This is a genomic window from Flavobacterium sp. Root901 (assembly GCF_001429765.1).
In the GTDB taxonomy this organism is placed as follows: Bacteria; Bacteroidota; Bacteroidia; order Flavobacteriales; family Flavobacteriaceae; genus Flavobacterium.
Genome location: NZ_LMJB01000008.1, coordinates 115,343 through 173,013 on the forward strand (window position 1 = coordinate 115,343; position 57,671 = coordinate 173,013).

General features: G+C 34.0%; 52 protein-coding genes and 2 tRNA genes (2 of these 54 running past the window's edge). 31 read left to right on the top strand and 23 right to left on the bottom strand.

Translation table 11 applies throughout. The annotated features are described in order from the left end of the window. Positions 1-36, top strand: the end of a protein-coding gene (locus ASE21_RS16030; protein ID WP_057123709.1) for a carbonic anhydrase family protein. 729 nt of this gene lie to the left of the window's left edge; only the last 36 of its 765 coding nucleotides appear in the window; the start codon falls outside the window, past its left edge; it ends in the stop codon at positions 34-36. Positions 37-101: 65 nt separating this feature from the next. Here ASE21_RS16030 and pruA read toward each other — a convergent pair whose 3' ends face one another. Further along, complete coding sequence (gene pruA / locus ASE21_RS16035) at positions 102-1,727, bottom strand: L-glutamate gamma-semialdehyde dehydrogenase (RefSeq protein WP_057123710.1); 1,626 nt, start codon at positions 1,725-1,727, stop codon at positions 102-104. A gap of 193 nt (positions 1,728-1,920) precedes the next feature. On the opposite strand from pruA, the gene ASE21_RS16040 reads away from it, so the two are divergent. From ASE21_RS16040 to pdeM, 4 genes are all read left to right on the top strand, one after another. Next, a complete protein-coding gene (locus tag ASE21_RS16040) occupies positions 1,921-2,976 on the top strand; it encodes a ligase-associated DNA damage response exonuclease (RefSeq protein ID WP_057123711.1) in 1,056 nt (351 codons plus the stop codon). Between the two features lie 187 nt (positions 2,977-3,163). Continuing rightward, the gene (locus ASE21_RS16045; RefSeq protein WP_057123712.1) at positions 3,164-4,765 is read left to right on the top strand and encodes an ATP-dependent DNA ligase; all 1,602 of its coding nucleotides are present in this window, start codon (positions 3,164-3,166) and stop codon (positions 4,763-4,765) included. A 238-nt stretch (positions 4,766-5,003) separates the two neighbouring features. Continuing rightward, positions 5,004-7,463, top strand: a complete 2,460-nt coding sequence (locus ASE21_RS16050; RefSeq protein WP_057123713.1) for a ligase-associated DNA damage response DEXH box helicase — start codon at positions 5,004-5,006, stop codon at positions 7,461-7,463. 6 nt (positions 7,464-7,469) lie between these two features. Further along, the gene (gene pdeM / locus ASE21_RS16055) at positions 7,470-8,102 is read left to right on the top strand and encodes a ligase-associated DNA damage response endonuclease PdeM (protein WP_057123714.1); all 633 of its coding nucleotides are present in this window, start codon (positions 7,470-7,472) and stop codon (positions 8,100-8,102) included. 1 nt (position 8,103) lies between these two features. Here the strand turns inward: pdeM and apaG are convergent, their stop codons facing one another. The 5 genes from apaG to map form a co-directional block, all read right to left on the bottom strand. Next, a complete protein-coding gene (gene apaG, locus ASE21_RS16060; RefSeq protein WP_012023834.1) occupies positions 8,104-8,490 on the bottom strand; it encodes a Co2+/Mg2+ efflux protein ApaG in 387 nt (128 codons plus the stop codon). 79 nt (positions 8,491-8,569) lie between these two features. Continuing rightward, positions 8,570-9,829, bottom strand: a complete 1,260-nt coding sequence (locus ASE21_RS16065; RefSeq protein ID WP_057123715.1) for a DUF5103 domain-containing protein — start codon at positions 9,827-9,829, stop codon at positions 8,570-8,572. 77 nt (positions 9,830-9,906) lie between these two features. Beyond that, positions 9,907-12,807 carry a DEAD/DEAH box helicase gene (locus tag ASE21_RS16070; RefSeq protein WP_057123716.1) on the bottom strand — a complete coding sequence of 967 codons (2,901 nt, stop codon included), beginning with the start codon at positions 12,805-12,807 and terminating at the stop codon, positions 9,907-9,909. 121 nt (positions 12,808-12,928) lie between these two features. Beyond that, a complete protein-coding gene (locus tag ASE21_RS16075; protein ID WP_057123717.1) occupies positions 12,929-13,702 on the bottom strand; it encodes a class I SAM-dependent methyltransferase in 774 nt (257 codons plus the stop codon). 19 nt (positions 13,703-13,721) lie between these two features. Further along, positions 13,722-14,540, bottom strand: a complete 819-nt coding sequence (gene map / locus ASE21_RS16080; RefSeq protein ID WP_057123718.1) for a type I methionyl aminopeptidase — start codon at positions 14,538-14,540, stop codon at positions 13,722-13,724. A 224-nt stretch (positions 14,541-14,764) separates the two neighbouring features. Here map and ASE21_RS16085 point away from each other — a divergent pair, with 224 nt between their 5' ends. Next, positions 14,765-16,018: a DUF445 domain-containing protein gene (locus ASE21_RS16085; protein ID WP_057123719.1), complete on the top strand. Its 1,254-nt coding sequence runs from the start codon at positions 14,765-14,767 to the stop codon at positions 16,016-16,018. A 154-nt stretch (positions 16,019-16,172) separates the two neighbouring features. Here the strand turns inward: ASE21_RS16085 and gpmI are convergent, their stop codons facing one another. Both gpmI and ASE21_RS16095 read right to left on the bottom strand, forming a co-directional pair. Beyond that, positions 16,173-17,690, bottom strand: coding sequence for a 2,3-bisphosphoglycerate-independent phosphoglycerate mutase (gpmI, locus tag ASE21_RS16090; RefSeq protein WP_057123720.1), 1,518 nt, complete (start codon positions 17,688-17,690; stop codon positions 16,173-16,175). Between the two features lie 141 nt (positions 17,691-17,831). Further along, on the bottom strand, positions 17,832-20,261 hold the full coding sequence (locus tag ASE21_RS16095; protein ID WP_057123721.1) for a DUF5916 domain-containing protein: 2,430 nt from the start codon (positions 20,259-20,261) through the stop codon (positions 17,832-17,834). A gap of 301 nt (positions 20,262-20,562) precedes the next feature. On the opposite strand from ASE21_RS16095, the gene ASE21_RS16100 reads away from it, so the two are divergent. Continuing rightward, the gene (locus ASE21_RS16100) at positions 20,563-21,288 is read left to right on the top strand and encodes a murein L,D-transpeptidase catalytic domain family protein (RefSeq protein ID WP_057123722.1); all 726 of its coding nucleotides are present in this window, start codon (positions 20,563-20,565) and stop codon (positions 21,286-21,288) included. On the opposite strand, the gene ASE21_RS16105 is transcribed toward ASE21_RS16100, so the two are convergent. Both ASE21_RS16105 and ASE21_RS16110 read right to left on the bottom strand, forming a co-directional pair. Further along, positions 21,277-22,860, bottom strand: coding sequence for a murein L,D-transpeptidase (locus ASE21_RS16105; RefSeq protein ID WP_057123723.1), 1,584 nt, complete (start codon positions 22,858-22,860; stop codon positions 21,277-21,279). The genes ASE21_RS16100 and ASE21_RS16105 overlap by 12 nt on opposite strands. Before the next feature lies 1 nt (position 22,861). After that, on the bottom strand, positions 22,862-23,299 hold the full coding sequence (locus ASE21_RS16110; RefSeq protein ID WP_057123724.1) for a GNAT family N-acetyltransferase: 438 nt from the start codon (positions 23,297-23,299) through the stop codon (positions 22,862-22,864). 134 nt (positions 23,300-23,433) lie between these two features. Between ASE21_RS16110 and ASE21_RS16115 the strand changes: the two genes are divergently transcribed. Together ASE21_RS16115 and ASE21_RS16120 are read left to right on the top strand one after the other, a co-directional pair. Next, positions 23,434-23,506: transfer RNA gene (locus ASE21_RS16115), tRNA-Gly, on the top strand. A 105-nt stretch (positions 23,507-23,611) separates the two neighbouring features. Then, positions 23,612-23,684: transfer RNA gene (locus ASE21_RS16120), tRNA-Gly, on the top strand. A gap of 56 nt (positions 23,685-23,740) precedes the next feature. Here the strand turns inward: ASE21_RS16120 and pepE are convergent. After that, positions 23,741-24,448, bottom strand: coding sequence for a dipeptidase PepE (gene pepE, locus ASE21_RS16125; protein WP_057123725.1), 708 nt, complete (start codon positions 24,446-24,448; stop codon positions 23,741-23,743). Between the two features lie 163 nt (positions 24,449-24,611). Here pepE and ASE21_RS16130 point away from each other — a divergent pair, with 163 nt between their 5' ends. The 7 genes from ASE21_RS16130 to ASE21_RS16160 all read left to right on the top strand — a co-directional run bounded on the left by ASE21_RS16130 (position 24,612) and on the right by ASE21_RS16160 (position 30,665). Next, complete coding sequence (locus ASE21_RS16130; protein ID WP_057123726.1) at positions 24,612-25,373, top strand: carboxypeptidase-like regulatory domain-containing protein; 762 nt, start codon at positions 24,612-24,614, stop codon at positions 25,371-25,373. After that, a complete protein-coding gene (locus tag ASE21_RS16135) occupies positions 25,360-26,088 on the top strand; it encodes a carboxypeptidase-like regulatory domain-containing protein (RefSeq protein ID WP_057123978.1) in 729 nt (242 codons plus the stop codon). The genes ASE21_RS16130 and ASE21_RS16135 overlap by 14 nt, the downstream gene beginning before the upstream one ends. After that, positions 26,078-26,830: a hypothetical protein gene (locus tag ASE21_RS16140; protein WP_057123727.1), complete on the top strand. Its 753-nt coding sequence runs from the start codon at positions 26,078-26,080 to the stop codon at positions 26,828-26,830. Before ASE21_RS16135 ends, ASE21_RS16140 begins: the two co-directional genes overlap by 11 nt. Next, positions 26,830-27,333 carry a DUF6702 family protein gene (locus tag ASE21_RS16145; protein ID WP_057123728.1) on the top strand — a complete coding sequence of 168 codons (504 nt, stop codon included), beginning with the start codon at positions 26,830-26,832 and terminating at the stop codon, positions 27,331-27,333. The genes ASE21_RS16140 and ASE21_RS16145 overlap by 1 nt, the downstream gene beginning before the upstream one ends. Before the next feature lie 67 nt (positions 27,334-27,400). After that, the gene (locus ASE21_RS16150; protein WP_057123729.1) at positions 27,401-29,638 is read left to right on the top strand and encodes a M1 family metallopeptidase; all 2,238 of its coding nucleotides are present in this window, start codon (positions 27,401-27,403) and stop codon (positions 29,636-29,638) included. A 102-nt stretch (positions 29,639-29,740) separates the two neighbouring features. Continuing rightward, on the top strand, positions 29,741-30,100 hold the full coding sequence (locus ASE21_RS16155) for a twin-arginine translocase TatA/TatE family subunit (RefSeq protein ID WP_057123730.1): 360 nt from the start codon (positions 29,741-29,743) through the stop codon (positions 30,098-30,100). A gap of 1 nt (position 30,101) precedes the next feature. Beyond that, positions 30,102-30,665, top strand: coding sequence for a phosphatase PAP2 family protein (locus ASE21_RS16160; protein ID WP_057123731.1), 564 nt, complete (start codon positions 30,102-30,104; stop codon positions 30,663-30,665). A gap of 16 nt (positions 30,666-30,681) precedes the next feature. Here ASE21_RS16160 and ASE21_RS16165 read toward each other — a convergent pair whose 3' ends face one another. From ASE21_RS16165 to ASE21_RS16195, 7 genes are all read right to left on the bottom strand, one after another. After that, positions 30,682-31,407 (bottom strand): phytanoyl-CoA dioxygenase family protein, encoded by a 726-nt coding sequence (locus tag ASE21_RS16165; protein ID WP_057123732.1) that lies wholly within the window; start codon positions 31,405-31,407, stop codon positions 30,682-30,684. A gap of 45 nt (positions 31,408-31,452) precedes the next feature. After that, on the bottom strand, positions 31,453-32,094 hold the full coding sequence (locus ASE21_RS16170; RefSeq protein ID WP_057123733.1) for an O-methyltransferase: 642 nt from the start codon (positions 32,092-32,094) through the stop codon (positions 31,453-31,455). A gap of 107 nt (positions 32,095-32,201) precedes the next feature. Continuing rightward, a complete protein-coding gene (locus ASE21_RS16175; RefSeq protein WP_057123734.1) occupies positions 32,202-32,600 on the bottom strand; it encodes a hypothetical protein in 399 nt (132 codons plus the stop codon). A 201-nt stretch (positions 32,601-32,801) separates the two neighbouring features. Further along, positions 32,802-33,326 (bottom strand): hypothetical protein, encoded by a 525-nt coding sequence (locus ASE21_RS16180; protein ID WP_242410289.1) that lies wholly within the window; start codon positions 33,324-33,326, stop codon positions 32,802-32,804. 32 nt (positions 33,327-33,358) lie between these two features. Continuing rightward, the gene (locus ASE21_RS16185; protein ID WP_057123736.1) at positions 33,359-34,771 is read right to left on the bottom strand and encodes a hypothetical protein; all 1,413 of its coding nucleotides are present in this window, start codon (positions 34,769-34,771) and stop codon (positions 33,359-33,361) included. 5 nt (positions 34,772-34,776) lie between these two features. Next, on the bottom strand, positions 34,777-35,346 hold the full coding sequence (locus tag ASE21_RS16190) for a YceI family protein (protein WP_057123737.1): 570 nt from the start codon (positions 35,344-35,346) through the stop codon (positions 34,777-34,779). Positions 35,347-35,682: 336 nt separating this feature from the next. Continuing rightward, a complete protein-coding gene (locus tag ASE21_RS16195) occupies positions 35,683-36,246 on the bottom strand; it encodes a YceI family protein (RefSeq protein WP_057123738.1) in 564 nt (187 codons plus the stop codon). 248 nt (positions 36,247-36,494) lie between these two features. Between ASE21_RS16195 and rlmN the strand changes: the two genes are divergently transcribed. Next, positions 36,495-37,547 carry a 23S rRNA (adenine(2503)-C(2))-methyltransferase RlmN gene (gene rlmN / locus ASE21_RS16200; RefSeq protein WP_057123739.1) on the top strand — a complete coding sequence of 351 codons (1,053 nt, stop codon included), beginning with the start codon at positions 36,495-36,497 and terminating at the stop codon, positions 37,545-37,547. A gap of 266 nt (positions 37,548-37,813) precedes the next feature. Here rlmN and ASE21_RS16205 read toward each other — a convergent pair whose 3' ends face one another. After that, positions 37,814-38,674: a hypothetical protein gene (locus tag ASE21_RS16205; protein WP_057123979.1), complete on the bottom strand. Its 861-nt coding sequence runs from the start codon at positions 38,672-38,674 to the stop codon at positions 37,814-37,816. Between the two features lie 160 nt (positions 38,675-38,834). Here ASE21_RS16205 and ASE21_RS16210 point away from each other — a divergent pair, with 160 nt between their 5' ends. The 5 genes from ASE21_RS16210 to dnaG all read left to right on the top strand — a co-directional run bounded on the left by ASE21_RS16210 (position 38,835) and on the right by dnaG (position 45,144). Then, the gene (locus ASE21_RS16210) at positions 38,835-39,812 is read left to right on the top strand and encodes a polyprenyl synthetase family protein (protein WP_057123740.1); all 978 of its coding nucleotides are present in this window, start codon (positions 38,835-38,837) and stop codon (positions 39,810-39,812) included. A 428-nt stretch (positions 39,813-40,240) separates the two neighbouring features. After that, entirely contained in the window at positions 40,241-40,801 is a 561-nt protein-coding gene (locus tag ASE21_RS16215) for an RNA polymerase sigma factor (RefSeq protein WP_057123741.1), read from the top strand. Then, positions 40,788-41,510: a hypothetical protein gene (locus ASE21_RS16220; protein ID WP_057123742.1), complete on the top strand. Its 723-nt coding sequence runs from the start codon at positions 40,788-40,790 to the stop codon at positions 41,508-41,510. The genes ASE21_RS16215 and ASE21_RS16220 overlap by 14 nt, the downstream gene beginning before the upstream one ends. A 405-nt stretch (positions 41,511-41,915) precedes the next feature. Next, positions 41,916-42,944, top strand: a complete 1,029-nt coding sequence (locus ASE21_RS16225; protein ID WP_057123743.1) for a hypothetical protein — start codon at positions 41,916-41,918, stop codon at positions 42,942-42,944. 130 nt (positions 42,945-43,074) lie between these two features. Then, positions 43,075-45,144 carry a DNA primase gene (gene dnaG / locus ASE21_RS16230; RefSeq protein WP_057123744.1) on the top strand — a complete coding sequence of 690 codons (2,070 nt, stop codon included), beginning with the start codon at positions 43,075-43,077 and terminating at the stop codon, positions 45,142-45,144. An 86-nt stretch (positions 45,145-45,230) separates the two neighbouring features. Here dnaG and ASE21_RS16235 read toward each other — a convergent pair whose 3' ends face one another. Then, the gene (locus tag ASE21_RS16235; RefSeq protein ID WP_057123745.1) at positions 45,231-45,860 is read right to left on the bottom strand and encodes a response regulator transcription factor; all 630 of its coding nucleotides are present in this window, start codon (positions 45,858-45,860) and stop codon (positions 45,231-45,233) included. 92 nt (positions 45,861-45,952) lie between these two features. Beyond that, the gene (gene nadE, locus ASE21_RS16240) at positions 45,953-46,759 is read right to left on the bottom strand and encodes an NAD(+) synthase (RefSeq protein ID WP_057123746.1); all 807 of its coding nucleotides are present in this window, start codon (positions 46,757-46,759) and stop codon (positions 45,953-45,955) included. A gap of 101 nt (positions 46,760-46,860) precedes the next feature. Here nadE and gldB point away from each other — a divergent pair, with 101 nt between their 5' ends. Both gldB and gldC read left to right on the top strand, forming a co-directional pair. Next, positions 46,861-47,814, top strand: coding sequence for a gliding motility lipoprotein GldB (gene gldB / locus ASE21_RS16245; RefSeq protein WP_057123747.1), 954 nt, complete (start codon positions 46,861-46,863; stop codon positions 47,812-47,814). Next, positions 47,814-48,149, top strand: a complete 336-nt coding sequence (gldC, locus tag ASE21_RS16250) for a gliding motility protein GldC (RefSeq protein ID WP_057123748.1) — start codon at positions 47,814-47,816, stop codon at positions 48,147-48,149. Before gldB ends, gldC begins: the two co-directional genes overlap by 1 nt. 117 nt (positions 48,150-48,266) lie before the next feature. On the opposite strand, the gene yihA is transcribed toward gldC, so the two are convergent. Further along, positions 48,267-48,887 (bottom strand): ribosome biogenesis GTP-binding protein YihA/YsxC, encoded by a 621-nt coding sequence (gene yihA / locus ASE21_RS16255; protein WP_057123749.1) that lies wholly within the window; start codon positions 48,885-48,887, stop codon positions 48,267-48,269. A gap of 42 nt (positions 48,888-48,929) precedes the next feature. Next, the gene (locus ASE21_RS16260; RefSeq protein WP_057123750.1) at positions 48,930-49,694 is read right to left on the bottom strand and encodes an alpha/beta fold hydrolase; all 765 of its coding nucleotides are present in this window, start codon (positions 49,692-49,694) and stop codon (positions 48,930-48,932) included. Between the two features lie 378 nt (positions 49,695-50,072). Between ASE21_RS16260 and ASE21_RS16265 the strand changes: the two genes are divergently transcribed. The 7 genes from ASE21_RS16265 to murD all read left to right on the top strand — a co-directional run. Further along, a complete protein-coding gene (locus tag ASE21_RS16265) occupies positions 50,073-50,546 on the top strand; it encodes a division/cell wall cluster transcriptional repressor MraZ (RefSeq protein ID WP_056204812.1) in 474 nt (157 codons plus the stop codon). Then, positions 50,521-51,429 (top strand): 16S rRNA (cytosine(1402)-N(4))-methyltransferase RsmH, encoded by a 909-nt coding sequence (gene rsmH, locus ASE21_RS16270; RefSeq protein WP_199858512.1) that lies wholly within the window; start codon positions 50,521-50,523, stop codon positions 51,427-51,429. Before ASE21_RS16265 ends, rsmH begins: the two co-directional genes overlap by 26 nt. Before the next feature lie 16 nt (positions 51,430-51,445). Next, positions 51,446-51,793 (top strand): FtsL-like putative cell division protein, encoded by a 348-nt coding sequence (locus tag ASE21_RS16275; RefSeq protein WP_057123751.1) that lies wholly within the window; start codon positions 51,446-51,448, stop codon positions 51,791-51,793. Then, positions 51,784-53,793, top strand: coding sequence for a penicillin-binding protein (locus ASE21_RS16280; protein ID WP_057123752.1), 2,010 nt, complete (start codon positions 51,784-51,786; stop codon positions 53,791-53,793). Before ASE21_RS16275 ends, ASE21_RS16280 begins: the two co-directional genes overlap by 10 nt. Beyond that, positions 53,790-55,253, top strand: a complete 1,464-nt coding sequence (locus ASE21_RS16285; protein ID WP_057123753.1) for a UDP-N-acetylmuramoyl-L-alanyl-D-glutamate--2,6-diaminopimelate ligase — start codon at positions 53,790-53,792, stop codon at positions 55,251-55,253. The genes ASE21_RS16280 and ASE21_RS16285 overlap by 4 nt, the downstream gene beginning before the upstream one ends. Positions 55,254-55,326: 73 nt before the next feature. Continuing rightward, the gene (gene mraY / locus ASE21_RS16290) at positions 55,327-56,559 is read left to right on the top strand and encodes a phospho-N-acetylmuramoyl-pentapeptide-transferase (protein ID WP_057123754.1); all 1,233 of its coding nucleotides are present in this window, start codon (positions 55,327-55,329) and stop codon (positions 56,557-56,559) included. After that, positions 56,560-57,671, top strand: the 5' portion of a protein-coding gene (murD, locus tag ASE21_RS16295) for a UDP-N-acetylmuramoyl-L-alanine--D-glutamate ligase (protein ID WP_057123755.1). The gene runs 220 nt beyond the window's last position; 1,112 of the gene's 1,332 nt are visible here — the first part of the coding sequence; it begins with the start codon at positions 56,560-56,562; the stop codon falls past the right edge of the window.

Genomic DNA, 57,671 nt, shown 5'->3' on the forward strand with positions numbered 1-57,671 from the left:
TACGATCTGCACTCTGGAGAAGTAACTTTTCTATAAAAAAATAAAAGCCGGAAATTTTTAATTTCCGGCTTTTTTATAATCTAAACTCTAAAATCAGATAATTATCCTAAAAATGGATATCTGTAATCTTCCGGAGTTACAAAAGTTTCTTTAATAGTTCTTGGAGAAGCCCAGCGTAATAAGTTCAGAGCAGAACCCGCTTTATCGTTAGTTCCGGAAGCTCTTGCACCACCAAACGGCTGCATTCCAACAACTGCTCCGGTTGGTTTATCATTAATGTAGAAGTTACCCGCAGCGTTTTGCAATTTAGTAGTCGCTGCTTCAACAGCATAACGATCCTGGCTGAAAACTGCTCCCGTTAAAGCATATTCAGAAGTAGTATCAACTAATTCCAAAGTCTCTTCCCATTTAGCATCTTCGTAAACGTAGATTGTAATAACTGGTCCGAATAATTCAGTTTCCATTGTAGTATATTTTGGATTTGTCGTTACAATAACCGTTGGCTCAATAAAGTATCCAACAGATTTATCATAATTTCCTCCAACGATAATTTCAGCATCGGCATCTTTTTTAGCCTGATCGATATAACTTGCTAATTTATCAAAAGAACCTTCGTGGATAACTGCTGTAATAAAGTTTCCGAAATCTTCCGGAGAACCCATTTTCATCGATTTTACATCAGCAATTAATTGTTCTTTTACAGCAGGCCATAAACTTTGAGGGATATAAGCTCTTGAAGCTGCAGAACATTTTTGCCCCTGATATTCAAATGCACCACGGGTAATACCTGTAGCCACTTGTTTTACATTTGCGCTTGGATGTGCAATGATAAAATCTTTACCACCAGTTTCTCCAACGATTCTTGGATATGTTTTGTAATTGTGAATGTTTGCTCCAATTTTAGACCAGATATCTTTAAATACATGAGTAGATCCTGTAAAGTGAATACCAGCAAAATCGCGGCTTGCTAAAACAGTATCTGTAATCATTAAAGCATCTCCGAAAACTACGTTGATAACTCCGTCAGGAACACCTGCTTCTTTGAAAACATCGATGATGATTTTTGCAGAAAATACCTGACTGTCACTTGGTTTCCAAACGACAACGTTACCCATCATAGCGGCACTTGCAGGAAGGTTTGCAGCAATAGCAGTAAAGTTAAAAGGAGTAATTGCGTATACAAATCCTTCAAGAGGTCTGTATTCTACACGATTCCAAACAGTAGAATCTGATTTTGGCTGATCGTTATAAATCTGAGTCATAAACTCGACATTGTAACGTAAAAAGTCGATTAACTCGCAAGAAGAATCGATTTCTGCCTGATGTATATTTTTAGACTGACCAATCATTGTAGCTGCGTTAATACGCGCTCTGTATGGACCGGCGATAAGTTCAGCAGCTTTTAAGAAAATAGCAGCACGCTGTTCCCATGCCATATCTGCCCATTTTGTTCTTGCCTCAAGTGCATTGGCAATTGCTTTTTCGACATGTTGTTTTTCAGCTAAATGATACTTTCCAACGATGTGTTTGTGATCATGAGGAGCTGTAATATTCTTTGTATTTCCAGTTTTGATTTCTTCACTTCCAATATATAAAGGAACATCGATTTGAGAGTTCCACATTGTAGTGTAAGCTGCCTGAACAGCTGCTTTTTCTGGTGAATTCGGTGCATAGCTTTTAACAGGCTCGTTTACCGCTTTTGGTACATGAAAGAATCCTTTTAACATGGGATAAATTATTTTAAAATTTACGAATTGTTTAATTTTTTACAAAAGTACAAATGATAATTTGATTATATCACAATACAATATTAAAAAGTTGTAATTTAATAAACTAATTGCACGAAGTTGTAAAATATAACTTATGTTAAAGGTTTAAATTTGAGCTACTTCTGAAAAGAACATTTTTAAATGTACCATTATGAAAATACCATTGCTAGCTTTTAATGATAAAGGTATTTACTGTCAGCAGGCAGATGTTTATCTTGATCCGTGGCGTCCTGTAAAAAATGCCATTATCACACACGGGCATGCTGATCATTCTCGCTGGGGGCATCAAAATTATATTACACATCACAATAATGTTCCTATAATTCGTCATCGTTTAGGAGAAATAAATGTTACCGGAAAAGAGTGGGGAGAAACTTTTGTGATCAATAACGTCAAATTTTCACTTCACCCTGCCGGACATATTATTGGAAGTTCGCAGATCCGTGTAGAGCACAAAGGAGAAGTCTGGGTTTTTACCGGAGATTATAAAACAGAAGATGACGGAATTTCGACACCTTATGAAGTAGTAAAATGCGACACTTTTATTACCGAATGCACTTTTGGGCTGCCGGCTTTTAACTGGACGCCGCAAGCCGAAGTTATTACAGAAATCAATAATTGGTGGGCAGAGAATAAAGCCGAAGGCAGGACTTCAATTCTCTTTGGATATTCATTAGGAAAAGCACAAAGACTTTTAAAATATCTTGATACTGATATTGGCAAAATATATACGCACGGCGCTATCGAAAACATGACAAATGTTTTACGTCCGATGGTTTATTTTCCTCCAACCGAATTAATTACCAGGGAAACCAAAAGAGAAGCACTTTTAGGAAATATGGTGCTCGCTCCGCCAAGTGCCCACGGAAGTATCTGGATTCGAAAAATGACACCCTTTGTAACCGGATCAGCAAGCGGCTGGATGGCTTTTAGGGGAGCGAGACGAAGACGTGCAATCGATAAAGGTTTTGTTTTGAGCGATCATTGCGACTGGCACTCTTTGTTGGAAAGCGTTAAAGCAACAGGCGCAGAACGAGTAATTTGCACCCATGGCTATACAGATATTTTTGCTAAATATTTACGGGAATTAGGCTATGATGCCAGAACCGAAAAAACACAATACGAAGGCGAAACTGCCGAAATGGAAAAAGAAGAAAAAGAAATCGAAATCGATCAAAATGAAGCTTCGGTTATTTCTGAAAATTAATAATGAAAAAAATTAACACATAGAAACATAAACTTTCTTGTGGTTAAAGACATTTCATTTTTTTAAACAAACATAGCTATGTGTGAAAATCCAGATTTTTTTAAACATCTTTTTTTCAATTTTAAATCTATGTTTCTATGGTTTAAAATTATAAGCAACGTAGTTTAAATAGTAATAGTAGATGTAGATGAAAAATTTTGCCCAACTCATAAAAACACTCGATAGTTCTAATAAAACGAATGTAAAAGTTGATGCCCTGACGACGTATTTTAAAAATGCATCGCCAGAAGATAAAGTGTGGACCATTGCGATTCTTTCGCATCGTCGTCCTGCACGTCCGGTCAATACTACTTTACTTCGGCTTTGGGCAAACGAACTGGCCAATATTCCACTATGGCTTTTTGAAGAAAGTTATCATATTGTTGGCGATTTGGCCGAAACTATAGCATTGATAATTCCAACAACAAAAGAACATTCAGATAAAAGTTTAACCGAATTTCTTCAGGAAATCATCGCCTTAAAAAAGAAAACCGATTTTGAGAAAAAAGAATATCTGCAGGAAAACTGGATGGCATTAAATTACTACGAACGTTTTGTCTTTACCAAACTAATTACCGGAAGCTTTAGAATCGGCGTAAGCCAAAAATTAATGACAAGAGCTTTATCAAAAGCTGAAGATGTTGATGAAGATGCACTGGCTTACAAATTAATGGGAAACTGGAATCCCAATACGATTACGTTTCAGGAATTAATTCTGGATGAAAAAAGTTCCGATTATTTGTCTAAACCATATCCGTTTTATCTCGCATATCCTATCGAAGGCGAAATTGAAGACTTAGGAAATCCCGAAGACTGGTCGATTGAACATAAATGGGACGGAATTCGGTCGCAGACTATTATTCGGGATGACGAAATTTATGTTTGGTCAAGAGGTGAGGAGCTGGTTACAGATAAATATCCGGAGTTTAAATCTTTTCTTGGAGTTATTCCAAACGGGACTGTAATCGATGCAGAAATTTTAGCTTTTCCGGAAAATGAAATCGGGACTTTTAATGATTTGCAAGCCCGGATTGGCCGTAAAACCATATCGGCAAACTTGCTTGAAAAAGTTCCGGTAATTCTTAAAGTATATGATATTTTAGAGTGGGAAGGAAAAGATATTCGAAATCTTCCGTATATAGAAAGAAGATTATTGCTTGAGAATTTATATGATGAAATAAAAGACAAAACAAATTCTTTCAGACTTTCAGAAAGAATTGCTTTAACTTCATGGGAAGATGTTGCAAACGAAAGAATGCGTGCGAGGGAAATGAAAAGTGAAGGTTTAATGCTGAAACGAAATACTTCGCCTTATCAGGTTGGAAGAAAAAAAGGCGACTGGTGGAAATGGAAAATTGAACCGCTGGTAATTGATGCAGTTTTGACTTATGCAATGCGCGGTCACGGGCGCCGTTCGAATTTATTTACTGATTATACGTTTGCACTCTGGCAGGATAATGAAAAAGGAGAAAAAGAACTGGTCACTTTTGCAAAAGCTTATTCCGGTTTAACCGATGCCGAATTCAGAAAAGTAGATGATTTTATTAAAAAAAATACTTTGGAACGCTTTGGTCCTGTTCGAAGTGTAACGCCAAAATTGGTTTTTGAAATTGGTTTCGAAGGAATTTCGCTTTCTAAAAGACATAAAAGCGGAATTGCAACCCGATTTCCAAGAATTTTGAGATGGCGGCAGGATAAGAAAATAGAAGAAGCCAATTCTATAGAAGATTTAAAAAGTATGATTTTGTAATGTGTTGAATCGTTATATATAGTCCCTATGGGACAATTTAATGTTTCGAATTATTTTTTACCGATATATAATCTCTCCGAGATATTTTTTTAGATTTTAATAAAAGTTAATCCGTTAGGATTAAATATCGGTAGTAAAAAGAGATCCGTCAAAGAAATATCCCGTAGGGATTATATATTATGAATTTTTGAAATTCACATAATTATTTAAGCTGGCAGTTTGAATTAAGCTATCATAAATGAACAGAGAAGAATTATATATAATTGCCGAAAATTGGTTTAAAAGTCAGGGCTGGAAATCTTTTCCGTTTCAGACACAAACCTGGACTGCTTTTCTGCAGGGAAAAAATGGTTTATTGAACGCGCCCACAGGAAGCGGGAAAACCTATGCCCTGTGGTTTCCTGTAGTTTTGGATTACATTAAAAAACATCCCGATTTTAAAACTAAACATAAACCCGGATTAAAAGCCATTTGGATTACGCCTCTGCGGGCACTTTCTGTAGAAATAAAACAAGCAGCAGAACGAATTATTACAGATCTGGACCTGCCTCTGACAGTTGGAATTCGTTCCGGAGATACTTCGCAAAGCGAAAGAGCAAAACAGAAAAATAAAATGCCCGACCTTTTAATTACAACCCCGGAAAGTTTACAGCTTCTTCTGGCAGCCAAACAATATGAAAAAACCTTTGCCGGCTGCGGTGCAATAGTAGTAGACGAGTGGCACGAATTAATGGGAACAAAACGCGGTGTACAAATGGAACTGGCCCTTTCGAGATTAAAAACTATTGCGCCAAAAATGCGAATCTGGGGAATTTCTGCTACCATTGGAAATCTCGAATTGGCTCAGGAAGTTTTGTTAGGTCATGATACGGAAGCATACAAAAACTCCGTTTTGATTAAAGCCCATATTAATAAAAAGATCAAAATAGAATCGATTCTGCCTGAAAAAATGGAAACATATCCATGGCGCGGGCACATGGGACTGCACTTGATTGATGAGGTTGCCAAAATCATCCGAAGAAGTAAAACGACCTTGATTTTTACTAATGTGCGTTCGGCGTGCGAAGTTTGGTTTCAGGCTATTCTGGAAAAATATCCTGAATTTGCGGGCGAAATGGCCATGCACCACGGAAGCATTAGCAGAGAAACCCGTTTATGGGTCGAAGATGCCATTAGAAACGAAGAATTGAAAGTGGTGGTTTGTACTTCGAGTCTGGATCTTGGTGTCGATTTTGCACCTGTTGAAACTATTATTCAGGTTGGCGGGCCAAAAGGTGTTGCGAGGTTTTTGCAGAGAGCTGGAAGAAGCGGACACCAGCCCGGAAAAGAAAGTATGATATATTTTCTGGCTACCCATGCTATAGAACTGATAGAAGCTTCTGCATTGAAAAAAGCAGTTGCCAAAACAGTTGTCGAAGACCGAATGCCATATTTAAACAGCTGGGATGTTTTGGTTCAATATCTTAATACGCTGGCCGTTTCTGACGGATTTTATCCTGACCAAATTTATGATGAAGTAAAAACAACTTTCTGTTATCAAAATATAACCAAAGAAAACTGGAGCTGGATTTTAAATTTCATTACAAATGGAAGTCAGAGTTTACAAGCGTATGATGAATTTAAAAAAGTAGAAATTGAAGCAGACGGACGTTATAAAATCAACAGCCGTTTTATTGCCATGCATCACAGAATGCAAATGGGAACAATTGTAGGAGATGCGGTTTTGAATGTCAAATTTTTAAGCGGCGGATACATCGGTACAATTGAAGAATGGTTTGCCTCAAAATTACAACGCGGTGATGTTTTTACTTTTGCCGGTAGAAGGCTCGAATTGTTTCAGATTAAAAACATGCAGGTTTTGGTTCGAAAAGCTGATCCAAAAAAAACAGCGCGTGTGGTAAGCTGGATGGGAGGCCGTATGACTTTATCGGCACAAATGAGCGAACTGCTTCGGGAAGAATTATATGCTGCAAATACAGATCATTTAACTACCGAATTAAAAGCATTAAAACCTATTTTTGACAGACAGCGAAAAGAAAGTATAGTGCCTGATAATGATGAGTTTTTAATAGAAACTTTTAAAACACGAGAAGGTTTTCATGCTATTTTTTATCCTTTTGAAGGACGTTATGTCCATGAAGCTATGGCAAGTTTAATTTCGTACCGGATAAGTTTATTGTCGCCTATTACATTTTCGCTGGCTTATAATGATTACGGCTTCGAATTACTTTCGGATCAGGAAATAGATATGCAGGCTGTTTTTGATAATGATTTGTTTACTACAGCTTATGTCCATCATGATTTGCAAAAAAGCTTAAACTCAACCGAAATGGCACGCAGAAAATTCAGGGATATTGCCGTAATTGCAGGTTTGGTTTTTACAGGAATGCCCGGAAAACCGGTTAAAACAAAACATTTGCAAAGTGGTTCGCAATTGCTTTTTGAAGTTTTTAGGGATTATGAACCTGATAATTTATTATTGCAGCAGGCTTTTATTGAAACATTCGAACATCAGTTAGAAGAAGGACGTTTAATTCAGGCAATGGAAAGAATTAACAATCAGACAATTGTCTGGAAACAATGTAAGAAACCAACACCATTTAGTTTCCCAATTATTACAGATCGTTTAAGGGAAAAAATATCAAGCGAAACATTGCAGGAAAGAATTAAAAAAATGACTGCGAGCTACATGAAATAATTCAATATGAAAATTAATATAAAGAATCAAAATTTTATTTTACATCAATCCGGATCTGCCTTTTGGGAAGAAAAAAAAATGCTTCTGATTTCAGACTTGCATTTGGGAAAAATTGCGCATTTTAGAAAACACGGTATGGCCATTCCTGAAAGAGCCGTGTTAGAAAATTTTACCAGATTAAATGAAGTACTGGATTTATTTGATTCTGAAATTATTGTTTTTCTGGGCGATTTGTTTCACAGTTCTATAAATAACGAATGGCTTTATTTTGCAGAATGGACCAAAGAGCGTTCGCAGCAAATAATTTTAATTGAAGGCAATCACGACATTATTGCAAAAAAATATTATGCAGATTTGAATGTCCAGATTTATGAAGAATTGATAATCGATGATTTTCTCCTGACCCATCATCCGTCTACAAGAGAAAACTTTTTTAATTTTTGCGGACACATTCATCCCGGAATAAAATTAAAAGGTTTAGGCAGGCAGTTTTTGAGTTTGTCTTGTTTCTTTAGAAAACCGCATCAATTGATTTTTCCTTCTTTTGGAGAATTCACAGGCAATTTTTATCTCATTCCCGAAGAAAATGATCAGGTATATGCGATTACAAAAGAGGAAGTAATAGAAATAAAATGCTGATTTAATTCAATGCAAAAGGAGCACACATTCTAAAAGTAGGAACAATTACTTTGAATGTTTTAGTCGTAGTGAAATTAATCATATTAAAATGACCTTTCATGGCACCATAAGGAGATGATAATAAACAACCAGAGCTGTACGTGTGGTTTTCACCTGGTTTTAAAACGGGTTTTTTACCAATAACGCCTTCACCATCAACAATATCGAGATCGTTTAAAGAATCAAAAATCTCCCAGTGGCGAGAAGTTAACTGTACAGAATCTTTACTATGGTTCTCGATTGTCACTACGTAACTAAAAGCAAAGTGAATCTTGTAGTTCTTGAAGTAAGTTCCTTCAAAACTAGTTAAAACCGATATTTTTATGCCTCGTGTAATTTGAGAAACCATACTAACCTAGTAAATCTGTGTGCGTTATAGGTACAAAGCTACGAAAAAAAATTAGTAAACCTAAAACCTTAACAATGTTTTAATTAACTATATTTATTGAGTTTGCATTGCCTTTTCCAATAACTCTTTGATAGCGATCTGTACTTTCTCTGTAATAAACTAAAATTGTATACTCATTTTCAGTTTGATAAAAATTGCCATCTACAGCATTTTCAAAATCAATATTTCCCTTTTTGTCGGCAACTGTGTATTGAAAATTAGTGAAACCCTGCTTGATCATAACGGCTTTTTCAAAAACAGCTTTATCAGTATTATAATCCATTTTATATTCTGGCGATAAGCTGTAATTATTGAACATTCCGGTAATGTAAATGTCTTTATTGAGCCTGAAAGCCGGAGCCGAGAGCGAAAAATAAACCCACGCATAATCTGCTTCGATGCTGTTATCTGAGCCGTTTATATTCTTCACAACAAAATTTCCGTTTACATCCTGATAATTGGTGTAAATCTGATTTCCTCTCGCGGCATTTGTATACAAATAAGCATTGTAAATATCGTTATTAGAGCCCACTCTTCCTACATTATTGTTTGCGGCACGGATATCCTTGTTTTCAAAATATAAAAATTCATTTCCGCCCCAAAATTGCGTTTCAGCGTCGTATTTGTAAACCAATTGATTGCCAATTGTATACTGCGGAACAATGTTTTTTATAGCAGTATTAAAATTGCCATTTTGAAGTAAAAGTACCTTTACATTCTGCGTTGGAGTCTGAAAAGTAATATCATTGGAAGCAATCGTAAAATCCAGATTTTGTTTGTAATCAATATTGCTGAGGTTTCGGCTTCTTTTTACCTGTGCGGCAACCGTGCAGTGTTCTTCATAAACAATAAATTTTCGGGAAAAAACTACTTCTTTATCTTCATTTAAAATTTTAAGGATATAATTTCCCGATAATCTTATCTGGGTTGTAAATTGATTTGGAAAAGAAAGTCTGTAATGAGAGTAAACCTGCAGGGTATTAAAAGAATTAGAATAATCTGTAATTCGCTGGCCGTCAAATCCTCTTAAATAATCTGTTTTAGGAATATCAGTTGGTTTCCAGTTATAATCGCAGTGTGTGATTTCAAAATAATAATTAGCTTCGTTGCCAAACAAATCATCAAACTGAAATTCAAATGTAGAATTCAATTCAAATATTGGTACTACATTACTGCCATTCTGAACAAAAGTAACAGTTTTAATATTGTACGGAGGAACTATCTCAGTTTGTATTTCCTGGGCTTTCGCCGAAGTAAAAATAAAAAGCGCAATTAAGCTTTGATATAAAAATTTTGGCATCTTATTACGTTGTAAGATTGTAAATATAAGAATTTTATTAAACGTATTAAGATGCCTTTTATTGGATTACATATTTATTACGAATTTAAAATGTATTCTAAATTCGCTTCGATCTCATCATTAATATAGCTTTCTTCTAAAAGTGAATCTGATAAAAGTTTTTTATTTTCCTGCAGTTTGATAATTTTTTCTTCTACTGTATTTTTAGAAATAAAACGAATAACATTTACTTTGTTCAATTGTCCAATTCGGTGCGCTCTTCCAACACCTTGTTTTTCAGCAAAAGGATTCCACCACGGATCTAAAAATAAAACATAAGAAGCTTTTGTAATGTTCAAACCAACACCTCCTGCTTTCAGCGAAATAAAAAACAATAAAGGTTCTTCTTTTTCCTGAAACACTTTTACCTGCTGTTCTCTTTTACCTGCTGGGGTTTCGCCGGTAATTTCGCAGTATTGTATTCTGTTTTCCTTACACCAATCTGTATAAAAATTTAAATTAGTAACAAAAGAACTGAAAATAATCACTTTTTGTTTTGCCTTAACCAAATTTTCCAGATAGTTAGTCACGGCAATATATTTTCCGGAGTCAATCTCAGATTCCTGATCTGCCATTTTTGGGTGATTACTCAATTGTCTTAACTTCATCAGCGTATTGATAATACTGATTTTATCAGGACCTGAACCATCTGTTTTTAATAAAAAGTTACGAGCCTTAGATTTTTCTTTTTCGTATAATTTCTCCTGTTCAGGATCCATATCACAGTAATAAATCTGTTCTGATAATTCTGGTAAATCTTTTAAAACCTGTTCTTTGGTTCGTCTTAAAATATAAGGCTGAACCAGATTTTTTAATTCTGATAAACTGGTTTCATCCTGTTTTTTCTCAATCGGAATTTTAAAATTCTCAACAAAGAAATTGTAAGTTCCTAAAATATCAGGATTTATAAATTGCATTTGCGACCATAAATCGTCGAGCGAATTTTCAATGGGCGTACCGCTCAAAGCAATTTTATGGCTTGTGCTTATTTTGTTTATAGCTTTAAAAATCTTCGAATTTTTATTTTTGATGTATTGGCTTTCATCCAAAATCAAATAGCGGAAATCATATTTTTCTAAAACCGAAATATCACGATGAATAATGCTGTAGCTTGTAAAAATTAAATCGGTTGACGCTAATCTTCCTGCTAATTGTTTTCTGTCATTACCAACATATTGCATTTTTGAAAAGTGCGGCGTGAATTTTCCCGCTTCATTATACCAGTTAAAAACCAACGAAGAGGGCAGCACAATCAAAGCTTTAAGCGGTTCTCTTTCAACAGTTGTTTCGTTTGAAAATAAATCAAAATTGGTAGTTTTAGTCGTAAATTCCAATTGTTCCTGAACCGCAAGCAGAACAGCTAAAGTCTGCAGCGTTTTTCCAAGTCCCATGTCATCGGCCAGGCACGCGCCAAGATTTGAATTAAAATGGTTTAAAAGCCATTTTACACCATCAATCTGATAAGGTCTTAAAGTCGCTTTCAACAAATCAGAATGCTTATATTCAGCTTGTTCAATTATTTCCTTTTCAATTTCCGGAATAGCATCCAGAGCTGTAAAATTGCTTTTTCGTAAAAGCAGGTTTCCATCTTCGGTTTTGGCCAATTTTGCCAGAGAGCCGTATTTACTAAACCATTCCAGCGGAATCAAAAAGTAGTTTCCGTCCGGTAATGGAAAAAGTCTTTCTTTGCTTTTTATATTCGGAATAATTTCACTGAAATTAATTGTATAAGATCCAATTGTTATGATGATTTTAATATCAAACCAGTCTCCGTTTGTATCTTTTGAAGCTGAAACAGAATGATTTTCGGTGATGATTTCCTTGCTCTCCAGCTTTAAATTTTGAATTTCAAAGCCTAAACTTCCAAGCCTTTCTTTATTGTCTATTATTAATTGAATATTAACATAAGGATCATAAGTTTCAAGATCAGAATTCAGCCCAAATAATTCATTTTTTATTTTTACTAAACCAATCTGGAGTAATTTTTCGGTATATAAATCTTCTTCAGCATTTCGTTTAAACTGAATGATTTTTGGTTCATTAGCAATGCTGAAATCAACAAAAGAATGTGTTTTTTTAGTTTTAGAAGCATCAAAAATATATCCGTTATAATCAAAATAAAGGTTGAGGTAATAACAGTTTTTAAAGAAATCATAAACCGGCTGAATGGAGCAGGAAACCACTTTATCGCGAAGTTCAATTTCAAAGCCATTAGCTTCAATATCAATTTTTTTAGCAATTTCAGGGATAAAACTTTTGAAATAATCATCGACTAATTTTGAAGGTATTTCGATTGATTTTTTCTTTAAAAAAGGCATTAACTTTTTCGAATTGAGTTCTTTTAACCGGCCTAATTTTTTATTGATAATTAACCAGCCCGGTTCGTCTAAAAGAATATCCACACTACTGTTCATTGGCAAAAAAAAAGTTTCGTTTTCTTTCAAAGAAAGAGTGTAAGTGATTCCTTCAGCATGTTTGTCAAACTGAATTTTAGGTTCAAACTCAAGCGGATCAATGCTGACTCTGGAACGATAAAAATCCTTTTCAGGGCCTAAATTGAAAGACAAAGGAAATTTTCCCTGTACAATTAAAGTGTAAAAGGAATTTAAATTGAGTTTTAAATGCTGCCGAATAGCAAATTCAATTTTAGAATCTTTTTGTAAATCGGCAATGCTTTTTGCCGATTTGATTTTGGCACTGAATTTCTTAAAGATAAAATCGGGCTTTAAAGCATCACAGGCTGCCAGTATTTTTTTTGTATCAGCATCTAAATTTTCAAAAACAATTCCGAAACTTTCAATGATGCCGGGAGTTGCTTTTTTATCTAAATATTTGATTTCATCTGTATTCTCAACAATGTAGGCAGTTGGGATATAGATATTCAGATTTTTTTCAAAACTGATGTCAAAACAAAATTGAAATGATTTTGAAGGTTCCAAGTTTTAGGGTTTTGGTTAGGCTTGTATTTGAGAATTGGGCTGAAAAAATAAAAGAGTTTTCAAAATATCAATAATTTGAAAACTCTTTTAAATGAACTTGTATCACTTATATGGTGAAAAATTAGTTTTCCTGTTTAAAGCAAAGCGGAATTATTTCTCCTTTTGCCAGACAGTATTTTTCAACCAGTTCCGGTGCAATTTTATTGGTATAATCTTCTTCAATTACTATAAAACCAATGCTTCTCAATTTGTTGAAATAATCGCGGCCGTAAATGCGAACGTGATCGTATTGTCCAAAGATTTTTGCTCGTTCTTTTTGATCTGTAATTGAATCATCGGCAAAAGTAACTTCTCTCGATAAATCTTGCGGGATTTGTAAAATCGCCATACCGCCGGGTTTTAATACACGAAATAATTCCTGCATGGCTTTTGTGTCATCCGGAATATGTTCTAAAACGTGATTGCATAAAATCACGTCGTATTCGTTGTCTTTAAAAGGTAAATTGCAAATATCTGCTTTTACATCTGCCAAAGGCGAAAACAAATCGGTTGTGGTATAATCAAGGTTTTTCTGCTTGCGGAACCTTTTGTAAAATGCCTGTTCCGGAGCAAAATGCAATACTTTTTTAGGTGCTGTAAAAAAATCGGTCTGATCGTTTAAATACAGCCAAAGTAAACGGTGTCTTTCTAACGAAAGTGTACTTGGCGAAAGTACATTATTGCGTTGTTTTCCGTATCCGTAAGGCAAAAATGATTTAAAGCTTCTTCCATCAATCGGATCTGTAAATTTATCTCCTTTTAATGAGAAAGCTAAAATAGGACGCGCCACATAACTCAAACGAATTAATAATGGTCTCGGAATAGTATTAAGGACTAATTTAAATAATTTTTTCACAGGTTTGATTCGGGTTGTATTATAGAACTAAAGGCACTTTTCTGAATTCGTCTTCTTCGCTGCTTTCGATACCTAAAGCTTTATAGATGTATTGAAAAGTTGATAGTAATTCTGGTTTACCATCAATCAGCGCAACATCATGCTCAAAATGTGCACTTGCTTTTCCATCAGCAGTAGTAATGGTCCAGCCGTCTTTATGCTGTTTGATGTTTTTGGTTCCCATATTGATCATAGGTTCAATGGCAACCACCATTCCTTCAACAAAAAGTTTTCCGCGGCCGCGTTTTCCGTAATTTGGCATTTCAGGTTCTTCGTGCATTTTTTGCCCTAAACCATGTCCAACTAATTCACGAACAACACCGTAACCGTGAGCTTCAGTATATTTTTGAATCGCATTTCCAACATCTTCCACGCGATTTCCAGCTTTAAATTCTCTAATTCCAACGTAAAGAGATTCTTTAGTTACCTGCAGTAATTTTTTTACTTCGGGAGCAACTTCTCCAATTTCAAAACTATAAGCATGATCTCCGTGATATCCGTTTTTGAATGCACCGCAGTCTACAGAAATTACATCGCCGCTTTGCAAAGGTGTATTATTTGGAATTCCGTGTACAACCTGAGAATTTGGACTCATGCAAAGTGAATTCGGGAAACCGTACAATCCTAAGAAACTAGGAACAGCACCGTGATCACGAATGAATTCTTCGGCTAATTTGTCAAGATATAGTGTAGTAACTCCTTCTTTAATTTCAGAAGCAATCATTCCTAATGTTTTTGAAACGATCAAAGCACTTTCGCGCATTAATTCGATTTCTTCTCTGGTTTTTTGGATGATCATATTTTTTCAGATTTTCAGTTGGCAAAAATACGATTTTTAATGTGATTTTTTTAAACTTGATTTTGAAATTAATAAACCAGACATTTTTTAGTCTCAAATCAAGATTTTTTTATTCTATAATAAAAAAGTGAAGAAATAACATTGATAAGAAGCTTTTAAACAATCGCCAGAGTTAATATATATCAGAAAAAAGCCCTAAATTAGTAGTAAAAACAGGTAAAGTCATGAAAACTATTATAGATCAGGATATATCAAAAGTAAAAGCTTTACGAAGAATGCAGCGAACAGCTTTGGGCCTTTTAGGTTTTGCCGTGCTTCTTTTTATAATTGCCATATATTTTAAAATACCAATATTACAGGCTTTTAGCGAAGCCGCAATGGTTGGGGGAATTGCAGACTGGTTTGCAGTTGTGGCTTTGTTTCGTCATCCGCTTGGTATTCCGATTTGGCATACGGCCATTATTCCAACCAAGAAAAATGAGATTGGTGAAAATCTGGGAAATTTTGTTTCCGAAGAATTTCTCAACCGCGAAAAACTGGAAATCAAACTGGATGAATTTAATTTTGCATTAAAAGCCTCTGATTGGCTTTCGCAGGAAGAAAATGCTAATAAAGTGGCCAATGTTGTTGCCGTAAATCTAATTCCGGGGATTTTAAAAGCCATTAAAGATGAAGATATAAAACGATTTATTCAGGTTCAGTTTAAGGAAAAGCTGGAAGGAGTTAATTTTGGAAATTGGGTTGCAGTTGCATTAGAGCCTTTGCAGAAAGGAGATTTAAAAAACCAAATGCTGACCAATCTTCTGGAAGTGATGAGCAGCGAACTGACAAGTAATAAAGACCTTATTAGACAAAAAGTAAAAGCTTCCACGCCATTTTTAAGTTTCGGTCTCGCCGATAAAAGTATTACAGAAGGTGTTTTTAACGGTTTGCAGGATTTTCTTGATGAAGCCAAAAATCCCGAAAGTACAGTGCGTTTAAAAATTGATGAGTATATTTTTAATTTTTTGGAAAAAGTAAAAAACTCTGAAGAAATGAGAATTAAAATCAACGATATGATTTTAGGTTTCGTTGGAAAAAAAGAAGTGCAGGATTATATTAACGGAATTTGGGATGAAATAAAATTGTCTATCACAACAGATTTAAGCAAAGGAGATGAATCGACAATTAAAAATAGTATTGCAGGATTGATTCAGACCTTTGGAAATGGATTGAAAGAAGATCAGGTGATGTTTGAAAAAATAAATAGTTTTATTAAAAATGATTTGTTGTCTGTCCTTCTGAACAATAAAAAAGTTATTGGAGATTTAATTTCCTCAACCGTAAAAAGCTGGGATGGAAAAGAGGTTTCTGAAAAGTTAGAGTTAGAAATTGGAAAAGATCTTCAATACATCAGAATCAACGGAACTTTAGTAGGAGGTTTTATCGGACTTATAATTTATGGCGTAGAGCAGTTGTACCATTTATTTGTAATCTAGCAGAATAGAAAATATTTTCAAAGTTTTCATACTAGTAAAAAAGAGTCTCGCAAAGATGCGGAGGCGCAAAGTTATAATGTTTGCGACTTAGCGTCTTTGCGAGATTTTTTTAAGTTCAGTTTAAATTAACTTATATTCCTTATATGGTGAAAAATTATAAAAGTGAATGACAAGTCATTGCATTTGGCTGCTGCACTCCCATTAATTCTAAAATAGTAGGAGCAATGTCACCTAAAACCCCATCCTGAATATTTTTCAATTGTTTGTCAACTAAAATAATCGGCACCGGGTTTGTTGTATGAGCAGTATTTGGACTTCCGTCAGGGTTGATCATTGTTTCGCAGTTTCCGTGGTCAGCAATTACAATTGTTGTATAATCGTTTGCAAGAGCGGCTTCGATAACTTTTTTAGCGCAGGCGTCTACTGCTTCACAAGCTCTAATGGCAGCTTCCATAATTCCTGTATGTCCAACCATATCGCCGTTTGCGAAGTTTAAACATACAAAATCAACGTCACCTTTATTTAATTCTGGAACAAGCGCATCTGCAAGTTCATAAGCACTCATTTCCGGCTGTAAATCGTAAGTGGCAACTTTAGGAGAATTTCTTAAAATTCTTGATTCGCCTTCAAAAGGAGTCTCTCTACCACCAGAAAAGAAAAATGTTACGTGCGGATATTTCTCCGTTTCAGCAATACGGATTTGTTTTTTTCCGGCTTTTTCTAAAACTTCTCCAAGAGTTTCAGTTATATTATCTTTATTATAAACCACTTTTACGTTCTGATACGTTTCGTCATAGTTTGTAAGTGTTACATAATATAAGTTTAACTTATGCATATTTTGCTCGTGAAAGTCATGCTGAGAAAGGGCTTCAGTAAGCTCACGTCCTCTGTCTGTTCTAAAGTTAAAGAAGATTACAACATCGCCCTCAACGATTGTTGCCAGTGGTTTTTCGTTTTGATCAACAACAACAACCGGCTCGATAAATTCGTCGGTTACATCTTTTGCATAACTGTCAAGAACACTTGCAACCGCATTTTTTGACGGAGTTCCAACGCCGTTTACTACTAAATCGTAAGCTAATTTTACACGTTCCCATCTTTTATCACGGTCCATGGCATAATAACGGCCAATTATAGAAGCAATTTTTACAGGAGTATCTTTAATATATTCATCTAAATCGTGAATGTATTTTGCACCTGATTTCGGATCAACATCACGACCATCTGTAAAAGCGTGAATATAAACCTGATCTAAACCATATTCCTGCGAAGCATCGATTAGACCGCGTAAGTGAGAAGTATGAGAGTGAACACCTCCATCTGAAACTAATCCTAAAAAGTGTACTTTTTTATTATTGTCCTTAGCATAAGTAAAGGCATCAATTAAAACCTGCTCTTTAGCAAGTGTTTTGTGTGCTACAGCTAAATTAATTTTTGCTAAATCCTGATATACAATTCGTCCGGCACCAAGGTTCATGTGGCCAACTTCACTATTTCCCATTTGTCCTTCCGGTAAACCAACGTTCAGTCCGTCTGTACGCAGCTGCGCGCTTGGGTAATTTTTGTAAAGACTGTTTATAAATGGAACATTTGCATTGTCGATTGCAGATACTTTAGGGTCAGGAGATTTTCCCCAACCATCTAAAATCATAAGGATAACTTTTTTGTTCATTACATTTTTGTTTTCTACAAAGATAAGTCATTTCTAAAATTTGGAGAGAAAGCTTTACTACATTTATGTTTAATAAAATGAAGTGTAACAAAAAATACTAATTTAATTACAGAACTCTTTATTTTTTAAAATTTATTCACGCTAAGCTCTTTTTCTAACCTTATTTTTGACAGCGTTGTAGTCAATAAAATATTTTACACTTACAGAAAAGATATGATTTAAGGCATCGTTAGTCAGCAGGCTGGTAACATTGTGCTTGAAATCTTTGTCGATAATGCGTTCAAAATTAGAAGCATTATTTCTGTATAAAGCAGAAAGCTGGCTTCCGGGAGCAAACCACCAGGAGTACGATAAATCTGCATTCCAGGAATAAAAACTTGAATTTTTGTTTTCAGTATATTGAGGATAAGGATCTAAAGTTCCGTCTGCTTCAAGCTGTAAGATGTCTTTATTTTCTGCAGAAGACCAATATTGGCGAACGGCTAAATTAATCGTCATAGTGCTGTTAACAGCGTACTTTCCGGTTAATGTATTGGCATAAGTAATTACATCACGATTGGCAAAAACAATAGTTTCGGGAGTGCTTTCATTATTGTCACTGTCGTAACTGTCAATATATCCTTTATTATTGTTTCTTTTCAGAAAACTAAAACTGTAGATTAAAAGAAGTTTGTCACTAAAGCGATATCTCGGACTGATGTCCGCGCCGTATGCAGCTCTTCCCGGCTGATCTGCAACAGAAAGTGACGGGTTAAAATCTATGGCAAATTTATGATTGTAATTAGTCGAAACAGTAGCCCATGCATCAAATTTTCGCGGAATAATTACATATCTGTTTTCTGCTCTTGGTTCGTAATAATCATGGGTTTCTACCGGGAAAATTGTAATTCCCATTCCGTAATAATTGTTTTTTACGGTTGAAAGGTTGACATTTATGTCAATATTATTGTCTTGTACTTTTCCGGAATCTTTGTTGAATTCTGAATACATGTTATAATTAAGCCTGAAACTATTAAAAAGCTTTGTCGGATTTAAAATTCTATAATTGGCATTTCCGTAGAAATTATAATAATTGGTATAGAAATTAATTCCCAAATCATTCGGGTTAAAATCTTTCGTTACAAAATCAGAACCAAAACTGTAGCGGTATTTTCCGCTGGTTTCAGCAAAGCTCAGTGTGGCGTACATTCCTTTTTTGTCTTCGTCAGCATTTATGGTGCTGTATTTTACATTTCCCGATAAGTTGTACGTATTTGCTTTAGTGTTTAAATCCCAGGCTAAACCAGTTACATTTGCATCTTTATAATGACCATTTCTGGTGACATTTGTATTGATAAAAGTAACTGACGAATTTTTTCTGAAACGCTGATCGAGAACCAAAACATTATAATTTGTCAACGGTTCAACAACTTCGCGTCTGGTTTCGCCAGAGATTGTATCTTTTATCGTAGCAAAAGTTTTTTCGGTAACGGCATTTAAAATTCCAATTCCTAAACCGTTTTTAGTTCTTCCGGAAAGTTTTAATGCATTAATAAGATTGACATTTTGTACCGTTTCTATAACTTCTTCATTATCTTTTAGGTCTGGTTCTACAGAAGGTTTACCGCCAATTCTTCTGGAGTAAAACATATTTCCTTTATTAAATAAGTCCGTTCCCTCGGTAAAAAAAGCCCGATTTTCATTAAACTGCTGTTCAAAAGGTCCTAAGTTTAAGATTTGGTCATCATATTTTGTCTGCCCAAAATCGGGGATTAAAATAGCATCTACAGTAAAAGCATCTGTAATTCCGTACTTAATATCCATTCCGCCTTTTACAGTTCCGTATGTTTTCTGTCCTTCAGCTGCATTCAGATAATAAGAGGCATACGGCATAAAAAACAATCGGGTAGGCGGTTTTATGTTTTCGATACCTTCCAAAACACCGGCTTGCTGTGTAAAAGTTCCCAATTTTTTATCGACAAAGTTCCAGGTATATTTATATCGGGTACGTTTAACTTCCCGAAAAAAATTAATTCCCCAGGTTTGTTTGTTTTCCTGTGAAAAACGCAATGCAGAGTACGGAATTTTTATTTCTGCAACCCATCCGTTTTCTGTAATTGTGGCTTTGCTTATCCAAACGGCATCCCACGAATAATCTTCGCCATTTGCATCTGTCATAATGCAGTCTCCCTGAACGTCAGCAGCCGAAACATAAAACATAAAGTCTTGCTGGCCGTCGTTAAAACCATTTATAAAAACGCCAAAAAGATCTGCAGTTCCAAAATTATCGCGCTGCGAAATCTCTTTTAAAATCTTATTAGGTTCGTCATCGTACATCATAGCGCCAATATAAATGGCGTCATTATCATATAAAACCCTGACAGTTGTTTTTTTATTTTCCGGAGAAGGTTTTCCGTTATCTGGCTCCAGTATAATAAAGTCTGAAGCTATTGCAGCATTTTCCCAGACATTTTCATCCAATTTTCCGTCAATAGTAATGTTTTGCGAAATAGATTTCGCTTCTAATGATTTTTTTTGACCAAAACAACAAACGGTTATTAGGAGAAGACTAAAAAAAACTAATTTTTTCATGAAGATTCGAACAGAAAATGATTGCAAAAGTACCTTAATTTAGAAATAATAGACTCCATTTCGTTCTATTTGTTACAGTTTAAGTTTCAAAATTTCCATTTTATTTTGCTTTTTTTAAGAAAAATGACCAAAATGTTATGATTTTTTGCGTGAGAAAAAATCTTACAGAAATATCGTTTTTATGTTAATAATGTTAAAATTTAAACAAAAAAAGCCTGATTTACAGGCTTTTGTTTTGAGCGTTTTCAAAAATGTATACTTTTGCCTTACCCAAATTTTATTATTAACCTAAAGAAATTCAATGATTTACAAAATTTATCCGCTGTTTGTGTTTTTTCTATTGTCTTTTGGTAAAGATTCAAAAAACACCTCCGAATTAAAATCTGTAACACACAGAAACATTGCTAAAGTTGAAACAAACCTTTCCGTTGATGCGAAAATTGCAAATGTTTACAGTGCCTTAGATTCAAACAATTGTAAACTTCCTGAGCTAAAAACTTTTACAGAGGCTCTTAAAGGATTTTATCTCTTAAAAGAAAGAGGAATTATTCAAAAAAACATTCTTACACTAATTGATTTTAGTCTGTCATCCAATACCAAACGTCTTTGGGTAATTGATATGACTACAAACAAAATTTTATTTAACTCTTTGGTAGCTCATGGCAGAAATACCGGAGAAGAGTTTGCTAATGCTTTTTCAAATTTAAACTCTTCATTTAAAAGCAGTTTAGGTTTTTATGCAACAGGCGAAATCTATCAGGGAAAACATGGTGCTTCGTTACGTTTAGACGGTTTAGAAAGAGGTCTTAACGATAACGCCCGCGACAGAGGAGTTGTTATGCATGGAGCAGATTACGTTTCTGAATCTTTTATCAGAAACCACAAAAGATTAGGCAGAAGCCAAGGCTGTCCTGCACTTCCGGTCGAATTGACGGATGAAATAATCGAAACTATTAAAAATAAATCATGTTTGTATATCTACCATCCGTCAAGAAGTTTCGCGATGGAGGAGCAGCTAATTTCTTAATTTAGCATACAAATCTGAATCAAGATTATAAATATCAGCTCTGAAAATGAGCTGATTTTTTTTGCTCCATGCCGTCCAGTACCATTGATACAAAGCGTATTTTTTGGTGATTTTAAAACTCATCGTTTTCTTAGAAGCAATTATAGTATCGATTTTATCTTTTGAAAACCTGTCAGGATCATCCAGTATATGTTCTGCTAATTCCAGCGGATTTTCAACACGAACACAGCCGGAACTTAAAGAACGATTATTTCTTTCAAAATAATTTCGATGGTTTGTATCATGCAGATAAACACTGTGATGGTTTGGAAATAATATTTTCATTAATCCCAAGGAATTATTATAACCCGGACTTTGCACATATCTGTAATTATTCGGTTTGTTTTCGTTCCATGCGCTTGGATCGACAACATTTCCTGATGTGTCGTAAATCGTTATATTTTTCTTCGCTAAATAATTTCGGTTTCGCTTCATTGCCGGAAGAACATCTTCTTTTAAAATTGTAGGCGGAACAGTCCATGTTGGGTTAAAAACAACTGTTTTTAAGACAGAAGTAATAATAGGTGTTTTTCTTTTACTTGTTCCCACTACAATATTTCGAACCAAAGTTGTGTCCTGATTTTCGACAACATTTAAGCTGTAATCCGGAATGTTGATAATAAAATAGTTTTCTGCCAATTCTGTTGGGTACCATCTCCAGCGTTCCAGATTGGCAATAATTTGTTGTTTTCTTTTTTCTTTAGAGTAGTTCAAAGCGCTGATCGTTCCCGGTCCAATAACTCCGTCATCAGCCAGACCGTGTCTTTCCTGAAACTTTTTCACAGATTCAAATGTTTTTTGATCGTATTTATTAGTAAGACTGTCTTTTCCTGACATGTCTTTCCAGAACAAAAGTTTCTTCTTGATATTTATTAACGCATTATTGGTATCATTTAAAGTAATTTTCTTTAAAGATTCAATGGTTTTAATATCTTCATCCGGATACGAATTGATGATTTCAAGAGATTTTAATAATTGTTTGTAAATGATAGATTTGGGCTGAATATTTTCAACAACACTATCCAGTTTGTTTTTGTTAAAAGCTTTGATCAGAACGCTGTTTACGTCAAAAGTTTTTTCGTCTAAATCCCAGTCGGTATATAGCTTTTTAGGATCAAGTTTTCCTTTGTACAAATGATTTAGGTATTTCTCAAAATTATAGGTCAGTAAAATATCATAAGTAGCTAAATCAGCATCACTTAAATTACTGATTCTGCTTTCCAGTTTTTTAAGCTGAGAAGCCTTATAATCTTCCGGATCTAAACCTAATTCTTCTGATTTTTCTAATTGAGATATAACATATTGTCTCTTTTTTAGATTTCCCCAAACCGTTTTATTTTCAGATGAAGTATAAAATTGTTTAAGAGTTTCACTTTTAAATGTACTTAAAAGTGCAGTGTCGACATCTACTTTTCTTTCATCAGTAAGTATAATTGCCGGAGCTTTTTTTATGGCAGCCGGAGCTGGTTTAGGTGCATCTTTTTTACAACTAATTAGACTGCATACCAATAAAAAAAAGTAAAGTTTCTTCATTCTATAATTTTTTAAACATTAAATAATGTTCGCCAACATCTTTAATATCAAATGGTTCACCTTGGGGCTGGTATCCCATTTTTTTGTAAAAGCCAACAGCGGCTGTTCTGGCGTTAAACCAAATCAAATCGACTTTGTTTTCATTGCAGTAGGTTTCACAATGCTTAACTAAAGCCTCTCCAAATCCTTTTTTCTGATGTGTTTCTAAAACTGCCATCCCACGAATCTGAGCTTGATTTTGCGGTGCAAATATAGGATTGATTTTATGGAATAACGAAATAATTCCTGTTAAATCTTCATTATTATATAAACCAAAATGATGTGTAGTCTCAAGATCGTCTCCTTCAAAGATGCAGCTCTCAATAGGTTTGCCCTTTCTGAGAACAGGATGACGAACAATATAAGTTTCTTTTGATGGGATTTCTTTAATAATATTCATGTTTTTCTAAAAATAATTGATTTTATAACTTTTTAATTTTAAATAGGTTATAAAAAAATGTTGATTTTAATTAATTTTTTTTGACAAAAAGCTTGTTTTGAACTTAACTTTATTTTTATATTTGCACCAGCAATGCGAAAGTAGCTCAGTTGGTAGAGCTCCAGCCTTCCAAGCTGGTTGTCGCGAGTTCGAGCCTCGTCTTTCGCTCTAAAAACCGGAACTTTATTGTTTCGGTTTTTTTATCAAACTTAAATAATTTTTGATTTTTGTTTTTTAAAATGATTTAATTATTTATATTTGCACCCTGTTAATGCGAAAGTAGCTCAGTTGGTAGAGCTCCAGCCTTCCAAGCTGGTTGTCGCGAGTTCGAGCCTCGTCTTTCGCTCTTTAAAAGCCTCAAACATTGTTTGAGGCTTTTTTGTTTTTATTCTTTTTTGAAAATTATTTCAAACTGCTTAAATCGCTTTCGGTTTCGAGTTCGACAGAAGTTTCGTTTTGTTTGAATAAACGGGCTTTTAGATTTCCTTTCAGGGTAATTTTTCCACCTTTTACTTCCAGCCAGCTTCCTTCTCTTAAACCTAAAACAGGAATAGAATTAAAAGCATGAAATTCTTTAATTCTGGTTTCGCGTGTTTCTCCCATGTGCTGCGAATTTGCGTCAGGATCTAAATAATGCGGGTTTAGGTTAAATGAAATCAAACCCAATGTCTGAAAACTTGGCGGATAAACAATGGGCATGTCATTAGTAGTCTGCATTGATAATCCGCAAATGTTGCTTCCTGCACTTGTTCCTAAATAAGGAATTCCGTTTTTAACCTTTTCTGCAAGTAACTGCATAATGTTATTTTTGTAAAGCTGCGTTACAAGCAAAAATGTGTTTCCTCCGCCGGTAAAAAATCCTTCTGCATTTTCTATTGCTTTTTCGGGAATTTCAAATTCGTGAATTCCCTGTAGCTGAATGTTTATGGACGCAAAAGCTTCGGCAGCTTTTTTGGTGTAATCTTCATGCGAAATTCCTCCCGGACGTGCGTAAGGAATAAATAAAACGGTTTTACAGTTTTTAAAATGCAATTGTAAAGTAGGTAATAAATACTCTAAATAACTGCCGCCGTGCAAAGTAGATGTGCTGGCGATAATAATACTTTTCATAGTTTTTAACTCAGGTTCAATTCGTTAAAGATATTAAAAAAAGTTCGTCTGCAATGATTGATGAATCAGAGTTTAATTAACATATTTTTACCAACTCATTAATACTAAATTTGGAAGACATTAGGATATTTTTACCTTTTTAATAATTCCTAAATCATTTGTCTTGACAAAGAATATTTTGCTTTTTTTGATGGCTGTTATAAGTCAAAATTCATGGTCTCAGGATCGTGTGTTTATCAGCGGAAAAATTACTGCAAATACAAATGATTTAGAAGGCGTATATGTTGTCAATTCTCAAACAGAAATAATGACAACTACAGATTCATCAGGATCGTTCTCGATTTTAGCAAAACCTGATGATACGCTTGTTTTTTCTTCTATTCAGTTTAAGGAAAACAGGGTAACATTAACTTGTGAAAATTTTACAGATCTAAATTTCACAGTGCGACTGAGTCTGGTAATGCATCAATTACAGGAAGTTATTGTTAAAAGATATGACAATATAAATGCAGTTTCATTGGGAATTGTCCCGGCCGGGCAAAAATCGTATACAGAAGCTGAAAGGAAATTGCATACTGCTACAGCCTTAAATGCATCTGCAAGTGCTACAGGAATGGCTGGAGGTTCGATTTCTGCAGATCCTTTGTTTAACTTTTTTTCGGGCAGAACCGCTATGCTGAAAAAAGAAGTGGAAGTGGAGAAAAAAGAATTTTTCATGAAACTTTTAGAAAAAATGTTTACTCTTGAACATTTTGTAGACAGGTTAAAAATTCCGGCTGAATACGTAAAAGGTTTTGAATATTATGCAGTCGAAAATAAACAATTTACGAATATTTTAAACTCAAAAAATAAGACTTCAACTGAATTTTTATTGGGTGAACTAGCAGTAAAATATAAAGAAATAATTGCCAGTGAAGTTAAATAATACGCTCCATATTATCTTTATTTTATTTTTTGTCCAGATTGGTTTTGGGCAAAACAATCTTTCCAAGGAAATTTTAGGACAGATTTTCGAGAAGTCGACCTCCGTTGACCGGGTGAATATTATCAACAATACTACACAAGTTTCTACCATTTCTGATGCCGATGGAAAATTTTCTATTTTAGCAAAGGAAGGAGATGTGTTGGTTTTTTCAGCAGTAAACTTAGAGCCTTACAAGCGCAGAATTTCAGCAGAAGATTTAAATTTGAGTCTGCTTATAATTAAAATGACAGCGAAAGAAATTGAACTAAAAGAAGTTGTTGTTAATGAAAATTACGGAATAACTGCAGAAAATTTAGGAATTATACCGAGAGGGCAAAAAACATATACTCCCGCAGAGCGAAAAGTTTATACTGCGACTTCGACATCTGTAGATAAAATTCTAAACAAAATTTCCGGTCGGACCGCAATGCTTAAAAAAGAAGTAAATGTGGAGAAAAAAGAAATGCTTTTCAGGAAAATTGAGTATCTTTTTGATGAAAATTATTATACTGAAAGATTGAAAATTCCGGCAGATGATATAAAAGGATTTCAGTTATATTGTATGGATGATGCCGAATTTGCCGTATCTTTGAATACAAAGAATAAAACAATGAGTATGTTTTTAATAACAGAGTTAGCTCGAAAATATCTAATAATTCTCGAAAATGAAAAATAAACTAGGAATATTCGTTGTTTGCTTATTTTGCCAGATAATGCTTGGGCAAAACGATTTAAGAAAACCTCTTCACGGTCAGGTTACAAACAAATCCCTTACTATTGAAAGTGGATATGTTATGAACATTAATGCAAAATCAAGAACTTTTATAGGTCCGGGCGGATTGTTTGATATTTTGGCGAAACCAAAAGATACACTGCTTTTTACCGGTTTAGCATTTCAGTCAAAAAAAATTGTTTTAACCGAAAAAGACTGTTCACAGATTCTTTTTTCTGTGCAGCTGGATTTGGTCAGCAATGAATTGAAAGAAGTTGTGGTGCGCAAAGATTTAAAAGTGAAATCTTTAGACAGTAATACGCAGCAATATGTTGATATGCAGTTTGAAGATGACAAACAGTCGACAGCAAAAAATACAGTAATGTATTCTGATCAGACTATTAAATACGGAATGGACTTTGTCCGAATTTTTAAAGACGTTAAAAAACTTCTTTCTAAAAACGATCAGGTAAAAGAAGAAGAAATCTCAGATATAGCTTTTGTTGAATATTCTAAGGCTAATTTTAAACCGGACTTTTTTACTAAAACTTTAGGTTTGAAAAAAGACGAAGTCGATTTGTTTTTAATGTATTGTTCCAATGATCCGGAATCAAAAAGACATCTTAAAGAAGATCAGAAATTTGAGTTGATAGATTTTCTAATCAATAAAAATGCTGAATTTAAAAAAGTGAATGCCGCTCAATAATGAAAAAAATATTGATTTATCCTTTAATCGGGATATTGTTTTTGTCTCTTTCTGCTTTTACATTTCATAAATTTTATATGGGTGTTTTTCAGGTAGAATATGCTGCTGATAAAAAAATGATTCAAATCACATCCCGTATTTTTGCAGATGATTTGAACAACGGAATGGAAAAAAAATACCATAAAAAAACCTTTGTTGGTACAGAAAAAGAAACTCCGGCAGATGTTGATCTGCTCAAAAAATATCTGGCCGAAAATTTTACAATTAAAGTAAACGGACAATCAAAACCAATTACTTTTTTATCAAAAGAAGTTGAAGGTGATGTTTTAATCTGTTATTCCAGAATTAAAGATATCGATAAATTTAAAACAATCGAAATTTCAAATACAATACTCGTAGACTGGAATAGCGAACAGCAAAACATTACACATATTTCAGCGTTTGGCACTAAAAGAAGTGTTCTATTTACGGAATCTTCAAGGAAAGAATTGTTAAAGTATTAATTAATAAGTTAAATTAATATATTAATTATTATTTTCACACCCTGACAAAAATTACCATTAAACTTTTATGAAAAAGCTTTCATTATTATTAATTTTTCCTGCAATGTTAGTTGCTCAGGAAAAAGCTACTGCACCAAAGCAGGAGGGCAAATACGACACTAACAAGTTCAGCCAGATGTACGATCTGCTGGCTACTCCCAATATGTTTCGTACAGCTTCAGGAGCACCTGGACCAGCTTATTACCAACAGCAGGCAGATTATAAAATTGATGTTGAATTAGACGATAAAAATTCAAAATTAACAGGTTCTGAAACGATTACCTATTCTAATAATTCTCCGGATACTTTAGAGTATTTATGGGTTCAGTTAGATCAAAATCAAGCAAGGGCAAATGGACAAACTTCTTTAGCAGAAGGCGAAAAAATCAATCAGGTTTTACCTCTTGACGGTTTTTCAACTAAATATCTGAAAAAAGATCTAGAACGTGGTTTTAATATTGAACAGGTAAAAGATGCAAAAGGAAATCCAATGTCTTATACCATCAATGAAACAATGATGCGTATTAATCTGGCTTCACCTTTAAAACCGGGAGAAAAAATCTCATTTTCTGTAAAATGGTGGTACAACATCAATAATTATAGAAAAGAAGGCGGACGTTCTGGTTATGAATTATTCGAAAAAGACGGAAATAAATTATATGTAATTGCTCAGTTCTATCCAAGAATGGCAGTTTACAATGATGTAGAAGGATGGCAGAATATGCAGTTCTGGGGAAGCGGTGAATTTGCTCTTCCTTTCGGAAACTTCGATGTAAATATTACCGTTCCTGCAGACCACGTAATTGATGCGACAGGAGAATTAACAAACAGAAGCGAAGTTTTTACGGCAGAACAGGTTAAACGTTACGAGCAGGCTCAAAAATCATTTGACAAACCAGTTGTAATTGTGACGCAGGCAGAAGCTGAAGCAGCTGAAAAAGGTTTCTCTGAAAAGAAAAAAACATGGAAATTCAGTGCAAAAAATGTTCGTGATTTTGGAATTGCTTCTTCAAGAAAATTCATTTACGATGCAATGGCTGTAAAAATTGGTAACAGAACTGTTATGGCAGAATCTGTTTATCCAAAAGAAGCAAACCCTCTTTGGGGAGAAACTTCTACGATGGTTGTAGCACATACTTTAAAAAGTTATTCTTCTCATACTTTTGATTATCCTTATCCAAAAGCAGTTTCAGTTTCTGCAGAAGATCAGGGAATGGAATATCCAATGATTTGCTGGAATTTTGGCCGTCCGGATGAAAATGGCGTAACGACGAAAGAGGTTAAAAACGGAATGATTGGTGTTGTTATTCATGAAGTGGGACATACATTCTTTCCAATGATTGTAAATTCTGATGAGCGTCAATGGACCTGGATGGACGAAGGATTAAATTCATTTTTAGAATATTTGGCAGAGCAGGAGTGGGATTCAACTTTCCCATCCAGACGTGGACCTGCAAAAAATATTGTTCCATATATGAGTGGGGATCAAAAGTTTTTAGAGCCAATTATGTCTAACTCTGAGACCATTCAGCAGTTTGGAAATAATGCTTACGGAAAACCGGCTACAGGACTTAATATTTTGAGAGAAGTAGTTATGGGCAAAGAATTGTTTGATTATGCATTTAAAACCTACGCAAACAGATGGAAATTTAAGCACCCGACTCCTGAAGATTTCTTTAGAACTATGGAAGATGCTTCTGCAGTAGATTTAGATTGGTTTTTCAGAGGATGGTTTTACTCAACTGATTTTGTAGATATCGGAATTAAAGATGTAAAACAATATTATGTTTCCGATACTCCAACTGCTGATATTAAAGACGTAAAAGTGAGAAAAGGCCGTTTCGGATTTGATAAAGGTCCTTTTGTTTACTTAGTTTCCGGTGATAATCCGGAAGTTAATTCTTCAAGCAAAAAAGCATTAAAATTAGAAGATGTAAAACCATTGGCGGCTTACGTTGATCAAACTTTTACTGCAGAGGAGAAAGCAAGTATCAAATCGCCTAAATACTTCTATGAAGTTGAATTTAATAAACCAGGAGGAATGATTATGCCTATTCTTGTTGAAATCACTTATGAAGATGGTACAAAAGATAATTATCAATATCCTGCGCAAATCTGGAGAAAAAACAATGATACCGCTAAGAAAGTTTATGCAGTTACAAAAGCAATCAAAAGCATTCAGATTGATCCAAAACTGCTTACAGCAGATATCGATGTAACAAATAATTCATGGCCAAAAGTTGAACAAAAATCAAAATTTGACTAATAACAAAAAAAAGACTCTGAAAAGAGTCTTTTTTTTTAAGTAAATTTTAAAACTGTGCGCTTCAAAATTTAATATCTTTGTGGCACAACAAAAATAAAAGATATGTTTGGTATAGGAGGAGGAGAATTAGTTTTCATACTGTTTATAGTACTAATGCTTTTTGGTTCAGACAAAGTGCCGGAAATTGCCCGTACAATGGGAAAAGCTATGGCTCAATTAAAAAACGCAACTAACGACATTAAAAGTGAAATTCAAAAAGGAGCAGAGACCAATGGTCTTGATGCAAAATCTTTGACTGATATAACAGGTAATATCAATGCTCAAATCAACGAAGCAAAATCTAATTTGATAGGTGACACTACGAATTTATCAGGTAATTTGTTAGGAGATACTGCGACAGAAATTGATCAGGTAAAAGAAGATATTGAATCACTTTCAGGACCTATAAAACGCCAAAGATAATATGCTTGAGAAAATAGAAGAATTAGATATCAATCTATTGGTGTATCTAAACGGTTTAGGATCTGAAACATACGATAAATTCTGGCTGATTATTACAAATCAGTTATACTGGACACCATTCTTTTTATTATTATTTTATCTTATTTATAAAAAAATAGGAATAAAGCAGACTTTATATTTATTGCTTTTTATTGCAGTTCTGATCGCTTTTACAGATCAAACCTGTAATTTGTTTAAACATACTTTTCAACGTTTACGCCCTTGCAATAATCCTGATCTTAGTTCAATAATAAGAATTGTTCAGGTTAGAAAATCATACAGCTTTTTCTCAGGACATGCTGCTAATACAATGGCTGTTGCTACCTTTTTATATTTGGTTTTAAAACAACATTTTAAATACTTCGGATGGTTGTTTTTATGGCCTTTAATTTTCGCTTACAGCCGTATTTATTTGGGATTACATTATCCGGGAGACATTCTTGCAGGATATTTCTTTGGAGCCGTTTTCGGATCGTTAATCTATTTACTTTACAGAAGATTAAAACCTCAATATTTCCCGGGATAAGTTTTTTTGGAATCTCTTAATGATTCATTAAAATTGTTTTTTCGCTCCACTCTAATCCTGGAGGAAGTCCTTGCCTGCTGAATTCAATATGAATTACTCTTCTTCTTTCATTATTTATAGTTTTGTTTGAAGCATGAAATAATAGAGGCTTCATGATCATAATTCCACCTTTGTCAACTTCGCAAACTGTTTCTTTCTCGTTTTCAAAATCAAGGTTTTCAATTCTTAAAATTCCTCTGGAATGAGAATTATTAATAACTTTTAAAGCCCCGTTTTCTTTTGTGGTCTTGTCAATATGAATTCTAATAGTAAAATTATCTTCTAAAATTTCTTTTGGAGGCTGCACTGCAAACTGATTTTGTTTTACGGTCCAGTTTTCAAAATTTTCAGCTTCAATTTTTTTATTTACCGAAATTGTTAAATCCTGATGATAAGCTACAAACCAATTTGATTTTTCAGGTTTGTCAAAATAAATTGACTTGGTAATAAAGTATCCTTTCCCGAAATTTGATTCAATAATTTTCTTTAAATTTTGATTAAAAATAATATTTAAAGTTTCAGGAACTTCTTTATGAAATTGTCTAATAGCAAATAAATCCTGAGATTGTCTAAAAGTATTATTATTAAGATTGTTTTTAGTTTTTTCGTCAATTAGAGAGATTATTTTTTCAATTTCATTTTTTGTAAAAACATCGTTTATAATTGAAAAGCCTTCTGTAGTAATTCCGGCACTTAATTTCATGTTTATTTTTTTGAATTGCCTTTAGTTAAGGCGTGAGATTATTGATTACAAAACTCTGCTCACTGTTAATCCGTCACGAATAGGTAATAAAACAGTTTCTACTCTCGGATCTTCTTTCAAAAGTCGATTATATTCTAAAAGTACTTTGGTACTTACGTCGTTAGGATGAACAGGTTCGAGAATTTTACCGCTCCATAAAACATTATCAGATAAAATAATTCCGCCCTTATTCATCTTCGGAACAATCATTTCCCAGTAATTCAGGTAATTTTCTTTATCTGCATCAATAAAAACCAAATCAAACTTTACATCAATAGTCGGAATAATATCAATTGCTTCGCCTAAATGCTGAAAAATTTGATTTCCCCAGGGAGAGGCATCAAAATATTTTCTTTGAAAATCGACTAATTCTTCTTTAATATCAATAGTGTGCAGCTGTCCGTTTTCCTGCATTCCTTCGCATAAACAAAGCGCAGCATAACCTGTATAAGTTCCAATTTCAAGAATATTTACCGGACGAATCAATTTAGAGAGCATGCTCAAAACGCGGCCTTGAAAATGTCCGCTCAACATTCGGGGTAAAAGTATTTTCTGGTAAGTTTCTTTATTTAATTTAGCTAATAATTCCGGTTCGTTTTCAGAATGCTGTTCGATATAATCTTCTAATTCCTGTGATATAAAATGCATCTTGTAGTTGTTCTAATTCAGGGCAAAAATACAAAAAATATCCGCTGTCTTTTTCGCATAAAAAAACCATTCGGTTAAGCGAATGGTTTTAGTTTTAATCTGAAAGTTTATTTTTTCAAAGCTTCATTTACATCTTTAGCTGTTTTTACAGTTCCGTCTTTAGCGGCTTTGGCTGCGTTTTCAACTTTTTGAGCGCCTTTTTTAGTAGCATCTTTTACATCAGCTGCCGTTTTCTTAGCTGCATTTTCAACATCAGCTGCCGTTTTTTTAGTGGCATCTTTTATATCATTAGCAGTATTTTCAGTAGCATCTTTTGCTTTTGCAGCAGCACTTTCGGCTTTGCTAACGGCGCTGTCTTTTACTTCTTCAATATCTGTTGTTAAGGAATCGACTTTGTTTCCAAGGGTCAGGTTTTCTTCTTCTGGCTTGGTTTCTTTTTTATCGCATGATTGAAATCCGAATGCCAGCATTGCCATAACAGCTAAACTTAAAAAATGTTTTTTCATAATAAAATGTCTTTTTAGGTTATAAAATTTAAAAGGTTATAAAGTGGAATAATAAAAATACAAATTTTAAAATTATGGCGCCTATTGTAAGATTATTTTTCATTTGAGTGCAAGACAATTCTTGTGCCAAACTTTTGAATTTTGAAAAGATGAAATAGATTTTTTTATTTGAAAGAATGCAGTTTATTGAGGTTGTGTTTTTTAGTTTTTATAAAGACTAAAATTGATTACAATGTCATCTTTAACTTTTATTAAGCCAGCCATTTTTACGGGCGGTTCGAGTTCTATATCAGAAAACTTTAAATTTAATGTTCCCTGAATTTTATCGTCGGTATTGTATAAAATAAAGTCTTTGTATTTTAGCGTTTTATCAGTAATGTAAAAATTCAGCCTGCATTTATAATTTTTTCCGTTTGGTTTAATATCTGTAATAGAAACCTTGCTGTTAGGAAATTGTTTGATTTTTACAGTTCCTTGTAAATCTTTAGTCATTATTTTATTCCCGCAGTCAAAGTTAGACATTTTGATCTCGGTATTAAACGTATTCTTTTTAACTGAATTTACATAAACAGTATCTTTTATTGTAAAAGTATTAGCGCAATTATACTTCCCAATAGTTGATGCTCCGGTAATTTCTATCTTTATTTTATTTATTGGCACAACGGTTTCTTCTGCAAAAAAAGTGGGTTTAGCACTTCCTAAGAAAAAGAAAATTACTAAACCCATACTTAATATTTGAAATCTGTTTAACATTTGTATCAGAATGAAATTACTGCTTCGAACATTAGTCCTTTAAAGCTTCCTCCAAAAAGATCGTTTGGTGTTGTGCCATTAAACTGAGCGAAGTTTTTATAGTTTTGATCAACATATTCTAGTTTTGCCAAAACATTTTTTGTCATAAACCATCCTGCAGCAGCTTCAAATCTGTTAATTTGAATATTCTGAGTATTGGCATTTGCTAATTTTCCATCCACTAAATTATATTTCCCACCGATGTAGAATCTTTCATTTTCTCCAAAACGATACACAAGATCACCTACATATTGATTTACTTTACGAGTGTCATCAGTTCCGGTATAATCGCCTCCGGAAGTAAATTCTAATGTTCCGAAAAATTCAAAACCTTTATATTTTATAAATGGATTAATCATGTATGATGTTGCCCAGTTGCCATATCCGGGATTGAATCTTCCTGTATCCTTATTTGCAGTTGGATCAAAATTATCAGCAACAGTTGTTTTTTGACCTGCTACAGGAGAAAGAATTGGATTTCCCGCAGCATCCAGAATATCATAACCTGAGTGAGACATTACACCATAAAAACGGCTTCCTGCTCTGTCAGAAGCATATAAATTTCCACTTGAGTTTGCTGTGTGATAGTAAGAACCTGTTAATCTAATTCTTAAGTCTTCATTAATTTGTTTGTCCCAGCCCAGTTTAGCAAGTATAGAAGGGCTTATAGTAGTATTATTATCCGGTTTGGCTGCTGTAGGAGATGATGCTGTAATTTCCTTAATGTTTTGATTCAGTTTTGAATTTGTAACACCAATCATACTCACAAATCCTGATCTGTTGTAATAAATTTCGGCTCCCATTTCAGTAATAAAGGCATCCATAATATTGTTTCCCACAAACGGATTCATAAATGCATTTCCATTATCTGATCTTCTAAAGTGTGCATCTCCATAGTTGTTTTCCATTTGTCCAATTTTAATGGTGGTATACTGCATGAAATCTTTTAGGAAATCTTTTTTAATGAAATCTAATTTGTCAATTTGTAGGTAACCACCTTTTACCCATGTTTCATTGTGGTGTCTTGAAGCTAAATACAAATCTAAATTCACGCGGACACCATCGTATAATTGAGCGCCAATGGTAAAGTTGGCATTTGGCAGATTAAAATTGTTTTCCAGATTATTTAATCTGTAAGCAGGTGCAGTTGGCAAGTTTTTTTGATCGTTGAACGAATTTAATGCCTGAAACTGAAGTGCAAATGCGGCACCCATATCTACACTTAATCCTTTATAAGCAACGGTATCTTTTTTTACATCAAATTGATTGATGCCTTTTTGTCCTCTTGAGATTTGGTTCTGAATATGTCCAAAGCTAACTTGTGCCTGAACAGCGAACGTACTTATTAAAGTAATAAATAGAATATAAATCTTCTTCATGGCGGTTATAAATTAAAGTTTAAATTGAATTTTATGGTTAAATCCTGTCCGGTTTTAATAGCTCCGAACATTGCAGTTGGCGATTTCATTCCAAAGTCAGCAAATGTAATTTTGTTTGATCCCTGAAGATTCAGCGCATCTTTTGTAACAGTTGTTTTTACAGTAGTTTTGAAGACTTTGCTAACTCCGGCGATTGTATAAGTACCGGTTAATTCCCAAGTCGTTTCATTTACTTTTTCGGCAGATTTTAAAACATATTTAATACTTTTATTTTTATCTGTTTTCAAAGTTTCATACGCTACTTTATCCATACTTTTTTTCTCGCTTTTTATACTTTCGGCCAAAAGGGTAACAGATAGTGATTCAATATCAGTCAGCTTTGAATTGGTGATTGTTAAATTAGCTGTTCCGGTTCCCGAACCTGATTTCATTTCCCAGTCATGGAGTGTTGAAGTGCCCGCTACAGAAAAAGTTGATTTGCCGTCAAGAGAATAGGATTTTTGTGCAGAAGCAAATGAAATAATTCCGAAAATTGCGATTACAACTGTAATCAATTTTATTTTATTAGTTTTCATCTTTTTGTCATGTTTAGATTGTTAAAAATAAGTTAATTGAATGGCCGTCTTTTATTAGTACTAAGAGTGTTGTTTTAACTTGTACCAAAGATCATCCTACAATTCAGTTAATTATATGATAAAAATCATTGTTAAAATTTTATTAAATTGATATTTAATAACTACAACGTTTTCATTTTGACAAAATCAAGCTTCCATCCAAAAAGAAATATATTAATTTGATAAATTGACCTAAACCAGTAAAAGTTTAAATTTAGATTGAATGGGGATTTTGTTATAAGAAGAAAATAAAAAAGGACTTAAAAAAGTCCCTTTAAAATATGATTGAATTATTTATCAGCCTAACGTTATATTAAAAATCACCGTTAAATCTTTTCCGGCCTTGACAACACCGAGTGCTGCTTTTGGAGGAGCCATTTCAAAATCACCAAAAGTAATTTGATTTGAACCCTGTAAAATAAATGTTCCGTTTACTGTAGTAATCTTTACCTGAGTCTGGTACTCTTTGCTGACACCTGCAATAGTGTAAACGCCTGTTAGATTCCACGTTGTGTCATCGATTTTAGAAGCAGATTTTAAAACGTACTCAATATTTTGATGTGTTTCTGTATCTAATGCCTCATAAGCCACTTTATCCATACTTTCTTTATGGCTTTTTAGGCTTTCTGCTAATAATGTAATGGTTAAACTGTTTATGGCTGCCAGTTTAGAATCTTTAACAGTTAAATTTGCGATGCCGGTTCCTTCTGTAGAACGCATTACCCAATCGTGAACTGTAGAAGTTCCCGCAACTTCAAAAATTGATTTAGTATCTACCAAAGTATATGTTCTTTGAGCGTTCACCTGAAGTGTTAGTGTTGTAAAAATAATTGTGACCAGAAAGGATTTAATTGTTTTCATTTTCAATTATGTAAGGTTATTTTAATTAGGAGAGTTCTGTAATGTGGTTATGAACCAGCCTTTTTCTTGAGTCAAAATTATCACCCTCAGAAAAGATATGAAATGATAAAAATCATAGCTTGTCTTTAATTAAATCATTATAGTAATGGTGTGAGGAAAATTGAATGAATTTTGATAAAACGTACTAAGCAATATTAAGAATGTATCTAAAAATTTAAAAAAAGGACAAAAGTGATTAACTTTGCAGCATGCAAATTGAGAAAAAAGACATAAGAGCCTTATCAAAAGATCAGTTACGAGATTTTTTTGTCGCAAATAATGACAAAGCTTTCCGTGGAAATCAAGTTTACGAATGGCTTTGGAGCAAGGGAGCACACAGTTTTGAGGATATGACGAATGTTGCGAAAACAACTCGTTCTATGCTCGAAGAACATTTTGTAATCAATCATATTAAGGTTGATACCATGCAGCGCAGTAATGACGGAACTGTAAAAAATGCTGTCCGCCTGCATGACGGATTAGTAGTAGAATCTGTTTTAATTCCAACAGATACCAGAACAACAGCTTGTGTTTCGAGTCAGGTTGGGTGCAGTTTAGATTGCAATTTTTGCGCAACAGCAAGATTAAAACGTATGAGAAACCTGGAGCCGGGAGAAATTTACGATCAGATTTTGGCAATCGATAAAGAAAGCCGTTTGTATTATAATCATCCGCTTTCGAATATTGTTTTTATGGGAATGGGAGAGCCTTTAATGAATTATAATAATGTCATTAAAGCAATTGATATGATCACTTCTCCGGAAGGTTTAGGGATGTCTCCAAAGCGTATTATGCTTTCGACATCAGGAATTCCGAAGATGATCAAAAAAATGGCCGATGACGATGTAAAGTTCAAACTGGCAGTTTCACTTCATTCGGCAATTGATGAAATCCGTGCTAAGATTATGCCTTTTAGTAAAAACTTTCCTTTGAAAGATTTACGAGAAGCATTAGAATATTGGTATAGAAAAACCAAAAGCAAAATTTCATACGAATATGTGGTTTGGAAAGGAATTAACGATGATAAAGCTTCGATTGATGCATTGGTGAAATTCTGTAAATATGTGCCGTGTAAAGTCAATTTAATTGAATACAACCCAATTGATGACGGCGAATTTCAACAAGCTTCAGAAGAATCTATTTTGGCTTATATAAAAGCATTAGAGAATATTGGAGTTGTTGTAAAAGTGCGTCGCAGCCGCGGAAAAGATATTGATGCAGCCTGCGGACAATTGGCAAACAAGGAAGCAGATGCAGTATAGTCCCTACGGGACAAAGGTGCGGATTATGCTATTTTTTGCTACCGATATTTAATCTCTCCGAGATATACTCCGTTAGGGGTTACAGATCGGTAGCTGCAGATATATCACTCTAAGATAAATATTCCGTTAAGAATATCTCATCGGTAGAAAAAAAATAATGACAATATAATTATGTTCGGGAGGAACATTTTATAGGTAAAAAAAAAAGCATTAAAAACGAGGGTGAACCTTGCTTTTAATGCTTTTTTTGTGGGCAAAAAAGGATCTTATTTTTTTAAATCAATTTCTTCTGTAACGCCGTCTTTGGTTACAGCAGCCAGAGTGTCGCAATCTCCATTGCCATAATCAATAGTAGCCGAAGCTCCATTTTTAGTTATTTCAACAACTCCTTTTACTGCAAATGATTTTCTGCAAGAAGCTTTAAATTCTAAAGGCGTTGTAATTTCTGCAGCGTAAGTATCTCCGTTTGGTAAAGTTGTGGTGCCGCTTCCGGTCACTACAAAAACATTGTCTTCCCAATTAAACCAGGTGTTATAACCAGCGGTCATTTCTTTTACTAAAGAACCTTTTCTGATATAAACCTTTCCGTCATCAAAAGTAATAGTGAGGTCAATTGCGGCTGTTAAAACCGGATGCGCTTCTGCCAGTAAATCAGTCGATTTTACAGTTCTGATGATACTTTTACTTCCCTGAATTTTTTTACCATTGTGATAAAATCCTTCAAAAGTATAACTGATAGTCTGTGTAGAAGCCGAAAAATCATTAGAAAACGAAACCACCATTTTTCCTTTTACCGTATTTCCGTTATCAAGCGTACAGCCGTCAACGCCAAAATCTATTGTTTTTGTAAAAGTATTATTCTTTAATACTGTTGTAATAACAGCACATTCAGGTAAAAAGTGTTTTATGTTTCCAGAAGGTTTGCTGTTAATGTTTACCTGAGAGATAAATTGGTCTTCAGCAATATTGGTAACATCTTCAATTGAGGCATCTATTTTAGAATTTGCAATTATTTCGTCGGTTGTAATTACTTTACTTGTTCCGTCGGTTGTGTTTTCATCAGAATTACAGCTTGTAAATAATGATAAAGCGATACAGGTTCCAATTAATAAAAATTTTGTTTTCATAATAAATAGTTTTTTGGTTTTACTTTTAATCAATGAATTTCAAATTAGTATTAGATTGAGGTGTTTTTGGATTGTTTTTTTTAAATTAGTACACATTTATAGATATACTAACATAAAATAGACAACGTTTTTTTATTTAAAATAGTATATTTGAATCCAAATGAACATTACTTCACAAATAAAGCAACCTATTATTACCGAGATGGAACTTTTTGAAAAAAAGTTTCATGAATCGATGACTTCTAAGGTTGCGCTGCTTAACAGAATTACCTATTATATTGTAAACAGAAAAGGAAAACAAATGCGTCCGATGTTTGTTTTCCTGACCGCAAAAATGGTTTCCGGCGGAATCGTAAATGAAAGAACGTATCGAGGCGCTTCGGTTATCGAATTAATTCATACCGCAACTTTGGTTCACGATGATGTCGTAGACGATAGTAATCGCCGCCGCGGATTCTTTTCTATAAATGCACTGTGGAAAAATAAAATAGCTGTTTTGGTTGGAGATTATTTACTTTCAAAAGGATTATTGTTGTCAATCGACAATGGCGATTTTGATTTACTCCGAATCATTTCTGTAGCCGTTCGCGAAATGAGCGAAGGTGAATTACTTCAAATAGAAAAAGCCCGCAGACTTGATATTACAGAAGATGTTTACTACGAAATTATCCGAAAAAAAACTGCAACACTTATTGCCGCTTGTTGTGCGCTTGGTGCAAAAGCCGTAATTGAAGATGATGTTCAGGTGGAAAACATGCGAAAGTTTGGCGAATTGATTGGAATGGCTTTTCAAATCAAAGATGATTTATTTGATTACAGCGAAGAAGCCATTGGAAAACCAACCGGAATAGATATCAAGGAACAAAAAATGACTTTGCCTTTAATTCACGTTTTAAATACCTGTACTCCGCAGGAAAAAAAGTGGCTGATAAACTCCATTAAAAACCACAACAAAGACAAAAAACGTGTAAAAGAAGTTATTGCCTTTGTAAAAGATAATAATGGTTTGGCTTACGCCGAAAACAAAATGGTGCAATTCCAGCAGGAAGCGCTTTCTTTACTTCAAAACTTCGAAGATTCTGAATATAAAGCTGCTTTGACTTTGATGGTTAATTACGTTATTGAGAGGAAGAAATAATTTTGTTAATTAGAAAATTAGAAAATACTTTTATTTAAAAATCATATTTTTCTGATTCAACCATTTTTGGTTCCTCAAGTTCTTTTTCATTAAAGAATTTTACATAGTTTTAGATTTTTCAAATTCATTTTCCCATTTCGGATATTTTAAATTCTGAATAATATTCTAATCGCATTTTTTTATGCCGATCTTCAATCGTATTATAATATTTTTTCATCCTTTCAGTCAATACTCTGTCGAATCCAGCCTTGTGGCATACCAAACACACGTTTTAATAAAGGGAAGATTTAATCCAATTTTGGAATTTGGGATTTAAAAAATTTAGATTTTTTTTAAAATTCCATGCAACCATTTCAAATCGAAAATCGTCTATGTTAATAGAAGTCTGTTTCTAAAACCAAAGACAAACCAAAACCGAAAGCTTATTAATGAAAATTATTCATTTACATCAAGAAGAAACCAAAATCATAAAGCTTGCTGTCGAAAATAATCGTCAGGCACAGCAGCAGATTTATGGCAAGTTTTCTTCAAAAATGTTAAGTGTCTGTCGACAATATATAAAAGACATTCAATTGGCAGAAGATGTAATGATTACAGCTTTTATGAAAGTGTTTACGAATCTGAAAAACTTTGAACACAAAGGAAGTTTTGAAGGCTGGATCCGCCGGATTATGGTCAACGAATGCATTTCGTATTTACGAGTTCAGAAAAAAGTAAAATTTGCCGAAGAGGAATTTTTTACAGAAGAAAGCTTTAATGAAATCGACAGCCAATTTACAGTAGAACAAATTCAGTTTTTAATTGATGGACTGCCTGATGGTTATAAAATGGTTTTCAATTTATACGCTATAGAAGGTTACAAACACAATGAAATTGCCAAGATGTTAGGAATTAATGAAGGAACATCGAAATCGCAATTATCGCACGCTAGAAAAATGCTGCAAACACAAATTATTATTCTAAAAAAACAAGATAATGGAACCGAATAATTTTGAAAAGGATTTCCGTGAAAAACTAAATCAACGCAAAATTGAGCCAAGCGAAAAAGCATGGGATCGATTAGACGCGATGTTGAGTGTTGCCGAAGAAACTAAAAAGCCAGCTAAAAACAGAAAATGGCTTTATATCGCCGCCAGTATTGTTGGGTTTTTGCTGGTTGGAACTTTCTTTTTTAACCAGAAGGAGAATTCGATCGAAACTTTTAAAACTGTTGTAATCGAAGAGAATATTAAAAAAGATTCTATTGCTAAACCAGTTTTGAATAAAATTGAATCCGTTCAAACTGAAACTGTAATTGCCGAAAAATCTCCAACAGAAACTCTAACACAAAAAGCAAATAAACAAGAAAATAACTTTAATCAAACACCAAATAAAACCATTAAAAATGAATCAAATCAAATAGCGGAGTCTTCAGTCATCATTAAAAACAATCAAGAAAAACAATCGAATGCAAATCCGGTCGCAGTTACCGAAAATCCTAAAAAAGAGAATACAGATCAATTACTAGAAACGGCAGAAAAAAACGTTTTAGCTCAAAGTTCAGTAAAAAAATCAAAAGTAAAAATCAATGCTTCTGATTTACTAAACCAAGTCGATGGCGAATTAGAACTTTCTTTTAGAGAAAAAGTAATCACAAAAGTCAACAAAAATTATCATGAAGTAAAGGTGGCTTTAGCAAATAGAAATAAGCAGGAATAGGGAATGAAGAATCAAGAATCAAGAATCAGGAATATAGATTTTCAGTTCCGGAGGAACGATCCATATTGTAGCGTCGGGTTTCAACCCGATGGAGTTGCAATAAATAAAGAATCAAGAATATAGATTTTCAGTTCCGGAGGAACGATCCATATTGTAGCGTCGGGTTTCAACCCGATGGAGATGCAATAAATAAAGAAAAAAGAATATAGATTTTCAGTTCAGGAGGAACTATCCATATTGTAGCGTCGGGTTTCAACGCGATAGAGATGCAATAAATAAAGAATAAAGAATATAGATTTTCAGTTCCGGAGGAACGATCCATATTGTAGCGTCGGGTTTCAACCCGATGGAATAAGAATTCAAAATTAATAATTAAAAAATCATCATCAATCTATCTAAATCAACATGAAAAATTTTACCATTTATCTCGTAATCCTGGTCTTTTTATTTGTAAGCAAAGTTTTGGGACAGGAAACCTTTGAATCCAGAGCAAAGCAAATTGCCAATAAAATCGAAAAGATTACCAAAGAAGAAAAGGAAACCCTGAAACAAGAAATTGAAGCAGTAAATGTTCAATTATCAGAAGGAAAAATCACGCAGGAACAAGCGGATAAACGCAAAAAAGAATTAGCAGAAGCCAGGGCCGTAATTATCGAAGAAAAAGTAACACTGGCACAAAACGAACTTAACGATTTGGTTCAGCAAAAAGTCGACGGAAAAATCAAAGAAGATTCTTCAAGAGTATATATGATTCGCTGGAAATCTTCAAAACGAGACAAAGATTCCATTCACGGCGAAAAGCGAACAACCTCACAATTTGTATTTGCAATGGGGTTAAATAATACCATGGTCGACGGAAAACTTCAGGATTCAAATTATCGTTTTATGGGTTCGCATTTTTACGAATGGGGTTTTACGTATAACTCAAGATTAATGAAAAACGATAATCTGCTTCATGCAAAATACGGGCTTTCCTTAATGTACAATAATATCCGTCCAACCGATAATAAAAGTTTTGTTGTAAATGGAGATCAGACTATTCTTGAAGAAAATCCTGTTCATTTAACAGAATCCCGTTTTAGAAATGTGTATTTAGCAGTTCCAGTTCATTTAGAATTTGATTTTACAAAAGCAGGCGAAAAAAACGGAAAGAAATATTTTAAAACACACAAAAGTTTTCGCTTTGGAGTTGGGGGTTATGTCGGCATTAACGTGAAATCAAAACAGATTTTAAAATTTGAAGAAGAAGATTTAAAATATAAAACTACGATAAAAGGCGATTATAATGTAAACAATTTTATCTACGGTTTGAGTTCTTATATTGGTTACAGAGAATTGAGTTTGTATTTTAAATATGATCTGAATCCTATATTTCAGGATAATTTGACTAAAGAAAATAATGTTTCATTAGGATTGCGTCTTGATTTAAATTGAGAATGAAGTTTGAGTTTAGTTAGTAGAAAAAGTACTTCGAAAGAGGTACTTTTTTTATTTTAAATATTAAAATTCAGAATGGATTTGTGTACTTTTACAGGCTCTAATTTTTAAAAAAACAATATCCGTTTTGATTTCACAAAGTACAATAGATGCCGTTTTTGAAACCGCTCGCGTTGAGGAGGTTATTGGCGATTTTGTTAATTTAAAGCGTGCCGGAAGCAATTACAAAGGATTGAGCCCATTTTCTGATGAGCGCTCGCCTTCGTTTATGGTTTCGCCGGCAAAAGGAATCTGGAAAGATTTTAGTTCAGGAAAAGGCGGTAATTCTGTTGCTTTTTTAATGGAACATTCTCATTTTACGTATCCCGAAGCCATTCGGTATTTAGCCAAAAAATATAATATTGAGATTGAAGAAACTGAGCAGACAGATGCAGAAAAAGCAATGACGGATGTTCGCGAAAGTATGTATTTGGTTTCAGAATTTGCTGCAAAGTATTTTCAGGATGTTTTGGTTAATTCAGAAGAAGGAAAAGCGATTGGTTTGTCTTATTTTAAAGAAAGAGGATTTACCAATGAAACCATCAAGAAATTTGGTTTAGGATATTCTCCTGAAACCTGGGATGCATTGACAAAAGAAGCACTCGGGAAAGGCTATAAATTAGAATTTCTGGAAAGTACAGGTTTAACGATTCCGAGAGACGATCGCCCTTTTGACCGTTTTAAAGGGCGTGTAATGTTTCCTATTCATAGTATGTCGGGGCGTGTTTTAGGTTTTGGAGGGCGTATTTTAACCAATGATAAAAAAGCCGCAAAATACCTGAACTCTCCTGAAAGTGATATTTACCATAAAAGTAAAGTCTTATACGGAATTTTTCAGGCCAAACAATCAATCGCAAAACAAAATAATTGTTATTTGGTTGAAGGTTATACAGATGTAATTCAGTTTAATCAGGCCGGAATAGAAAATGTTGTAGCGTCTTCAGGAACTGCTTTAACACCGGATCAAATTCGATTAGTCAATCGTCTGACAAAAAATATCACCGTACTTTTTGATGGAGATGCGGCAGGATTGCGGGCTTCAATTCGAGGAATCGATTTGATTCTGGAAGAAGGCATGAATGTCAGGGTTTGTTCTTTTCCTGACGGAGAAGATCCGGACAGTTTTGCGCGCAAAAATTCACATGATGCATTAGTTGCCTATTTAGAGGAAAATAGTAAAGACTTTATTCAGTTTAAAGCTTCTCTCCTGATGAATGAAGCTAAACATGATCCAATCAAAAAAGCAGATCTGATTCGGGATATGGTGACGAGTATTTCTAAAATACCAGACCGAATTCAGCGTGAAGTATACATTCAGGAATGTGCCAGAATTATGGAAATTTCTGAGCAGGTTTTGGTAAGTACGCTGGCGCAGTTAATTCAAAAAGATATTGCCGAAGCTAATAAAAAACAAAAGCAGGAGCAAAAACCTTTTGAAGTTGTCCGGAATCAAAACCCAAAAAATAATACCTATTCTGGAGGAGATCCCGAAGATCCAAGAACTGGACCGCCCGATGATTACCCTGGAGATATAGGATATCCGGCAGAACAGGCAGAAAAAGTAGATATTTTATACGGTTTTGAAAGAAAAATAATTGAGATTCTTCTTTTATACGGAAGTGTTGTCGAAAGTTTTGAAGATGTTTACCTAAAAGCTGACGAAGAGGGAGTTGTAAAAGAGGTTTCTGAAAAGAGACAATATAAAGTTTTTGAGAAAATTTATTTGAGTCTTCAGGAAGACGAAGTAGAACTATCAAATATGTTATTTAAGAATATATATGCCAACATTATTGATTTTTATAATCAAAATGAAGTTTTCAGCCTAGATAAATATCTCATGCACCTCCAGCCGGAATTTGCTCAGGAAGTGACTAATATTTTAATGGAAGATGAAAAAGTAACAATTCATAATTGGGAAGGACAGAATATTTTTCCAAAACATAAAAATGTAACGATTGAGCAAAATGTATCAGATACCATATTCTCAATGAGATGGTTTTTGGTTTCGAAAATCATTCATGATTTAAAAAACACACTAATTTCTGATCCGCAAGAGGATAACTCAGAAATATTGTCAATGGTTGTAGATTATTCTAAGCTGCTCAATAATTTTTCAAAAAAACTTGGAAGGGTAGTAGTGCCTTATCATGGCGGATAAAAATCAAAAAGCTCTATACTGATCAACAATATAGAGCTTTTTTTATGGTTGATGATCTTGCAGAAGCAGATCAATTGACCACCGAATTAAATAATTTCTAAAGTCTTAGCTTTGTTAACTAAGTCAACTAAATTAGTAACGTTTAATTTAGTTAATAATCTTAGTTTGTAAGTACTGATCGTTTTTTCGTTCAGATTTAAGATTTTAGAAATCTCATTGTTTTTCTTACCATCACTTAAATAACGTAAAACCTCGATTTCACGGTTAGAAAGTTTTCTGTACAAACGTTCGCTCTTGCTTTGTTTAGCAATAAGGGCCATGTTTTTGCGAACTGTTTCGTTGATGATAATTTTTCCTTCTTGTACTTTAATAATAGAAAGACCTAAAGTTTCAAGTTTTTCTGTTTTGTGTACATACCCGGATACACCTGCTTTAATAGCGTTTGGAGCATACATTTGCTCAGCCAGGTCACTGAAAATCACAATTTTTGTCTTTGGGAAATTTTTCAAGATTGATTTTACTTCGAAGATACTTGAAAGACCTTCTAATTCTAAGTCTAAGATTAGAATGTCGATTTCCTTCGTCTGAAGGATATCTCTAACCATTGAAAAATTGCCTACATTGGCAACAATTGAAATTTGATCGTGGTCTTTAAAATAAGACTTAACGCCAAAGTGAGTCACAGGATGATTGTCTGCAAGACATACTTTAATCATAATTTTACCTTTTTAGAATTGTTATCATGTTTTTGGAACTGTAAAATTAATAAATAAATTCTGTAATTAATTATTGACAAATGTTAAAAATTTTATTTTAACGTTTTTGGAATCAAACAAACAGGAATTGCATCCATTTTATGCTTGTTGCTGGTGTTTAATCTTTTATAAATTTCAAAGACAGATTTTTCTCTCCCGTTAAAGTCATCTGCCATTTTTCCTGACTCCGCGGCTAACATTGCCCATTCCAGTTCGTCGTAACTTGCGCCTAATTGATCCTCATCAGTTCTGTTATCACCAAAAAGACCATCAGTTGGAGTAGCTGTTAAAATTGAATTTGGAATGGCTAAAAATTCTCCTAAAGCATAAACATCAGACTTCATTAAGTCAGCAATTGGGCTTAGGTCAACTCCGCCATCTCCATATTTTGTATAGAAACCAACACCAAAATCTTCTACCTTATTCCCTGTCCCTGCTACTAAAAGCCCATGAATACCAGCTAAATAGTACAATGAAGTCATTCTTAAACGTGCTCTTGTGTTAGCTAACGATAAATTAACTTTTGTTGAATCTTTTGAAGTTGGCACAGACGACTTAAATGCTTCAAAAGTGTCAGTTAAATCTGTTTGTACACTTGAAACATTCGAAAAGCGTTTTTTTAGCTGTTCAATATGTTCTCTTCCTCTTGATACCTGATTTTCAGCTTGGTGAATTGGCATCTCGACGCATAAAACCTGTAAACCGGTTTGTGCACACAGCGTAGAGGTCACTGCAGAGTCAACTCCGCCTGAGATTCCGATTACAAAACCGTTTACTTTTGCATTAGCAGCATAATTTTTTAACCATTCAACAATATGTGTATTTACTTTTTCTGTTTGAATTGTGCTTTTTTTAGCCATAATAGTTCAAGTTTTAAGATGGAGGGATGTATATTTGCAGAATTATTTTTTCAAGTAAAAATGTACTCAAAATCCAGCAACACAAATCTAAATAAAATAAAATGAAAATGTATCGCTTTGTAGTGGTTCTGTGCTTGTTTTTTTTGTCTTGTGACCAAAAAACAAAGGTTGAAAAAGAAGTCGAAGAAATTCCGGTTGACATTAAGGTAGAGCGTTTTGATAAAGCCTTTTTTGAAACAAAACCTGAAGATCTTTTTAAAATAAAAAAACAATACTCTTACTTTTTTCCGGGAAATGATGATAACATCTGGCTTCAAAAAATGAAAGAACCTATCTGGAGAGAGGTTTATCAGGAAGTGCAGAAAAAGTACAGTAATTTTGAACCGGTACGTGAAGAATTCAATGAGCTTTTTAAACATGTAAAATATTATTTTCCAAAAACTAAAATACCTAAAGTAGTCACAGTAATTGGTGAAATGGATTATAATGCAAAAGCAATTTATGCTGACAGTCTTGTGGTTGTTGCTTTAGAATTATATTTGGGCAGAGACCATAAATTTTATGAGTTTCCCAATTATATAAAATACAATTTTGAAGAAAAACAAATTATGCCAGATGTGGTTTCCAGTTTTACTTATCGTAATATTCCGGCTTATCCTGATAAGAATTTAATTTCTCAAATGATTTTTGAAGGAAAACAATTGTATGCTAAAGATCTGCTTCTGCCAAATTATACAGATGCAGAAAAAATGGGTTATACCCCCGAACAAATAAAATGGTGCGAGGAAAACGAAAACTATATGTGGCGTTATTTTCTGGAAAACGAAATGTTATATAGTGTAGATCCTAAATTAACAACACGATTTATAGTGCCTGCCCCGTTTTCTAAGTTTTATTTAGAAATAGACAACGACTCTCCGGGAAGAGTTGGAGCCTGGATTGGCTGGCAGATTGTTCGTTCGTATATGAAGAACAACAATGTTTCACTGTCAGAATTATTAAAAGTTAACGCAAAAGAAATTTTCGAAAAGTCAAAATATAAACCTAAGAAATAATGTCAAATACAATAAAATCAGAAATTAAATTCAACGTCGAATTAGACGAAAACCGTGTTCCGGAAAAATTAACATGGAGTGCGCAGGATGGCGGTGTTCTTGCTGAAGAAGCAAAAGCTATAATGTTATCAATTTGGGACAGTAAGGCACAGGAAACGATGCGTATCGATTTATGGACAAAAGATATGCCGGTAGATGAAATGAAAATTTTCTTTCACCAGACTTTGGTTGCTATGGCGGATACTTTTAAACGTGCAACAGATGATGAGAAGATGTCAGACACAATGAAAGATTTCTGTGATTACTTTGCAGAAAAACTGGACCTGACGAAATAATAAAATTCCAATATTTTAAATCCCAAATTCCAATTATAACTTGGAATTTGGGATTTTTTTAATTCTGTATTTTAAGTATAAAGTTTTTGATTTGAATTTTACAATTGGAATTTCATTTTAAAACTCAGAGTTGTTTTTAAAAACCTCCTGATTTACTTCATCGATATAAGACAAAAGTTCTTCTTTTCCGATTGATTCAGTTGATGAGGTGACGAAATACCGTGGCATTTCAGACCAATTGTTTGCAAACATCTGTTTGCGATATGCGGCAATATGAGAATCAATTTTTACTTTGCTAATTTTATCTGCTTTTGTAAAAATGATGCAAAACGGAATTTCGCTTTCTCCCATGTAAGACATAAACTCGATGTCAATTTTTTGGGCTTCGTGGCGAATATCAATTAAAACAAAAGCGCAGACCAGCTGTTCTCTGTTTTCAAAATAGTCTGTAATAAACTGCTGAAAAATTGATTTTGTTTTTTTTGAAACTTTAGCATATCCATAACCTGGTAAATCGACCAGAAACCAATTACTATTGATTTTAAAGTGATTTATTAATTGTGTTTTTCCGGGTTTTCCAGATGTTTTTGCTAAATTTTTATGATTGGTAATCATATTTATCAATGATGATTTACCAACATTTGATCTGCCTATAAATGCGTATTCCGGAAGAAAATCTTTCGGGCATTTTGATGCATCAGAATTACTGACAATAAATTCGGCGGTATTAATTTTCATGTATTTTGGTTTTAAAACCTCCTTTAAATCGAAAGTTAGATGCTATAATTTCTTTTCGGTGAGCCATTTTTCAAGAATTTCATTAAATTCCTGAGGATGTTCCATCATAGCAGCGTGTCCACATTTGTCAATCCAATACAAGGTTGAATTAGGCAATAAATTATTAAATTCCTCAGCAACATTTGGCGGCGTTACAGAATCATTTTTACCCCAGATAATGCATGTTTCGACAGTCATTTTTGGTAAATCCTTAGCCATATTGTGACGAATTGCGCTTTTGGCAATCGTTAAAGTTTTGATCAGTTTGATACGGTCATTAGCGGTTGCATATACTTCATCAATAAGTTCGGGAGTAGCAATTTTTGGGTCGTAAAATACATCTTCTGCTTTCTTTTTGATGTATTCGTAATCACCTCTTCGCGGGTAGCTGTCTCCCATTGCACTTTCGTAAAGACCAGAACTTCCGGTAATTACAAGTCCGGCTACTTTTTCAGGGTATAATTTTGTATGGTACAGGGCAATGTGTCCTCCCAAAGAGTTTCCTAATAAAATAACCTTGTCAAATCCTTTAAAAGTTATAAAGTCCTTAACGTATTTTGCAAAACTTTTTACGTTAGTTTTTAAAATGCTTTGTGTATAGATTGGCAAATCCGGGATAACGACTTTATAACCTTTTGTCGGAAAATATTCCGCTACACCATCAAAGTTACTAAGGCCTCCCATTAACCCGTGTAAAATTACAATAGGGGTTCCTTCTCCAGCTTCAAAATAGCTGTATTTGCCTTCTTTTTTGTAGTTTTTGTCCATCTAGTTTAATGCCAATTTCAATTTCGACAAATATAGGGTTTAATAAATAAAAATGAATTTTTGTCGCGATTTTTTAACTACATAATTTTAGTAGAACATATAAGTGTTTAAATATCAGCTTTTAATAAGGTTTTTGTGATATTATCAAAATGTTAAAATCATTGCGTTATAATCAATTTTTTAAGAGAAATACTATTTAATATTTTTAAATGTTAAAAGAATTAATCGTAGGACTGATTAATATTTAAAGTGCTGATTTGCCAACATTTAAATGAAGTGGTAAAAAAGTGGTTAAACTTATTAACAAAGTGGTATTTAGTGGTAATATGTGGTAATTTTTTTTATATTTTTGCTGTATAACATGTTAAGTGGTTTTTCTTGAATACAATTGTAGGAACATATGAGTGCAAAGTCGATGCTAAAGGGAGGTTAATGATACCTGCACCTTTAAAAAAGCAATTGGCTTCTTCTCTTCAGGATGGTTTTGTTCTGAAGCGCTCTGTTTTTCAGCAATGTCTGGAATTGTATCCAATGGATGAATGGAATTTGATGATGGCGAAAATTAACAAGTTGAATCGTTTTGTAAAAAAGAACAATGATTTTATCCGCAGATTTACTGCCGGCGTAAAAGTGGTAGAAATTGATGCGTTGGGAAGATTGCTGGTTCCAAAAGATTTAGTGGCTTTTTCTGGTATTGCTAAAGATGTTGTTTTCTCATCTGCGGTTAATATTGTGGAAATTTGGGATAAAGATTTATACGAAAAATCAATAAGCGGCGAAGATATGGATTTTGCAGATTTAGCCGAAGAAGTAATGGGAAATATTAATGACGACGACAATGGAATATCATAATCCGGTTTTGCTTCATCCAACAGTTGATGGTTTAGATATTAAGCCAGATGGTGTTTATGTAGATGTTACGTTTGGAGGCGGTGGTCATTCAAAAGAAATATTAAGAAGATTAGGGCCAAACGGAAAGCTGTTTGCATTTGATCAGGATGAAGATGCTCTTGCCAATGCACTGCCAGACGAAAGATTTACTTTAATAAATGAAAATTTCAGGTTTATAAAAAGATTTTTACGTTTTCACGGAGTAAAAGAAGTAGATGGAATTTTGGCCGATTTAGGTGTTTCATCACATCAGTTTGATGTTCCGGAAAGAGGTTTTTCAACCCGTTTTGATGCCGGGCTGGATATGCGGATGAGTCAAAAAAATGATTTAAATGCTTACCGTGTGGTTAACGAATATGAAGAACAGGATTTGCGTCGTGTTTTTTTTGATTATGGAGAGTTGAAAAACGCGCCGGTTTTAGCAAGGACAATTGTGGAGGCGAGAAGGGATTATCCAATTAAAACTACTGATGAGCTGAAAGATATTTTAAAGAAATATCTGCCGGAAAAAGTTCGAAATAAAATATTAGCCCAGATTTATCAGGCAATTCGAATAGAGGTAAATCAGGAAATGGATGTTTTAAAAGAATTTATCGAACAGTCGTTAGAAATTTTAAAACCAGGCGGAAGATTATCTGTAATCTCTTATCATTCTTTGGAAGACAGACTTGTAAAGAGATTTATTAAAAACGGAATGTTTGAAGGAGAGCCCGAAAGAGATTTTTACGGAAATTTTTCAGTACCGTTTAAAACAATAGGAAAACTGATTGTTCCGGATGAGGCCGAAATCAAAATCAATAACAGGGCCCGAAGCGCTAAATTAAGAATAGCTGAAAAGATATAATATATATAGGTAGAAAATGAAAAGTGGAGTATTCAGCATATTAAAAGCCAGATTTTTAATTAACGATGACGCAGTAAAGAACTGGCGTTTCATTGTTTTCATAATTCTGCTGGCCATTTTAATGATTGCAAATACACAGCGGTACGAACAAAAGGTTTTTGAAATCGCAAAATTAAATAATGAAGTAAAAGAATTGCGATCTGAATTTGTAGACCGACGTTCTGAACTGATGAAATTAAAAATGGAGTCAACGATATCAGATAAAATGCAGGAAAAGCAAATTTATCCATCAACGGTTCCTCCAACAAAAATTGAAGTTAAAAAAGAAGAAGAAAAAAGTTTCTTTAAAAGAATATGGCAGTAGACGATAAACATATATCCTACAGAATTTACCTCGTAGCAGTTTTCATCTTTTTGATGGCAATTGCTATTGTTGTTAAATTAACTAATATTCAGTGGGTTGAAGGAGATTATTACAGAAAACTGGCAAAACAGCGTACTGTTAGGAATTTTGTAATCCCGGCAAACAAAGGAAATATTTATTCTGCTGACGGAAGTTTACTGGCAACTTCAATTCCAAATTATGAGATTCGTTTTGATGCAAAAGCACCAAAAACAGAAACTTTTGAAAAATATGTAAAGGGATTATCAGATTCTTTGGCAACAGTTTTAGAAAGACCGGCAGGCTACTATGAAAAAGAATTGCGAAAAGCCAGGGCAAATAAAAACAGATATTATTTGATTGCCCGCAATTTAAGTTATACTGAATATGTGAAAATTAAAGGTTTTCCACTATTCAATTTAGGAGCTTTTAAAGGCGGAATTATTGTAGAACAAGAAACCGTGAGAAAACATCCGATAGGGAAAATTGCTGAAAGAACCATTGGTTATGACAGGATTGATCCGGCAACAGGTGTAGAAGTTGGTAAAGGAATCGAGTGGGCTTTTAAAAGTTATTTAAACGGAAAAGATGGTAAAATCCTAAAACAAAAAATTGCAAAAGGCCAGTGGAAACCAATTCGCGATTTAAACGAAGTAGACCCTATTGATGGATATGATGTGATTTCGACAATAGATGTTTTTATTCAGGATATTGCTCACCATGCTTTATTAAAGCAATTAGAAGATTACGAAGCTGATCATGGCTGTGTAGTAGTAATGGAAACACAAACAGGTCACGTAAAAGCAATTTCAAATTTGGGAAGAGCAGAAGATGGCTCTTATTATGAAACAACAAATTACGCAATTGCAGAATCTCATGAGCCTGGATCGACTTTTAAACTGGTTGATTTAATGGCAATTCTGGAAGATAAAGTGGCCGATACAAGCAGTGTTTTTGATAGTCATGGAGGAGTAGTAAAATATTACGGACGCAGTGTTCGCGATTCGCATACAGGAGGTTACGGAAAAGTATCGCTAGCGCGCGGATTCGAACTTTCATCAAACACAGTTATGGTTCAGGCAGTTTATGATAATTACAAAAGCAATCCGTCAAAATTTGTGAATCATATCAGAAATTGGGGATTAGATAAAACGTTAGGCTTGCACTTTAAAGGAGAAGGAAGACCGATTATTCCACATCCGGGAGATAAAAACTGGTCAGGAATTACACTTCCGTGGATGGCTTTTGGTTACAGCGTATCGGTTACTCCAATGCAGACTTTAACATTTTACAATTCAGTTGCCAATAATGGTGTAATGGTAAAACCGCAGTTTGTATCTGAAATAAAAGAATGGAACAAAACGATCAAGAAGTTTGATGTCGAAGTGATAAACCCAAAAGTTTGTTCGCCTGAAACGCTTAAAAAAGTAAGAGCAGTTTTGCTGAATGTGGTCAAAAAAGGAACAGGTTCTAAATTGTATTCGAAAGATTTTTCGATGGCAGGGAAAACAGGTACAGCTCAGATGAATTATGGAGGAAAAGAAGGAAAATCAGCATTGTATTATGCATCCTCTTTCGTTGGATATTTTCCGGCAGATCATCCAAAATATTCCTGTATTGTGGTAGTTCATAAGCCAAATACATCAAAAAATAATTATTACGGTGCAGACGTTGCCGGACCGGTTTTTAAAAGAATCGCCCAAAAAATATTTACAGATGCGCCTTCGACAAATAAAATAAAACAGCTGGATTCTAAAATTCCGAAACAGGAAATCAGCTATGACAAATTTGATAAAGAATCAAATAAAAAATTGAATCAGATTCCGAATTTAAAAGGAATGCCCGGAATGGACGCTGTTGCCTTACTTGAGAATTTAGGTTTAAAAGTAAAAGTAAACGGATTTGGGAAAGTTAAGAACCAATCGATTCAGGCAGGACAAAGCATAATTAAAAACACAACTATAGTATTAGAATTATCGTGAAAATACTAAAAGACATATTATATAAAGCAGCTATCGAATCTGTAAAAGGTTCGACAGATATTGGTATTCAAAAAATTGAATTTGATTCGCGTAAAGTAGAATCAAATGATGTTTTTGTAGCCATTCGCGGTTCACTTTCTGATGGACATGATTATATAGATAAAGCAATTGCATTAGGAGCAAAAGCTATTATTTGTGATACAGTTCCTGAAAACACTCAAAAAGACGTTACTTATATTCAGGTAAGGGATACTAATACGGCGTTGGCTTTTATGGCTGCTAATTATTTTGAAGATCCATCTGCAAAACTAAAATTAGTTGGCGTTACCGGAACAAACGGAAAAACAACAATTGCATCTTTATTGTTTCAGTTGTTTCAAAAAGCAGGTTTTAAAGTAGGTTTATTATCAACCGTAAAAATTATGGTAAATGAAAAAGAATATCCTGCAACGCACACAACACCGGATTCCATTACAATCAATCATTATTTAAGTGAAATGATCGAAGCCGGAGTTACACATTGTTTTATGGAAGTAAGTTCGCATGGAATTCACCAAAAACGTACAGAGGCTTTGCATTTTGCAGGCGGGATTTTCACGAACCTTTCGCACGATCATTTAGATTATCACGCCACTTTTGCAGAATACAGAGACGTGAAAAAATCATTTTTTGATTCGCTGCCCAAAACAGCTTTCGCTTTATCAAACATTGATGATAAAAACGGAACTGTAATGCTGCAAAATACTGTTGCAAGAAAATTTACATATGCTCTAAAATCGTATGCCGATTTTAAAGCAACAATATTAGAAAGCCAGCTGTCCGGTTTATTGTTAAAAGTGAATGATAACGAAGTTTGGGTAAAACTAATTGGAACTTTTAATGCTTATAATGTTTTAGCAATTTACGGAACTGCTGTCGAGCTGGGAATGGATAGTTTGGAAGCGCTGCGTTTATTGTCTGACTTAGAGAGTGTTTCCGGTCGTTTTCAATACATTGTTACAGATTCAAAAGTAACCGCAATTGTCGATTATGCACACACGCCGGATGCTTTAGAAAATGTTCTTAAAACGATTGATGACATCCGTACTAAAAACGAACAATTAATTACGGTTGTAGGCTGCGGCGGAAACAGAGATAAAACCAAAAGACCAATTATGGCAAAAATTGCGACAGATCTTAGTGATAAGGCAATTTTGACATCAGATAATCCAAGAAACGAAAATCCCGAAGTGATTTTAGATGAAATGGAACAAGGTGTAGAAGCTCATAATTATAAAAAGATATTGAGAATTACAGATAGAAAGCAGGCTATCAAGACTGCTTGTCAATTGGCTCAGCCCAATGATATTATTCTGATTGCCGGAAAAGGGCATGAAACCTATCAGGAAATAAATGGTGTCCGTCATCATTTTGATGATATGGAGACTGTAAAAGAAATTTTAGACCAACTAAATAAATAATAAAATTTTTAAGTTCAAATACCACCAGGATTGGATTTGGAGTTCAAAATTGGAATTTAAAAAATAGAAAAATATGCTATACTATTTATTTGAATATTTTGACAAAACATTAGATTTACCGGGAACGGGAGTATTCCAGTATATCACTTTTAGATCTGCTTTAGCATTTTTGCTTTCATTGCTTTTGTCAACTATTTATGGTAAAAGGGTGATTAACTTTTTGCGTCGTCAGCAGGTTGGGGAAACAGTTCGTGAACTTGGTCTTGCTGGTCAGAACGAGAAAGCCGGAACTCCTACAATGGGAGGTTTGATCATCATTTTTGCCACGTTGATTCCGGTTTTATTGTTTGCAAGACTGCATAACATTTATATCGTACTGCTTATCGTAACTACGTTATGGATGGGAACTATTGGTTTTGTTGACGATTATATCAAAATATTTAAAAAAGACAAGCAGGGATTAAAAGGGATTTTTAAAGTTATTGGTCAGGTTGGTCTTGGGATAATAGTTGGTGCCGTTCTCTATTTTAATCCAGCAGTTACAGTAAGAACAGATACAGGTCGTACAGATGTTTTTAAATCGAATGTAAGCACAACAGTGGTTTTGCCTGCTCCGGTTGAAGAAAAATCGACTGCAACTACAATTCCTTTTGTAAAAAACAATGAATTTGATTATGCCGAAGTTTTGTCTTTCATGGGCGACGGATATGAAAAATGGGCTTGGTTAATATTTATTCCGGTTGTAATTTTTATTATCACGGCAGTTTCAAACGGAGCCAATTTAACAGATGGAATCGATGGCCTCGCCGCCGGGACTTCTGCCGTTTCTGTGCTCGCACTCGGAATATTTACATTCGTTTCAGGAAATATCATTTTCTCAAATTATCTGAATATAATGTACATACCCAACTCGGGAGAAATGACGGTATTTATATCTGCTTTTGTTGGCGCTTTGATTGGTTTTCTTTGGTACAATTCATTTCCGGCATCAGTATTTATGGGAGATACAGGAAGTTTAACCATTGGAGGGATCATCGCTGTTTTGGCGATTGCAGTCCGAAAAGAAATTCTGATTGTTTTATTCTGTGGTATTTTCCTTGCCGAAAGTGCGTCAGTTATTATACAGGTAACCTATTTTAAATATACAAAAAAACGTTTTGGTGAAGGCCGAAGAATTTTCCTGATGTCGCCTTTACATCATCATTATCAGAAAAAGGGATATCATGAAAGTAAAATTGTTACCCGTTTCTGGATTGTTGCCGTAATGTTGGCCATATTATCAATCGTTACTTTAAAATTAAGATAAATGAGGCTAGTGGTTTTAGGAGGAGGAGAGAGCGGAGTTGGAACCGCAATCCTGGGGAAGAAGCAGGGATACGATGTTTTTGTATCCGATTTCGGAAAGATAAAAGAAAGCTATAAAGAAGTTCTTATCATTAATAAAATTGCCTGGGAAGAAGAACAGCATACCGAAGATTTAATTCTTAATGCTGATGTGGTAATGAAAAGCCCCGGAATTCCGGAAAAATCTCCGATAGTAAAAAAGCTAATTGCGGCGGGAGTAAAAGTAATTTCGGAAATAGAATTTGCAAAACCTTTTACAGAAGCCTTGACAATTGGAATTACAGGAAGCAACGGGAAAACGACCACCACAATGCTGACCTATCATTTGCTGAAATCAGCAGGATTAAATGTTGGTCTAGGAGGGAATATCGGAAAAAGCTTTGCCTGGCAGGTCGCCGAGAATAAATATGATGCCTACGTTCTTGAATTAAGCAGTTTTCAGTTAGACGGAATAATAGATTACCGGCCGGATATTGCAATAATAACCAACATCAGCCCGGATCATTTAGATCGATATGAATACAAATATGAAAATTATATCAATTCGAAGTTCCGAATAACAATGAACCAAACCGAAAGCGATTATCTTATTTATGATGCAGATGATGAAGCAAGCGGAGAATGGTTAAAAAAGAATAAAACAAAAGCAAAATTAATTCCTTTTTCATTGACAAAATCATTCGATGAAGGGGCTTCTATAAATAACAATAAAATGGAAATAAAGATCAACCAAGAAGAGTTTACAATGGAAACAGAATACATTGCGTTAGAAGGAAAACATAATATGAAAAATGCAATGGCAGCAAGCTCTGTAGCAAAATTGATGCAAATTAGAAATGCAACAATTCGCGAAAGTTTATCAAATTTTCAAGGTGTAGAACACCGCTTAGAAAAAGTATTAAAGATTCAGAATGTACAATATATCAACGATTCAAAAGCAACAAATGTAAATGCTACTTTCTTTGCATTAGACAGTATGAACGTTCCAACTGTCTGGATTGTCGGAGGTGTTGATAAAGGAAATGATTATAACGAATTAATGCCATTAGTTCGTGAAAAAGTAAAAGCTATTAT

Bases quoted from the DNA above. Each gene is read 5' to 3' on its own strand.
- pruA (WP_057123710.1), bottom strand. From the start codon at position 1,727: ATGTTAAAAGGATTCTTTCATGTACCAAAAGCGGTAAACGAGCCTGTT.
- ASE21_RS16040 (WP_057123711.1), top strand. From the start codon at position 1,921: ATGAAAATACCATTGCTAGCTTTTAATGATAAAGGTATTTACTGTCAG.
- ASE21_RS16045 (WP_057123712.1), top strand. From the start codon at position 3,164: ATGAAAAATTTTGCCCAACTCATAAAAACACTCGATAGTTCTAATAAA.
- ASE21_RS16050 (WP_057123713.1), top strand. From the start codon at position 5,004: ATGAACAGAGAAGAATTATATATAATTGCCGAAAATTGGTTTAAAAGT.
- pdeM (WP_057123714.1), top strand. From the start codon at position 7,470: ATGAAAATTAATATAAAGAATCAAAATTTTATTTTACATCAATCCGGA.
- apaG (WP_012023834.1), bottom strand. From the start codon at position 8,490: ATGGTTTCTCAAATTACACGAGGCATAAAAATATCGGTTTTAACTAGT.
- ASE21_RS16065 (WP_057123715.1), bottom strand. From the start codon at position 9,829: ATGCCAAAATTTTTATATCAAAGCTTAATTGCGCTTTTTATTTTTACT.
- map (WP_057123718.1), bottom strand. From the start codon at position 14,540: ATGATCATCCAAAAAACCAGAGAAGAAATCGAATTAATGCGCGAAAGT.
- ASE21_RS16085 (WP_057123719.1), top strand. From the start codon at position 14,765: ATGAAAACTATTATAGATCAGGATATATCAAAAGTAAAAGCTTTACGA.
- gpmI (WP_057123720.1), bottom strand. From the start codon at position 17,690: ATGAACAAAAAAGTTATCCTTATGATTTTAGATGGTTGGGGAAAATCT.
- ASE21_RS16095 (WP_057123721.1), bottom strand. From the start codon at position 20,261: ATGAAAAAATTAGTTTTTTTTAGTCTTCTCCTAATAACCGTTTGTTGT.
- ASE21_RS16100 (WP_057123722.1), top strand. From the start codon at position 20,563: ATGATTTACAAAATTTATCCGCTGTTTGTGTTTTTTCTATTGTCTTTT.
- ASE21_RS16105 (WP_057123723.1), bottom strand. From the start codon at position 22,860: ATGAAGAAACTTTACTTTTTTTTATTGGTATGCAGTCTAATTAGTTGT.
- ASE21_RS16110 (WP_057123724.1), bottom strand. From the start codon at position 23,299: ATGAATATTATTAAAGAAATCCCATCAAAAGAAACTTATATTGTTCGT.
- pepE (WP_057123725.1), bottom strand. From the start codon at position 24,448: ATGAAAAGTATTATTATCGCCAGCACATCTACTTTGCACGGCGGCAGT.
- ASE21_RS16140 (WP_057123727.1), top strand. From the start codon at position 26,078: ATGAAAAATAAACTAGGAATATTCGTTGTTTGCTTATTTTGCCAGATA.
- ASE21_RS16145 (WP_057123728.1), top strand. From the start codon at position 26,830: ATGAAAAAAATATTGATTTATCCTTTAATCGGGATATTGTTTTTGTCT.
- ASE21_RS16150 (WP_057123729.1), top strand. From the start codon at position 27,401: ATGAAAAAGCTTTCATTATTATTAATTTTTCCTGCAATGTTAGTTGCT.
- ASE21_RS16155 (WP_057123730.1), top strand. From the start codon at position 29,741: ATGTTTGGTATAGGAGGAGGAGAATTAGTTTTCATACTGTTTATAGTA.
- ASE21_RS16160 (WP_057123731.1), top strand. From the start codon at position 30,102: ATGCTTGAGAAAATAGAAGAATTAGATATCAATCTATTGGTGTATCTA.
- ASE21_RS16165 (WP_057123732.1), bottom strand. From the start codon at position 31,407: ATGAAATTAAGTGCCGGAATTACTACAGAAGGCTTTTCAATTATAAAC.
- ASE21_RS16170 (WP_057123733.1), bottom strand. From the start codon at position 32,094: ATGCATTTTATATCACAGGAATTAGAAGATTATATCGAACAGCATTCT.
- ASE21_RS16175 (WP_057123734.1), bottom strand. From the start codon at position 32,600: ATGAAAAAACATTTTTTAAGTTTAGCTGTTATGGCAATGCTGGCATTC.
- ASE21_RS16180 (WP_242410289.1), bottom strand. From the start codon at position 33,326: ATGGGTTTAGTAATTTTCTTTTTCTTAGGAAGTGCTAAACCCACTTTT.
- ASE21_RS16185 (WP_057123736.1), bottom strand. From the start codon at position 34,771: ATGAAGAAGATTTATATTCTATTTATTACTTTAATAAGTACGTTCGCT.
- ASE21_RS16190 (WP_057123737.1), bottom strand. From the start codon at position 35,346: ATGAAAACTAATAAAATAAAATTGATTACAGTTGTAATCGCAATTTTC.
- ASE21_RS16195 (WP_057123738.1), bottom strand. From the start codon at position 36,246: ATGAAAACAATTAAATCCTTTCTGGTCACAATTATTTTTACAACACTA.
- rlmN (WP_057123739.1), top strand. From the start codon at position 36,495: ATGCAAATTGAGAAAAAAGACATAAGAGCCTTATCAAAAGATCAGTTA.
- ASE21_RS16205 (WP_057123979.1), bottom strand. From the start codon at position 38,674: ATGAAAACAAAATTTTTATTAATTGGAACCTGTATCGCTTTATCATTA.
- ASE21_RS16210 (WP_057123740.1), top strand. From the start codon at position 38,835: ATGAACATTACTTCACAAATAAAGCAACCTATTATTACCGAGATGGAA.
- ASE21_RS16215 (WP_057123741.1), top strand. From the start codon at position 40,241: ATGAAAATTATTCATTTACATCAAGAAGAAACCAAAATCATAAAGCTT.
- ASE21_RS16220 (WP_057123742.1), top strand. From the start codon at position 40,788: ATGGAACCGAATAATTTTGAAAAGGATTTCCGTGAAAAACTAAATCAA.
- ASE21_RS16225 (WP_057123743.1), top strand. From the start codon at position 41,916: ATGAAAAATTTTACCATTTATCTCGTAATCCTGGTCTTTTTATTTGTA.
- ASE21_RS16235 (WP_057123745.1), bottom strand. From the start codon at position 45,860: ATGATTAAAGTATGTCTTGCAGACAATCATCCTGTGACTCACTTTGGC.
- nadE (WP_057123746.1), bottom strand. From the start codon at position 46,759: ATGGCTAAAAAAAGCACAATTCAAACAGAAAAAGTAAATACACATATT.
- gldB (WP_057123747.1), top strand. From the start codon at position 46,861: ATGAAAATGTATCGCTTTGTAGTGGTTCTGTGCTTGTTTTTTTTGTCT.
- gldC (WP_057123748.1), top strand. From the start codon at position 47,814: ATGTCAAATACAATAAAATCAGAAATTAAATTCAACGTCGAATTAGAC.
- yihA (WP_057123749.1), bottom strand. From the start codon at position 48,887: ATGAAAATTAATACCGCCGAATTTATTGTCAGTAATTCTGATGCATCA.
- ASE21_RS16260 (WP_057123750.1), bottom strand. From the start codon at position 49,694: ATGGACAAAAACTACAAAAAAGAAGGCAAATACAGCTATTTTGAAGCT.
- rsmH (WP_199858512.1), top strand. From the start codon at position 50,521: ATGACGACGACAATGGAATATCATAATCCGGTTTTGCTTCATCCAACA.
- ASE21_RS16275 (WP_057123751.1), top strand. From the start codon at position 51,446: ATGAAAAGTGGAGTATTCAGCATATTAAAAGCCAGATTTTTAATTAAC.
- ASE21_RS16280 (WP_057123752.1), top strand. From the start codon at position 51,784: ATGGCAGTAGACGATAAACATATATCCTACAGAATTTACCTCGTAGCA.
- mraY (WP_057123754.1), top strand. From the start codon at position 55,327: ATGCTATACTATTTATTTGAATATTTTGACAAAACATTAGATTTACCG.